The sequence below is a fragment of the Micromonospora haikouensis genome (genome assembly GCF_900091595.1).
Classification (GTDB): domain Bacteria; phylum Actinomycetota; class Actinomycetes; order Mycobacteriales; family Micromonosporaceae; genus Micromonospora; species Micromonospora haikouensis.
The window spans coordinates 56,637-112,721 of record NZ_FMCW01000018.1 but is presented as its reverse complement, the minus strand read 5'-3'; the positions used below and the strand labels follow the sequence as shown (position 1 = coordinate 112,721).

Here is a 56,085-nt window from a genome sequence, read left to right as displayed (position 1 = left end):
TGCCGGTCCAGGTGGTGGGCCACCCCGCCGGCGGTGGGGCCGGCGTCGGGGTCGGTGCGGTGGGTGCCGGCGGCGGCGAGCAGCAGGGTCAGCCGGTGCGGCCGGCCGGCGGCCCGGCACGCGCCGGCCGCCGCGGCGAAGCCGACCAGGGCGGCGGCGGTCGCCGCGCGGGCCACCCCGAGGCCGAAGCCGCTGACCACCCGCTCGGCGCCCGTCCCGGCCGGCCTGATCGGCTCGGGCGCGGGGGCGTCCAGGCCGGTGATCGGCGCGTCGAACTCGGCCCCGCCGGTCAGCGACGTGTCCAGGTGCGAGTAGAGGAGCAGCTCCGGCGCGGTGCCGAGGGCGGAGGAGCCGACCAGGTTGGCGCTGTCGGGCAGCGCCGCCGTCGGGTCCAGGGGGTCGACCCGCCAGGACAGCTCCGGCCAGCGCGCGGCGGCCCAGTCGGCGAGCCGGTGGGCCGTGGCCCGTTCCCGGCCGTACGGGCTGTGCTCCGCCCCCAGCGCGGCCAGCGCGTCGAGGACGCCCGCCTCGTCGATCGCCTCCTCGGCCGCCCGTCGCAGTGCCGCCGGCACCTCGTCGTCCATCCCCGCGCTCCCGCCGCCGTGACTTCATTCAAGATGACGTCTCGTATGTTGACATACTCGGGATGGCTTCTCTAGCGTGACCTGACATCAACGACATCGCCCCGCATCCGGCGACGTCAGCGCGACGGTCAGCGGTGCGGATGCGGACGGCCGACCCAACCGCTGGAGGACCGATGACCTACGTGGTCACCGACGAGTGTGTGGACGTGCAGGATCGGTCCTGCGTCGAGGAGTGCCCCGTGGACTGCATCTACGAGGGCGACCGGATGATGTACATCAACCCGGACGAGTGCGTCGACTGCGGGCGCTGCGAGCCGGTCTGCCCCGTCACGTCGATCTTCCACCTGGAGGACCTGCCGGCCGACCGGGCCCACTTCGGCCCGATCAACGCCGAGTTCTTCGGCGAGATCGGCAGCCCCGGCGGGGCCCGCAAGATCGGTCGGGTCGGCCGCGACCACCCGGCCGTCGCGGGGAGCGCCACCTGATGGGCGAGCTGCACGAGGTCGACCTCGCGATCGTCGGCGCCGGCCCCGCGGGCCTGTACGCCACCTACTACGCCGGCTTCCGCGGGATGAGCGTGGCGGTGATCGACTCGCTGCCCGAACCCGGCGGCCAGATCGCCGCCCTCTACCCCGAGAAGGCCATCTACGACATCGCCGGCCTGCCCTCGGTGCGCGGCCAGGAACTCGTCGACGCCCTGCTCACCCAGGCCGCCACCGCCAAGCCGACGTTCCTGCTCGGCGAGAGCGCCGTCGATCTGACGACCGCCGAGGACCACGTGCTCATCGGCACCGACGCCGGCACCCAGGTGCGCGCCAAGGCCGTCCTGCTCACCGCCGGCATCGGCACCTTCACCCCCCGCGAGCTGCCCGTCGGCAGCGACTACCTCGGCCGGGGCCTGCGCTACTTCGTGCCCCGCCTCGACGAGCTCGCCGGCCAGGAGGTCGTCGTGGTCGGGGGCGGCGACTCCGCCGTCGACTGGGCCCTCGCGCTGGAGCCGCACGCCCGCAGCGTCACCCTGGTGCACCGCCGGCCGCAGTTCCGCGCTCACGAGCACAGCGTCGCCCAACTGGAGGCGTCCACCGTGCGCGTGGTCACCCCGTACGAGGTGTGCGGCATCGCCGGGGAGCAGAACGTCACCTCCGTGACGATCGCCGAGGTGCGCGGCGAGGGCCGCGAGGAGCTGCCCGCGCAGGCGGTGGTGGCCGCCCTCGGCTTCATCGCCGACCTCAGCGCCATGGAACGCTGGGGCCTGGAGATGCACCGGCGCTACGTCGCCGTCGACCGGTCGATGCGCACCAACCTGCCGCGCGTCTTCGCCGCCGGCGACATCACCGACTACGAGGGCAAGGTGCGGCTGATCTCCGTCGGCTTCGGCGAGGCCGCCGCCGCCGTCAACAACCTGGCCCCCCTGGTCAACCCGGCGCTGGGCACGGTGCCCGGACACTCCTCGGACGCGGCATGACCGCCCCCCGCGACGACGCCCGGCACACCGCCGGCGACGGCACGCATCTGGTCGCCACCCGGCACGGGCTGGGCCGGCTCACCGGCGACGGCGACGTCGAGCTGCTCGATCTGCCGTACGCCGACGTGGCCGCGCTGCTGCGCGCGGGCGCCGGGCTCGCCCCGGCCCGCGTCGCGGCCGTGCGCCGCCGGCTGCCGCTGGACGCCCTCGCGGGCGACGTCGTCGCCCCGCTGGGCGGGACGCCGGCCGTGTGGGGGGTGGGCCTCAACTACCACTGCAAGGCGCGCACCACCGGGCGGCCCCTGCCCACCCAGCCCGTGCTCTACCTCAAGTCGCCCAACGCCGGCTCCGGCCCCGACGACACCGTGCCGCTGCCCACCTCGGTCAGCGCGCAGTCCGACTACGAGGGCGAGGTCGCCCTGGTCATCGGTGCGCGGATGCACCACACGCCCGCCGAGCGGGCCTGGGCGCACGTCGCCGGGATCACCGCCGCCAACGACCTGACCTGCCGCGACGTGATGGTCGCCTCCGGCAGCCCCACCCTGGCCAAGAGCTTCCCCGGCTTCGGCGCGCTCGGCGCCTCGGTGCTCGGCCTGGACGCGGTCGCCGACCGCGACGCCATCGGCGTACGGACCACGGTCAACGGGGAGCTGCGCCAGCAGGCCAGCACCGCCGACCTCATCTTCCCGGTGCCCGACCTGCTCGCCTGGATCTCCCGGTACGTGGTGCTGGAGCCGGGCGACGTGGTGCTCACCGGCACCCCCACCGGCACCGGCCAGGACCGGGGCTGCTTCCTGAGCCCCGGCGACCTGGTCGAGGTCACCGTCGCCGGGGTGCTGCCGCTGCGCACCCGGTTCCGCGCCGACACCCCGGCCCCGGCAGCCGAGACCCCGGCCCCAGCGGCCGAGCCCGACCCCCTTCCCGGCGACGCCCGCCCGTCGCTGCCGCTTCGTACAGAGAGTCTGATGCCATGACTGACGACAGTTCCCCGCGCTACGACCTGGTGCTGGCCGGCGGCGAGGTGTTCGACGCCGCCACCGGCGCCAGCCAGGTGACCGACGTCGCGGTGACCGGCGACCGGGTGGCCCGGATCGCCCCCGGCCTCGCCGCGCAGGGCCGGCAGGTCGTCGACTGCTCCGGGCAGTACGTGCTGCCGGGCCTGGTCGAGGCGCACACCCACATCTTCGCCGAGGTCTCCAAGGTCGGCGCGCCGCCGGACGAGGCGCACCTGCACCGGGGCGTCGTCGCGGCCTGCGACGCCGGCACCGTCGGCGCGTCCACCTTCGCCGCGTTCGAGCGCTTCGTCGCCGCCCCGGCCCGGATGCGGCTGGTCAACTTCCTCAACGTCTCGGTCCTCGGCCTGATCGACTTCCGGTTCGGCGAGTTGCTCAACCCGGGCACGCTGGTGCCGGAGGACGCCCTGGAGATCGCCGCCGCCAACCCGCACCGGGTCCGTGGCTTCAAGATCCGCCTCTCCGAGGACGTCGTGGGGCTGGAGTGGCGGACGCTGCTCAAGCGCTCCCTGGCGCTGTCGGCCGAGGCCGGGCTCCCGCTGATGATCCACATCGGGGAGACCCCGGAGCCGCTGCCGGTGATCCTCGACCTGCTGCGCCCCGGCGACGTCGTGGCCCACTGCTACACCGGCAAGCCGTACGGCATCCTCGGCGACGGCAAGGTCCTGCCCGAGGTGTACGCCGCCCGCGAGCGCGGCGTGCTGTTCGAGTCGGCCCACGGCAAGAGCAACCTGAGCTTCGCCGTGGCCCGCCCGGCCATCGAGCAGGGCTTCCTGCCCGACGTGATCACCTCCGACACCAGCGGCCGCAACTGGCGCGGCCCGGTGTTCGACCTGGTCACCAGCATGGCCAAGCTGCGGGCCATGGGCATGACCATGGAGCAGATCGTGCCCCGGGTGACATCCGCCCCGGCCCGCCTGACCGGCCTCGACGCCGAGGGCTACGGCAGCCTCGTCGAGGGCGGCCCGGCCCATGTCACGGTCCTCGCCGACGCCGAGGAGGCCGAGCTGCCCGACGCCGCCGGCAACCGGATCGTCGCGCCGCGGCTGGAGCCGAGCCTGGTGCTGCTCGCCGGCGAGCAGGTGCCGACCGTGCCGTGGCGGGGCCTGAACCGCTGATGCCCGCCACCGATGCCGAGCCGCCCGTCGGCGTGCACCGCTCCCGCAGGCGACTGCGGGCGGCGCTGCGCGGTGGCGGGCGGCTCGTCGGCACGTTCCTCAAGCTGCCCGGCCCCGACGTGGTGGCCCTGGCCACCCAGGCGGGGCTCGACTTCGTCGTGGTCGACCTGGAGCACTCCGCGCTGGACGAGCGCACCGCCGCCGACCAGCTCCGGTTCGCCGCCGCGCTCGGCCTGCCGGCGCTGGTCCGGGTGCCGGCGGTCGACCCGGGCCAGGTCAACCGGCTGCTGGAGGCCGGCGCCGTCGGGGTCCAGCTCTCCACCGTCCGCAGCCGGGCCGAGGTGGAGGCGCTGCGCGCGGCCAGCCGGTACGCCCCGCACGGGCGACGCAGCATCAGCCTCGCCCACCCGGCGGCCGGCTACGGCGTCGGCGGCCTCGACCGGTACCTGGCGGCGGAGGCCGCAGACCCGCCGCTGCTGGTCGCCCAGATCGAGACGGCGACCACCGACGACCCCCTGCCCGACCTGCTGGCCGGCGTGGACGTCGGGTTCGTCGGCACCACCGACCTGGCGGTCAGCCTCGGCCTCGCCAGCACCGACGACCCGACGCCGCTGCTGCGGCGCACCGGCGACGTCGCCGAGGCGGCCCGGGGGACCGGGGCCGCGCTGGGCGGCTGGGCGGCCGACCGCACGGCCGAGGCCCTGGGCCGGTACGGCCTCACCGACGCCGGCTACCTGGTGGTCGGCTCGGACCTGCAACTGCTCGGCGCCGGCCTGCGCCGGCTCGCCGGCTGACCCCCACCCGGAAAGGGAGCGCTGACATGCTCAACCCGCAGCTCTACGGCATCGCGGTGAACTGGGACGACATCCCGGCCACCGACGTGCGGCCCGGGGTGCGCCGCAAGGTGTACGCCACCGACGAGGTCGTGCTGGCCTGGCACGAACTGAGCGTGGGCATGACGCTCAACCCGCACCACCACGACGACTTCGACCAGCTCGTGCTGATCCTCGGCGGCCGGTGCAACTACTACGTCGACGGGGTGGCGAACCCGATGGGGGCGGGCTCGATGCTGCTCGTGCCGCGCGGCGCGGAGCACTACGTCGAGCCGACCGAGGGCCCCTGCATCAACCTGGACGTCTTCGCGCCGCCCCGGGCGGACTTCCTGGCGCACGCCTGGCGTCCCGGGCAGGACTGAGGCCGCCGTGACCGACATCGTGGTGGTGGGCAGCCTCAACGTCGACGTGGTGGTGCCCCTGGCCGAGCTGCCCGCGCCCGGACAGACCGTGCTCGGCACCGCCGACCACCGGCGTGCCGGTGGCGGCAAGGGCGCCAACCAGGCGGTCGCCGCCGCCCGGCTGGGCCGCCGCGTCGCCATGGTCGGCGCGGTCGGCGACGACCCGGAGGGGGAGTGGCTCACCGGGCTGCTCGCCGCCGAGGGCGTGGACACGACCGGGGTGCTGCGCGCACCCCGCCCGACCGGTCAGGCGATCGTGCTGGTCACCGCCGACGGCGACAGCACCATCGCGGTCAGCTCCGGGGCCAACATGTGGCTCGCGCCCGAGCACCTCGCGCCGTCGTACGACCTGATCGCCTCGGCCCGCGCGGTGCTGTTGCAGCAGGAGGTCGGCGCCGAGGTGGTCGCCGCCGCGGTGGCCGCGGCGGGTGGCCTGGTGGTGCTCAACCCGGCCCCGGCCCGACCGGTGGACGCGGCGACCCTGGCCCGGGTCGACATCCTGGTGCCGAACCGGGGCGAGCTGGCGGCCCTGGCCGGGGCTCCGGCCGCGGCGTCCCCACCCGGCCCGGCAGATCCGGCGGCGATGGCCGGGCTGCCCGCGCTGGCCCGGTCGTTGGGGACGCGGGGGCCGGTGGTGGTGACCCTCGGCGCGGACGGCGCGCTGGTGGTCACCGCCGACCGGGAGTGGCTGGTGCCGGCCGAGCGCGTCGACGCGGTGGACGCCACCGGCGCGGGGGACACCTTCTGCGCGGCGCTGGCCGACGCCCTGCTCGACGGCGCGGCGATCGACGAGGCGGCCCGTTGGGCGAGCCGGGTGGCGGCGGTGACCGTGACCCGGCCGGGCGCGATGGCCGCCGCGCCCCGTCGCGCCGAGGTGCCGGCGGCCTCGTAGGGGCCGCAGCGGGCACCGGGGGTGGAGCCCACCCCGGCTCGCCCACCGGTGCCGGCCACGGTGCGTGTGCATGCTGGTGCCGTCTGCCGGTGGGGTCGCCGCCTTCACGCTCCGTGGCGCTCCTTCGACCCCGGACAACGTCGCGCGCTCGCTTTGCTCTGCACCCACCCACGCAGCACCCCACCCACCAGGCGGAATCTCGGACGCCGATGTCCGGGGGTGAAGCGGCCCGTCACGGCGGGTCAACCGTTGCGTATCCGGGTGCAGAGCAAAGGGCGCCGGGGGACTCGTGGCCGCAGGGCGGCGGCGCGTGACGGTACGTCACCTGCCGGGCGGCTCTGCGGGCCCACCCACCCGCTCGCCCGCCCGCCCCGGCGGCGCTGCCGGGAGGCGGACGGGCGGGCGGCTCAGACGTGGGCCGGGAAGTCCGCCTTGCGGATCAGGCAGTGGATGCCCTTCACCCCGTCGACGACCTGGCTGACCTCGAAGTCGGCGGCGGCGCTCAGGTAGGCCAGGGCGGTCTGCGGCGGCATGCCCTGGGTGCGGGCGAGGAAGGCGACGGCGGCGCGTACGGCCCGGCGCATCGCCTCGTCGAGGTCGCTGTGCAGGCCGACGGGCAGCCAGTGGGTGGCGGTCTCGGCGAAGGGGCCGTCGGCGACGCCCAGCGCCCCCGCCTGCGCCTGCGGGACGACCGACAGCCGCAACGTGGCCCGCAGCGGCGCCTCCAGGGCGGTCAGCGCCACCTCGCCGTCGCCCTGGGCGTAGTGCGGGTCGCCGGCGTAGAAGCCGGCCCCGGGCAGCTGCACGGGCAGGTAGAGGGCGGAGCCGATCTGGAGCTCGTTGATGTCGAGGTTGCCGCCGAACGCGCCGGGCGGCACGGAGTGCACCGGGTCGTCGGTGTCCACCGCCACGCCCATCAGGCCGAGGAACGGGGCGAGGGGGAAGCGGGCGGCGCGCCCGTCGCCGTACGGCAGCGTCCCGTACAGCCGGCCACCGCTGCTGACGACCTCGGTGAAGTGGCAGACGCTGCCGTACTCGCGGGGGACGTCACCGCCCGCGCCGGTGTCGGTCGGGGTGAGCGGGAACTCGCCGGGCAGCGCGCCATAGCCGTGGCGGCTGCTGACGAAGCCGTACGGGGCCCGGATGAGCAGGTCGAGGACCTCGACGCGGAGCACGTCGCCCGGTTCGGCCCCGTCGACCGCGATGGGCCCGGTGACCACGTGCGGCCCGTCGGCGTCGTAGTCGTGGGCGACGTCGGAGGCGGCCAGGTCGCGGGCGTCGGCGAGGACCCCGTCGGCGGGTACGTCGAACTGCTTGAGGTACGCGACCGGGTCGCGGCCCTGGTCCTCCAGGATCCCCTCGTGGCTGAGCGTGTCGATCGTCACCGTCTCGCCGGAGCGGATCCGCAGGACGGGTTCGTGCCGCCGGGCGGGCAGCCGCCCCCACAGGCAGGTGTCGGGCGTGCTGGGCAGGTAGTGGGTTCCAGCGATTGGGCCTTCGTGCGGCTGGAGCATGGGATCCTCCGGGAGGGGTGACACCGGCTGGCGGTGCGATGGGCGGCGTGCGGCGCAGGGGGCCCGTGCTCGCGGTGCAGCGGCGTGGCCGCGCCCTGTCGACGTTCGGCATCGTGGCCAACGAAACCGCCGTTGCGTGTTGCGCCCGTATTAACAGCGAGTAACCCGGTGCCGGAGTATCTCCTGCTCTTGACAGGTGGCGGGCCCGGATAGCAGCATCGTGGTGCGAGACGCTGTCTCGCATGACGTAGAAGGCGGTGAGGTGATGGCGCAGCAGACGCCGGTACGCCCGCTCGGTGCACCCGGTGACGGCGCGATGATCGACGAGGACTGGGAGGCGCTGCGGTTCCGCGTGCACCGCTCGGCGTACCGCGAGCCGGAGGTGTTCGCCGAGGAGATCGCGCGGATCTGGGGGCACACCTGGCTCTACCTCGGTCACGAGACGGAGATCCCGAAGGCGGGCGACTTCAAGACCCGCACGCTGGGCGGGCGTCCGCTGATCTTCTGCCGCGACGCCGACGGCGAGGTGCGGGTGTTCTTCAACTCCTGCACCCACCGGGGCACCGTGCTGTGCCGGCACAGCGAGGGCAACACCAAGTTCTTCCAGTGCTTCTACCACGCCTGGGCGTTCAGCAACTCCGGCGAACTGGCCGCGCTGCCCGGCGACGACGCGTACCCCGACGACCCGGCCTTCCGGGCGTCGATGGCGCTGCGTCAGGTGCCCCGTCTGCAGATCCACGAGGGCTTCGTCTTCATCGCCTTCGACCCCGACGTGCCCGACCTGCTGACCCACCTCGGCCCGGCGGCACACTACATGTCGCTCACGGCCAAGATCGGCGAGCGCGGCATGACCACCCTGCCCGGGGTGCAGCTCTACAGCGTCAAGGGCAACTGGAAGCTGGCCGTCGAGAACGCCATGGACGGCTACCACTTCGCCCCGACGCACAACACGTTCGTCGGCTACCTGCGCGAGACCGGCTTCGCCGTCACCGACGACGACCAGTACGCCTACGACCTCGGCGGCGGCCACGGCCTGCTCGTCCTCACCGGACACAACGGCCGCATCGGCATGGTCTGGGAGCCCCGCTTCGGCGAGGAGGAGAAGGAGCGCACCGTCGTCAAGCGGCGCGAGCTGGAGGCCCGCCTCGGGCCCGAGCTCGCCGCCGAGGTGGCCGACGCCAGCCGCATCCTGTTCGTCTTCCCCAACCTGTTGCTGTTCGACCTGGAGGCGCTGACCATCCGGCAGCTCGAACCGGTCGCCGCCGACCGCACCGACGTGCGGGCGTGGCAGTTCGTCGAGGTCGGCGAGCCCGAGTCGGTGCGCGCGCTGCGGATCAAGACGATGGTCAGCTTCGTCGGGCCGGGCGGCCTGGCCACCCCCGACGACATCGAGGCGTACGAGGCGGTGCAGCGCGGCATCATCGCCACCGCCGACGCGGCCGACCCCGCCCACGACTGGAGCGACATGTCGCGCGGCATGGCCAACGAGAAGCAGGGCAACCAGGGGCGCTCGATCGACGAGGGCGCGATGCGCAGCTTCTGGCGGCACTGGGCGCACGTCGTCGGCGCGTCCACCAGCGTGGCCGGCGCGCCGCCGGCCGGTGCCCCGGCGAGCGGCCCGGCCGCCGCCAGGGCGGGGGAGTGAGCGCCGTGACGTCGACCAACGGCAGCCGTGGGGGAGTGGTGAGTGTGGAGTCGCGCGAGGTCACCCGCGCCGAGGTGGAGGAGTTCCTCTACCGCGAGGCCCAGCTGCTCGACGAGTGGCGCCTCGACGAGTGGTTGACCCTCTTCGAGCCCGGCGGCCGGCTGGAGGTGCCGACCACCGACTGGGCCGGCTGGGACGCCACCACCGCCGGCTACTTCGTCGCCGACGACTACGAGCTGATCCGGGCCCGGGTCAAGCGGCTCAAGAGCCGCAAGGCGCACGCCGAGAACCCGCACTCGCGCACCCACCGCATGGTGTCCAACGTCATCCTGCTGGAGGCCGGCGCCGAGACCGTCTGGATCACCGCGAACTTCGTCATCCACCGCTACCGCGACGGCGGCGCCTACACCTACGTGGGCCGCTACGAGCACGTGCTCAAGGTCGAGGCCGACGGGCTGCGGTTCCGGGTGCGGCGGGCCGTGCCGGTGATGGAGTCCATGGACCCCGGCGCCCGACTCAGCTTCATCCTCTGAGCCGGCCGCCATGATCACCCACATGCTCGTTTTCCGCTTCCGCGACGACCTGCCGCCCGGCGCGGCCGAGTCCGTCCTGGCCGAGCTGGAGACGTTCCCGTCGCAGTATCCGGCGATGCGCAACTGGCGCAGCGGGGCCAACGTCAGCACCCGCGACGACACCATGAGCCACGGCTTCGTCGTGGAGTTCCCCACCGAGCAGGACCTGCTCGACTACCTGCACAGCGACTCGCACGAGCGGTTCGTCCGGGAACGCTGGCGTCCGGTCGTCGAGCGCCAGGCCATCGTCAGCTTCCCCACCGCCGGGGACCACCAGCACACCGAGAGGGGTAGCAGATGACCACCGAGGCCGCCGCCCGCCGCCGCGGGCCGTACGGCATGGAGTACGCCCGGATCGAGGTGCCGGACCTGGCCGCCTCCATCGAGTTCCTCCAGTACCACGTCGGCCTGCAGCTGGAGCAGCACGACGACGAGTACGCCTTCCTGCGCGCCGACATCGAGCACCACAGCATCGAGCTGGTCGCCGCGCCGCAGCGGGAGGTCTCCTGGACCACGGCGGTCGGGTTCAGCGTCGAGTCCGACGCGGTCCTCGACGACCTGCGGGAGCGGGTCACCGCGGCCGGGCACGAGGTGCTGGAGCTGGCCGACCGGGTCAAGGGCCTCGTCCAGCGCGGCTTCGCCGTCAAGGACCCCAACGGCCTGATCGTCGAGCTGTTCACCGAGTTCGCCGAGTACGCCGAGCCGCCGCTGATCGAGCTGCGCCCGCTGGACCTGGTGCACCCGTTCCTCGCCACCGAGAAGTACGAGGAGACCCTGCGCTTCTACACCGAGGTGCTCGGCTTCCTCGTCTCCGACTACGTCGGCGACGTGACGGCCTTCCTGCGCAGCGAGGACCGCTACCACCACAGCCTGGCGATCCAGCGCAACAAGGAGTTCTACGTCGCGCACCTGTGCTTCATGATGAAGAGCTTCGACCACGTGATGCGCGGCCGGGCGCGGGCCCAGTACAAGCAGGTGCCCATCGCCTCGGACCTGGTCAACCACTCCGCGTCGACGTCGATCGCCTTCTACATGCACGACCCGGTGCACGGGCCGCGCTACGAGCTGTGCGACCGGCACCGGGTCTTCACGCCCGAGGAGCACGAGACCCACCGGGCCCGCCGCATGTCGGTGGACCCCCGCAACATCGACGTGTGGCGGCCGGCCGCCGACGACTGGGGCCGGTTCTGACCCCACCCCCTCTCGTCGCGCGCCGGTCCGGCGGCGGGCCCCTGCCGGCCCGTCAGCCGGGCCGGCGCGCGAGGGTGGGCAGGCCGAACACGACCGGCACGCCGGGGGAGTAGAGCACGCTCACCGGCGCCTCGGTGGGCGCGGGCAGCCCGGCGGCGGCGACCAGCTCGTCGTCCAGGCTCAGCAGCTCGGCCCGGTGCAGCGGCCAGCGGGGGTGCCAGTTCGGCAGGCGCAGTGTGCGCCCGTACGCCAGGGTGTGCAGCCCCAGCGGGCGGTGAGGAAGTGTTCCAGCGGCGTCGGGTCGGCGATCGGGTCGCCGACCCGGACCACCATGCGGCTCGCCGCGCCGGCCGGGCCGGGCCAGCGGCGCCGGCAGCGGTACGTGAGGGTGTCGCCGTCGCGGTCCAGCCGCATCCTGGACCACAGGTACGGCAGCCGCAGGCTCGCCCGGGCGACGAGCACGGGAACCAGCCGGGACGCGTCGAGCGACCGGAACACCACGGCCCGCCGCCCGGCGTCGTCGACGGAGTAGAGCCGGACGTTGGTCTCCCAGAAGGTGCCGAGGTAGGGCACCCCCGGCCCCCGGCCGAGGCCCAGCCCGACCATCCGGAAGCCGACGAGGCCGACGTGGGCCGCCCCGTCGAGGGTGTCGGGGCGGGTGTCGGCGGGCAGCAGCGGCGCGACGAGCTCCGGCGCGACCGCCCAGTGCACGAAGGTCAGGTCCGTCCAGCGTTGCCGCAGGCTCGCCCGGGGGAACGCCCGGACGGGGGCGGCGTCGACCGGCTCGATGTCCACGCCCCATCCTCCCATGCCATCCTCCTAGGATGGCTTATGCGGCGTGTGTCCGCCCGCACCACGCCGCGGGCTAGGATCCACTGTCGACATCGGGGGTGGAGTAGTGGCGTACGGGCGGACGTGGCTGTCTCGGCCGCCGGCCGTCACCGTGGACCAGTGGGGCCAGTCGCAGCGCGGGATCCCGCACGAGCAGGCGGCGCAGAACACCGCAGCCCTGGAGACCCTCGTCGGGGGTGGGTCGACCGGCACCGTGGCCGTCGGCTACGAGACCGCCTACCGGTCGAAGTCGGCGGTCGTCGGCGCGGTGGCCGGAAAGGTGGCGGATCCCGCGCGGGCGCTGGACGAACTGTTCGCCTGGTGGCCGTGGGTGGGGGGCGTCCAGCCCGTGCCACCCGGCCCGCTGGGCGGTGAGGTGCGCTGCGGCAAGGGCGTCGAGAAGCTCCCCGAGGGCGGCTACGAGGGCAAGTACGTCGACCTGTGCGCGTGGGCCGACCGACACACCATCGGCATGGTGGTCTTCCGGGGGTTCGGGGAACGCAACAAGCCCGAGGACATGTTCCTACGGGTGCGGTCCCAGGTGGAACGCCCCGCCTCCTGATCGCCCGGCGGGAGGCTCGCCGGGCCGCCGCATCGGCGAACATCTCGCCCAGTACGCGAGGTGTGGAAAGCGCTTTACAGCACGTCCGTGCCGTGCCACGATATGGCCCCGTAATATCGGTAGTGATGGATGGAAGGGTGTGTGGCTGGACCGGGTCCGCCCCCGTCCACGCGGATCGCCCTGTCACGCTGCCGACGCCGATCTCCGGCGTCGGCAGCGACGGCCTGCCCACACCCGTCCGTGGCGGTCGCCGTCGCCCGTGTCCACCAGCAGACCAGGACCCCTGGGAGAGTCAGCGTGAGAGTTCTGTCGAGTCGGCGGCGAGCATTGTCGGTGGCCGCCGCCGCCCTCACCACCGCCACCACGGTCGTCGCGGGCGTCGCGACGACCAGCTCCGCGCAGGCCGCCGCCGGCTGCCAGGTCACCTATGCGGTGACCAGTCAGTGGGCCGGCGGCTTCAGCGCCAACATCACGATCAAGAACCTGGGGGACGCCATCAACGGCTGGCGTCTCGGCTGGTCGTTCACCGCAGGTCAGGCCGTGACCCAGTCCTGGGGCTTCACCGCGAGCCCGGCCAGCGGCAACGTGGTCGCGACGAACGCGGACTACGCCGCGTCGATCCCGACCAACGGCGCGGTGGACGTCGGCTTCAACGGGTCCTGGAACAACTCCAGCAACCCCGCGCCGACCGCCTTCACCCTCAACGGCACCACCTGCACCGGGACGACCGCGCCCACCACCGCGCCCCCGACCACGGCCCCGCCGACGACCCCACCGCCGACGACTCCGCCGCCGACGACCCCGCCGCCGGCCGGGACGCCGACCGTGGCGGCCGACGGCACCGGCACCTACCGCACGGTCCAGGCCGCGATCAACGCGGTGCCGACGAACAACAGCTCGCGGGTCACCATCACCATCAAGCCGGGCACCTACCGCGAGGTCGTCACGGTGCCGGCCAACAAGCCCCACATCACCCTGCGGGGCCTGGGCTCGTCGCCGTCGAACACCGTGCTGGTCTACAACAACTACGCCGCCACCCACGGCACCTTCAACAGCGCGAGCATGTTCGTCTACGGGGCCAACTTCGTCGCCGAGAACCTGACGATCTCCAACGACTACGTCGAGAACTGGAACAACAGCGACCAGCAGGCGGTCGCCCTGCACCTCAACGCCGACCGGGCGGTGCTGCGCAACGTGCGGCTGCTCGGCGACCAGGACACCTTCCTGGTCAACGACAACACCCGTGCCTACGTGGTCGACTCCTACGTGGAGGGCACCGTCGACTTCATCTTCGGCGGCGGCACCATCGTGCTCGACCGGGCCTCGATCTACGAGAAGCGGTCCACCGGCGGGCCGATCACGGCCGCCCGCACGGCCGCCGGCAAGACGTACGGGATGCTGATCTACCGCTCGACGATCACCGGCGCGACCAACAACACCACCACCCTCGGCCGGCCGTGGGGGCCGACCGCCCAGGTCCTCTACCGGGAGTCGTCGCTGAGCGCGACCATCAAGACCGCGCAGCCCTGGACGGACATGTCGGGCAACTCCTGGAAGAACGCCCGCTTCCTGGAATACAAGAACACCGGCTCCGGTGCGGGCGTCAACAGCAACCGTCCGCAGCTCAGCGACGCCCAGGCGGCCAACTACACGCCGCAGAAGTATCTCGCGGGCTCCGACGGCTGGAACCCGATGTGACCCCGGCCGGCAACCACCTTCCCCACTCTTCCGGAGACCCGATGACGACGAAGAAGGCGCGCGGCACCTGGCGCTCCGCGCTGGTGCTGGGCACGACCGCCGCGCTCGCGGCGGTGGGCGCGGTGACGGCGGTCTCCGCGCAGGCCGCGGCGGGCTGCCGCGTCGACTACCGGGTGGCCAGCACGTGGGACGGCGGCTTCAACGGCGACGTGACGATCACCAACCTGGGTGACGCCGTCAACGGGTGGAAGCTGACCTGGACGTTCACCGCCGGCCAGCAGGTGACCCAGGCGTGGAACGCGACGATCCCCACCGGGACGTCCACCATCACCGCGACCAACGTCGGCTACAACGCGGCGATTCCCACCAACGGCACGGCCGCCTTCGGGTTCAGCGCGACGCAGAGCGGCAGCAACCCGGTGCCGACGAGCTTCGCGCTCAACGGCACCGCCTGCACCGGAGGGGTCACGCCCACCACCGGCGCCCCGCCGCCGACCACCCCGCCCCCGACCAGTGGCGTGCCGTACGCCAACAGCCCCGACGGGTTCGCCGGGGCGGCCGGTACCACCGGCGGCGCGGGCGGCACCACGGTCACCGTGACCAACCAGGCCGACCTGGAGAGGTACGCCAGCTCCAGCGCGGCGTACGTCATCCGGGTCAACGCGGCGATCAGCGTGAGCCCGTACGGCAAGGAGATCCCGGTCAAGTCCAACAAGACGATCGTGGGCGTCGGCACCACCGGCCAGATCGTCAACGGCGGGTTCTTCCTCGCCGCGGGCACCAGCAACGTCATCATCCGGAACCTGACCATCCGCGACACCCGGATGGCCTCGGACGACCCGGACGACAAGGACTTCGACTACGACGGCATCCAGATGGACACCGCGAACAGGATCTGGATCGACCACAACCAGATCGTGCGGATGAACGACGGCCTGATCGACAGCCGCAAGGACACCACGAACCTGACCGTGTCGTGGAACGTCATCGCCGAGGGCAACAAGGCGTTCGGCATCGGCTGGACCACCAACGTCACCGCCCGGATGACCATCCACCACAACTGGATCCACCACACCAACTCGCGCAACCCCAGCACCGACAACGTGGCGTACGCCCACCTCTACAACAACTACCTGCAGAGCGTCACGGGCTACGGCAACTATTCGCGCGGCGCCACGAAGATGGTCCTGGAGAACAGCTACTTCGACGGCGTGAAGGACCCGTTCTACCGGGACGACACCGCCGAGCTGCGCCAGTCCGGCAGCATCGTGGTCAACTCCTCGGGCAAGCAGCAGACCGGCGGCTCGGCGTTCAACCCGGGCAGCTTCTACTCCTACACCCTGCACCCGGCGTCCCAGGTGCCGAGCCTGGTCAAGACGTACGCCGGGCCGCAGTCCGCCATCGGCAGCTGAGCCGTTCGACGGGGGACCAGCGGTGGCCCGCCCGATCCGTCGGGCGGGCCACCGCTGCGCGTCCTGACCGTCGGAGAATGAGGGCATGACGACGAGTGACCAACCGGACGTGGCGGACCTGCTCCGTCGCCTCTACGCCTCCTTCAACGCGCGTGACATCGACGAGATCGTCGCCGTCCTGAGCCCCCGGGTCGACTGGCCCAACATGATCGACGGCGTCCGCCTCGTCGGGCCGGCGGAGGTGGGGCGCTACTGGCGACGCCAGTTCGACACCATCGATCCCCGGGTCGAGCCGCGGGCCATCGTCGCGGAGCCCGACGGGCGGGTGCGGGTCGAGGTGCACCAGGTCGTCAGGTCCCTCGACGGCGAGGTGCTGGCCGACCAGCTGGTGCAGCACGTCTACACCATCCGGGGCGGGCTGGTGGAACGCATGGACGTCCGCGAGTCGGCCTGATCGCGGCTGGCCCGGTCACCCGCCACGTCAGTTCAGTGATCTTGGTCACAGATTCGATCCGCGTGGCTTGATTGTCCGTAAAGCGTGATCCCCTGCGGGGTTTCCCCCTTCCTTGCAGCCCGCGTCCCATTGCCGGGACCCTTCAGGGGTCGGTGAACGCCGTCGGTTGCTGCACGGAAAGTAGTTCGGCGTCACGCCGAGTGTTCCGCCGGGGCCCGTTGCCGATCATGGGCGGCCCTCCGGTTTGTGCCGCTCACTACCCTGATCGATGATCCAGTGCCTGGGCACCCGTCGACAGTGATAAGGGCTTCAGATGAGCAGCAATCACCCTCCGTACGGAGGGCAGCCGGATCCGAACGTCACCCCGTGGAGCGGGCCGCCCGCCCAGCCCGCCGGGTACCCCGCGTATGGCCAGCCCGCCTACGGCCAGCCCGCCTACGGCCAGCCCGCCTACGGCCAGCCGGGGCCGCCGCAGTTCGGTGCCCCCATGCCGCCGCCGCAGAAGTCGAACCGGGGCCTGATCATCGGCCTGGCCGCCGGTGCCGTGGTCGTCGTCCTCGCGATCTGCGGCGCCGGCATCGGGCTCGCCCTCGTCGGTGACGACGAAGACCCCACCCCGATCGCGTCCGGCCCCGCGACGGCGGCCCCGAGCAACGGCAACCCCCAGCCCGGCACGGAGACTTCGGCCACCCCCGAGCCGGCCGAGTCCCAGGAACAGCCGAACAACAACAACGCGCTGACGGCGCGCTACTCCAGCGACCTGTCCGGGGTCTGCGACGGTAGCCCGATCCTGAACGCGGCGACCTACAGCGGTCCGTCCGGGGCCAAGGCGTACACCTTCGCGAACTCCATCGAGCGGCCCACGTTCTGGTCGACGAAGTCGGTCAGCTCGGCCAAGCCGTACTACGCGAAGTCGGCCGACTTCACGTCGGTGTCGGTGGTCGCCTGCCTCAAGGTCGACGAGGGCAGCGAGGGCACGCCCAAGAAGTGCGACTACAAGGACAACTCCGGCAAGCAGGTCACGATCTCCTACATCTCGTCGCGCTACACGATGACCTTCTACGCGGCGAAGACCGCGGAGAAGATCGGCGACGGCGGCACCGTGAACGCCCCGGCCAACCGGTGCCCGAGCTTCATCTCGTACAACAAGATCACCATGAAGTCGTACGCCTCGCCGGACAGCGGCACCATCGAGGCGGCCCTGGACAAGTTCCTGTCCTGAGGCGGTTCGAGCGATACGGGGAGGGACGGATCATCGTCCCTCCCCGTTGTTGTGGAAGACGACGGTCGACGTAGTGGGGACGGGTCCTATGGAGCTGAGTCGTCTACGTCATCACCCCGTCACCCACCCCGGCCTCTGTCGCGCCGGGCGCCGGTGCCCACCGCGTCCCGGGCCGGTGATCAAGAGGTTTGCGTCACCGTCGAGATCAACTCTGACGCTTTTCTCTTGATCACGGGGGCAAGTGGGGGCGGTTGCGGCGGTAGCGTTGGCGGGATGGGGCTTGGTTATCCTGCGGTGGAACTCACTGACGGGGTCGTGCGCCTTCGTCCGTGGCGCGAGGATGATCTGGATTGCCTCCGGGTGGCTGCCCTGGATCCGCGGATTCCCGAGGCCACCACGGTTCCAAAGGATTCTCAGTGGATGCGGCGGGTGCGTTCGTTCGCAGACAGTGGAGCCGGGTGGAGGGCGGTCAAGGGATCTCGCTCGCGGTCGCCGATGCCGTGACCGGTCAGGCCGTCGGTTCGGTTGTGGTCATGCTGCGACCACAGCCGGGTGTCGCCGGCCTCGGGTACTGGCTCATCCCCTCGGCGCGGGGGCATGGGTATGCCAGGCGAGCGGCGACGCTGGCTACTTCGTGGGCGCTGGATGTCGCGGGCATCGCGCGGGTGGAGGCGTGGGTCGAGCCGGACAACGAGGCGTCCCGGCGGGTCCTCGCCGCTGCCGGATTCGAGCAGGAGGGGGTGCTGCGCAGCTTCCTGACCTTTCCTGACCGGCGTGCTGACGCCGTCGTCTTCTCCCGGATCCGAGATCCCGCCGGCGAAAGGGCTGAGGGTGGTTGAGGCGAGTCCGGGAGGCTGTGGCCTCAGGATCCTGGCGACACTCTACGACTGCTGTCCCGAGTCGTCGGCAACGAAGACGCCGATGCCCTGCCTACCTTCCAGGACGCCCGACTCGATCAGGATGTCGATGGCTTTCCTGACCGTCACACCCGAGGTGTCGTACTGATCGGCAAGCTCCTTGGTCGTCGGCAGCTTGTCACCGGGCTTCAGGATCCCGGCGTTGATCCTGTCCAGGATGTCCTGCCGGATCCTTCGCCACAGCGGCACGTACGGCACCATGCGCCGACTCCATCACGGCCGGCTTCACGTGGTGCAAGCTATGCCTTGTTTAAAGTCTATGCCTTGAAAGACTTGTTTGGTTGTAAACTTCGACGGCGTGATGAAGGGGAGGCGGCATGGGTAGGCGGTGGAAGTGGTTCTTGCGGGCCGGGAAGGTCGCGGTGGACCTGACCGGGCAGGTGGTGCCCGACGCGGACGGGCCGGGGCGCTGGCGGCGGCGGGTGGTCGAGGCGGTCGTACCCGATGGGGTGGCGACCTCGCGGTGTGACGGCGCGGTCGGCCACGGGTGGCCCGAGCGGCGGCGGGCGGCGGACCGGCCGAACCAGCGCGCGGACCGCTACCGGTCGCAGTTGCCCGCCCAGCGGCGCGGGGAGGGTTCCGATGGTTGAGGCCACAGGCTCGTCGGTGCCGCGTCGGCAGCTCGGGCGGGCGCTGCGGGACTTGCGCACCGAGGCGTGCATGACGCTGGACGGCGTGGCCGAGGCGCTGGAGTGCAGCCGGCAGAAGGTGTGGCGCATCGAGAGCGGCCTCGGCCCGGCGCGCGGGGTCGACGTGCGGGCCATGTGCGAGCTGTACGGGGCGCGGCGCGAGCTGACCGCCGCGCTGGTCGCCCTGGCCGGCGAGACGCGGGGGAGGGGCTGGTGGCACGCCTACGGCGATCCCGTGCCCGACTGGTTCGACCTCCACGGCGGCCTGGAGTCCGCCGCGTGCCGGCTGCGCGTGCACGCCGGGGCGCTGGTGCCCGCGCTGTTGCAGACCCGGGCGTACGCTGCCGCGACGTGCCCGCCCCGGCCCGGCGCGACCGACGAGGAGCGGGACCGGCCGGTCGAGGCGCGGCTGCTGCGGCAGGGCCTGCTCCGACGGCGGCTGCCCCGGCCGCCCCGGTTCGAGGTGATGCTCTGCGAGGCGGCGCTGCTGCGGGTGGTGGGCGGCGCGGAGGTCATGGCCGGGCAACTCCGGCACCTGGTGGAGGCGAGCCGGCTGCCGCACGTGTCGATCCGGGTGCTGCCGCTCGCCGCCGGGGCGCACGACGGGGCGGTCGCCGGCTCGTTCGTGCTGCTGGACTTCCCGCTCGGCCTGCGTGTCGACCCCGACCCGCCGGTGGTCTACCAGGAGTCGCTGACCGGTGCGCTCTATCTCGACCGGCCGGCGGAGTGGGCCCCGTACGAGAGGGCCTGGGCGGGCCTGGAGGCGCTGGCGCTGGGCGAGGAGGAGTCGCGGCGGCTGATCGTCAAGATCGGCGAGGAGGCGCACCACGGCTGAGCGGACGGCTCCCGGCCGCTCCGGGCCCATGCGATCCGGCTGCGGGTCAGAGCATCCGGCGGAAGGCGGCCACCGCGTCCCGCCGCATTCGCCGCGACACCGCCGCCTCGGTCACCAGCGCGGAGCCGTGGAACGTGGCCGGGTAGAGGTGCGCCTCGGTCGGCACGCCGGCGTGGGCCAGCCGCTGCGCATAGCGCATCCCCTCGTCGCGTACCGGATCGAACTGGCAGCCTGAGACGAACGCCGGCGGCAGCCCGGCGAGATCCTCCGCGCGGGCCGGGGCGGCGTACGGTGACACGCCCGGGTCGCCGGGCCTGACGCCGTCCCCGAGGTAGTGGGCCCAGCCCAGCTCGGCGCTGGGGCGATTCCAGATCGGGGTGTCGACGTAGGCGCGCATGGACACGCTGTCGAGCCGGTCGTCGAGCACCGGGACGTCGAGATACTGCATGGCCAGCCGCGGGCCGCCACGGTCGCGGGTCAGCAGGGTGAGGCCGGCGGCGATCCCGCCACCGGCGCTGCGGCCGTAGATGCCCAGGCGGGTGGGGTCCACGCCGAGTTCGTCGGTGTTGCCGGCCAGCCAGCACAGCACCGCGTAGCTGTCCTCCAGCGCCGCCGGGAAGGGCGCCTCCGGCGCGAGGCGGTAGTCGACGGCGATCACCACGGCCCCGATGCCGGAGGCGAACTCGGCGGCGTCGGCGTGTTCGAGCGCCAGGTCGCCGAGCACGAAGCCGCCGCCGTGCAGATGCAGGACGGCCGGTGCCGACGCCGCCAACGGCTGCGGGGTGTAGATCCGCACCGGGACGGCGGGAGCGCCGGCCGGGCCGGGCACCGTGCGGTCGAGCACGGTGAGGCCGGTCAGGTCGGGCGGGGGAAGCTGGGCGGCGATGGCCCGTCCGACCTCGCGCGCGGCGGCCGGGTCACGAAGATCGAGGACGGGCAGCATCGGCACCCACGGCGCCAGCTCCGCGTCAAAGGCGTACGTCATGTCAACCTCCATGGCCGGAACCGCTCGGCAGGCCGCCGGGCGGCATTCGTCCTACCGACGAGCGACGGGGCCAGGATCAGACATTCTGGGCCGTACCATTTTCCGTCGGTCTGACGTCGCGGCCATCGGCCCGGCGCCGACCGGGTGGACGGTCGGCGCCGGACCCGGTCAGCCCGCCAGCAGCAGCGCGACGCCGGCCAGCGCGCCCAGCGCGGAGAAACCGGCCCCGATGCCCAGGGTGAGCCGTGGCGACTGCGAGACCCGCCGGGAGTATCTGATGCGGTTTTCCACGAAGTGGAAGGTCAGCCAGGCCGGGACGGTCGACAGCGCGATCACCAGCAGGCCGGTGGACGTCGACAGCGGTCCCCAGTAGGTGGCCGCGATCGCGATCATCGGCCAGTGCCACAGATACAGCGAGTACGACAGCGCGCCGATCCAGCGCAGCGGCGCGACCCCGAGCGCGGTCCCCACCCCGCCCCTGGCCGGGGCGGCGCAGCCGGCCGCGATGACCGCCGCGGTGCCCAGCACCGGCAGGGCGGCCGTGTAGCCGGGGAAGTCCATCATCGGGGTGAAGGACAGGCAGGCCACCAGCACCGCCGCCAGCCCGGCCCAGCCCAGCACGACAGCGACCGGCCTGGGCAGCCGGGCCCACGCCCCGACCGACATGGCGACGCCCGCGCCGACGGCCAGCTCCCAGATCCGGGTGGTGGTCTGGAAGAACGCCGGGGACTGCGCGCCGACGGTGGTGGTCACCGACCAGGCCAGCGAGCCGGCGGCCAGCAGGCCCAGCGCCGTCGCCAGCACCGGCTTCAGTCGGGCGCCGGACACCTTGGCCAGCGCCACCGCCAGCAGGATCAGCAACGGCCAGATCAGGTAGTACTGCTCCTCGACGGCAAGCGACCAGAAATGCTGTACGGGGGACGGCGGCATCGTCGGGTCGGGGTTCGCGAAGCGTTCGGCCAGCCGCCAGTTCAACAGGTAGGACGCCCCGGCGACGATGTCGCCGCCGATCTGACCCCACCGGCCACGGGGCACCATCAGGAACACGAACACCGCTGCGGTCAGCAGCACCACGTTGGCCGCCGGCAGCAGCCGCTTGGCCCGGCGGGCGTAGAAGCCCATCAGCGCGACCCCGCCGGTCCGGTGCTGTTCGGACAACAGTTGGGTGGTGATGAGATAGCCCGAGATGACGAAGAAGACGTCGACGCCGACGAAGCCGCCGGAGAGCGCCGGCACGCCGGCGTGGAACAGCATCACCGTCACCACGGCGACCGCCCGGATTCCCTCGATGTCGCCACGGAACCTGGTGCGCGGCCGGTCGGGCGGGCCGGCGTGGTCCGGCCCGCCGACGGGCGGTGGTGACGCCGGCCGTTCCGGGCCGGCGGGTCGTGCGGGCGCTGAATGCGCCGCGTCGGCTTCAGTGGACATCGTTCCTCCTCGGAGCATTCAGTATCCTGATCTGGATCTATGAATACGAGGCCGGATGCATTCGCCGCCATATTCGCCACGGAATCGTTTCGTTGTTGAGACGTGCGGCGTCGTCAATGGTGCGACATGTCGTGAATGGATACCCACGCGCCCCGGGGCCGCGATGGTTGCGGCAATGGTCGGATACATAATTCATTCGAGCTAATTGAATGCATTCTGCGAGATGTGCCGGAACGCCCGTCGGTGTTCCTTTCCGGCTATGCACTTTCGGTCAACGGGCGCGGTCGATCGGGCCCGTCGCGCCGCCCGATCGGGTGACCGCCACCCGCTGTCGGCTATCCGACGCGGCAACCTGCCGTGCGTGTTGCCCCCGGCTGCATCGATCTGGTTGTCTTGCCGGCTCAAGGGTGGGTCCAAAGGGGACGGGTGCGGGATGGTCACGGCGCAGGAAACCACGTTGCAGGCTCTGCTGGAGGGGGCGAAGCAGTATCACGTGCCGCTCTACCAGCGGACCTACTCGTGGACCGAGATTCAACTCAAACGGATCTGGGACGACGTCTGCCAGCTCGCCAGGGACCGGGTCGACCACCCGGACGCCACCCACTTCATCGGCTCGCTGGTGCTCGCGCCGAGCCCGACCATGGGGCCGGTCGGCGTCGCCGAATACCTCGTGGTGGATGGTCAGCAGCGGCTCACCACGCTGACCATCCTGCTCTGCGCCATCCGCGACCACCGGGCCGAGCACGAGGGCGAGAAGCACCGGCTCCGGCTCGACCAGCAGTATCTGACCAACCCGTTCGAGGAGCAGCGCTGGTTGAAGCTGGTCCCCACCCAGGCCGACCGGGACGCGTACGTGGCCTGCGTGAAGTCCACGCCGCAGGCCGGCGGGGACAACGCGGTGGGCCGGGCGTACCAGTTCTTCGCCAAGGCGCTGGACAACCTCGGCGCCGCCGAGGAACCGATCACCGTCCAGCAGATCGAGAGCGCCGTGATCACCGGCCTGGCGTTGGTGGCGATCACCGCCAGAACCGGCGACAACGTCTACCGGATCTTCGAGTCGCTGAACAACACCGGGCTCACGCTCACCCAGGCCGACCTGCTGCGCAACTACATCTTCATGCGGCTGCCCAACCGGGGACAGGCCGTCTACGAGTCGCTCTGGCTGCCGCTGCAGCAGCGGTTCACCCCGACGGAGCTGGTCCTGCTCTTCTGGCTCGACCTGGTCCACCGCGACCCTAAGGTCAAGCAGACCGACACGTACTCGAGCCAGCAGGCCCGCCTCGAGAAGCTGCACACCGAAGCGGCCGTCGAAGCCGAGGTGCAGCGGTTCAGCCGGCTCGGCGCGCTGCTGCGGGTGATCCTGCACCCCGCCGAGGAACACGACCCGGGCGTACGGCAGCGGCTGGAGCGGCTCAGCGCGTGGGGCACCACCACCGTCTACCCGGTGCTGCTGCACCTGCTCGACCGACGGGACCAGGGCACCGCGACCTCCGCGCAGATCGCCGCCGCGATGCTGTACCTGGAGAGCTTCTTCGTCCGGCGGCTGCTGATCGGCCGGAGCACGATGAACATCAACCGCATCCTGCTCGCCGTGGTCACCGAGATGGACCGGGACCTGCCGGTCCACGAGGCGGTGCGGAAGTACCTGTCGACGGGCCGCAAGCACTGGGCCACCGACGCGAGCCTGCGTGCCCTGGTGCGGACCATCCCGTTCTATCTCAACGGCCGGGCCAGCCAGCGCAGCCTGGTGCTGCGCTGGCTGGAGGAGTCCCACGGCAGCAAGGAGCCGGTGGCGCTGGAGAAGCTGACCATCGAACACGTGCTGCCGCAGACCCTCAGCGACGAGTGGGCGCAGATGCTCGCCGCCGACCTCGACACGGACGAGACCCCCGGCGAGGCGCACGACGCGCTCGTGCACACCCTGGGCAACCTGACCCTCACCGGCTACAACTCGGAGTTGAGCAACAAGCCGTTCGCGGCCAAGCGGACTGCCCTGGCGAAGAGCGGTGTCCAGCTGAGCCGGGACATCGCCGACCGGCAGCGGTGGGGCCGCTCGGAGATCCTGGCGCGGGCCGACACCCTCGCCGACCGGATCATCACCAGCTGGCCGGGCCCCACCGAGGAAAGCGGCAACCAGTCCGACGTGCCCTGGGACGTGCTGGCGAAGGCCCTCGCCGAGCTGCCGGCCGGCTCGTGGACCACCTACGGCGACCTGGCCGCCCTGATCGGCACGGCGGCGCAGCCGGTGGGGAACCGGCTGGCCAACCACCCGACCCTGAACGCCCACCGGGTGCTCCAGGCCGGCGGGATCGTCGCGGGCAACTTCAAGTGGCTCGAACCCGACCGCACCGACGACCCGCGTGACGTGCTCCGATCCGAGGGCGTGACGTTCGACCAGTACGGCCGCGCCGACCAGGCCCAGCGCATCACCGTCGAGGAGTTGGCGCAGCTCGCCGGCATCACGCCGGAGGAACTGCCCGAACGTGCCCCCCGACCCGGGCCGGGCCAGGGCGGGACCTACGCCGACCGGTTCATCGAGCAGCTCACCGCCCGGCAGAGCCCGGCCGTCACCACCGCCGTGCTCGTGCTGCTCGAGGAATGGACCACGCTGGGCGGGACCCTGTCCTACGGCACCGGCGGGGAGACATCCTGCTTCCTGATGGCCCGGCGTAGGGAACACGAACTGGGCAGCATCTGGCCGGCCGTGATCTACCCGGGCGGAAAGTTCGAGGTGGTCTTCCAGCACCTCAGCGTCCGCACGCCGTTCGACGACGTGACCCTGCGGGAGGAGCTGCGGCAGCGGTTGAACCAGTTGCCGGGCGTCAGGATCGCCGCTGCCAAGCTGACTTTGCGGCCGGGCTTTCCGTTGACGGTCCTCGCCGACGCCGACGCCCGCGAGGCCCTGCTCGACCACCTGCGCTGGTTCTACGACCAGGCGCAGCTCAGCGCCCCCGACGAAGCCGCCCTCGCCTAGCCGATCCGCCTGACCCGATCCACCGCCCCGGAGGTCCCGTCCGTGCCGCAGCTCGCCTTCGCCAACAGCTTCTGGCACAGCTTCGACGTCCTGGAGAAGCCGGTCAAGGCCGGCGTACGCAAGGCGATGGAGAAGTTCCAGCAGCTCACCATCGCCGAGCTGCGTGCCGACAAGGGCCTGCACCTGGAGTCGGTGCACAACGCCCGGGACCCGCGCATGCGTACGATCAGGATCAACGACTTCTGGCGCGGGGTCGTGCTCGCCCCCGACGACGGCAGCGACACGTTTCTGCTGCTCAACGTCGTGCCGCACGACGACGCGTACACCTGGGCGGCGAAGCGCCTCTACACCGTCAACACGGCGACGCGGGCGCTGGAGGTCCGCAACGTCACCGCCATCGAGCAGCTGACCCCGGCGCTGGAGAAGGCGGCGGCCGGGGCGCCGACGTTGTTGTTCGCCAAACACTCGGACACGGCGCTGCGGAACCTCGGCATCGACGACCAGGTGCTGCGGGCCGTCCGGACGATCGTCGACAAGCCGCAGTTGGAGGCGTTCGGCACGCTGCTGCCCGAGGACCAGTTCGAGGTGCTGCAGTATCTCGCCGAGGGCTTCTCGCCCGACGAGGTCTACCGGGACCTGGTCGTCGAACGCCGGCCCGCCGACGCCCCGACCGAGCCCAGCGAGAGCCTGGCGATGGCGATCGCCAACACCGCCAGCCGGATCACGCTGGTGACCCGGCCCGACGAGCTGGCCGAGATCCTCGACAAGCCGTTCGCCGCCTGGCGGGTGTTCCTGCACCCGTCGCAGCGGCGCGTCGCCTACCGGGTGTCCTACAAGGGGCCGGCGCAGGTGACGGGCGGGCCGGGCACCGGCAAGACGGTGGTCGCGCTGCACCGGGTCAAACACCTCCTTTCCCGTACGCCCGACAGTCGCGTGCTGCTCACCACGTACACCAATGCCCTGGCCGCGACCCTGCGGGAGCACCTGGCGCTGCTCCTCGGCGACGACGAGCAGTTGGCGCGGGTCGAGGTGACCACGGTGAACGCCTTCGCCAGCCGCAGCGTGCGCGCGCTCGCCGGCCGGGTCGCGGCACCGATCGGGGACGCCGACGAACGGCAGGTGTGGCGGCGGGTGTGCCGGCGGCTCGACCTGCCCTGGCCCGAGCAGTTCCTCGCGCAGGAGTTCCGGCACGTCGTCCTCGCCCAGGACGTGCGCAGCCGCGACGACTACCGCGCGGCCAGCCGGCGGGGCCGCGGGACGGCGCTGGGCACCCGGCAACGCGACCAGGTGTGGGACGCCGTCGAGATGTTCCTGGCCGAACTGTCGGCCGCCGGCAACCTGACGCACCTGCAGGTGTGCGCGCGGGCCGCGCAGCTGCTCGACGGCGTCGACCTGAGCGTCCACGGTTTCGACCACGTGGTGGTCGACGAGGCCCAGGACCTGCACCCCGCGCAGTGGCGGGTGCTGCGCGCCGCCGTCGCGCCCGGACCGGACGACCTGTTCGTCACCGGCGACCCGCACCAGCGGATCTACGACTCCCGGGTGTCGCTGAGCGCCCTCGGCATCTCCGTCACGGGGCGCAGCAGCCGGCTGCGCATCAACTACCGCAACACGGAGGAGATCCTGTCCTGGGCCGCCGGCGTGCTGGTCGGGTCCCGGGTCGACGACCTCGGGGGCGAGGGCGAGGACAGCCTCGCCGGCTACCGGTCGCTGCTGCACGGCACCCGGCCGCACGCGCAGGGGCACGACACGCAGCAGGCCGAGGTCGCGGCGCTGGTGACGCGGGTGGGCAAGTGGCTCGACCAGGGCGTCCAGCCCGGCGAGATCGCCATCTGCGCGCGGTTCAACCTGCTGCTCAACACCGTGTACGACGAGCTGACCGCCGCCGGCATCCCCGCCGTCCGGGTACGCGACCAGCCCGGCGCGGACGCCGACGGCGTACGCCTCGCCACGCTGCACGCGATGAAGGGCCTCGAGTTCCGCTGCGTCGCGGTGGTGGGGGTGACGGCGAAGGTGGTCCCCTTCACCAAGGAGGTCACGCCCAGCGAGGTCGACCAGGTGCAGCACGACAGTGACCTGTTGCGCGAACGCTGCCTGCTCTTCGTCGCGGCCACCCGCGCCCGAGAGGCGCTGCACGTGTCGTGGAGCGGGTCACCCAGCCCGTTCCTGCCGCGATCCTAGTCGGACCGGGGTTGGCCTGGGCGCGACCGGCGCGACCGGTGTAACCGGGAGCTGTGAGCCGTGACGGCTGATGCGGTGCACCGGCCCCTACGGAGCTGAGTCGTCTACGACATCACCGGCTACCCCTGCTACCCCTGCCACCCCACGCCCATCCCGGCTCCAACCCCGCCCGGCTCGGCCCAGCGTGGCCCGGTGATCAAGAGATTCGGGTCATTGTAGAGATCAACTTTGACGCTTTTCTCTTGATGACCGGACCGGGCTGGGGCGTGGTCGCCCCCGCCGAGAGCGCACCGGGCATGGTGATGTCGTACATGACTCAGCTCCCTATTCGACGGGAGGCAGTCACCCCGCCTGGCGATGCCGACGGAGGGGCGGTGCCTGTCAGTTGGAGCGGTCAGGATCGTGACCTCCGTGCCCGACCGGGCTACGTGCGCAACCGATAGTCAGGGACACCCTGTCCGTGGTCTTCGGCCGGCGCGTCGAGGGGGCGTGCGGCGATCCGGTTCCGGGTGGCCCGGTCTCCGAATCTGGGCTGCCCGACGCCATCCGTCGCCCGGCCCCGAAGCCCAAACGCCTGGGCGATGCGCTTCATCGCCTGAATGTCGACCACCGGTCACGGGTGGACGCTGTTCAGTGGAGCGATGCGGCCGGTGGCCGATGGTAGCCAAGGATGCGCATCGCTTCCTTGCCCGCCGCGCGAGGGTCCTCGATCCGAAGGTCAGGAACGTGATGGTCGTTCGCGCTGATGTGGGCGAGGAAGTCGTCCGGGAGGCGTACGTGGTAGGTCGCTACGTAGAACCGGAGGTCGTCGCGCCAGAGCCATTCGCCGTCGGTCATGACCGACGCCCCGCCGACGAGGTGTCGGCCGCTGCCGAGGACGTCCAGCTCTGCGCCCATTACGTCGATCAACTCGTGCCCGTCGCGCAGGTAGCTTGTCACGCGATCGGTGTCGGGGAGTGGATCCGGAGCCAAGTGAGCACGGATGCTCTCGGCATAGACCTCGACCGGGTCCGGGCCGAGTTCCCGGAAGAACCCCACCGTCTTCAATGCGTCGGCCTCACCTCATCCTGGATAACCGGCGGTGTAGGTGGCATCCACCAGCTCCTGGAGGCGGTGAATCACGTCGGCCTTGTGCTCGCTCTCAGGCAGATCCTGCTTTCCTGCGGCCACCAGGCCCTGCCGCCAGTGGCTGACGATCTCCGCCTGCGCATCTGGCGGCAGTTCGTGAACCCAGACCGAGCCGAGGTTGTTGTCGACGACTTCTTGGAGCTGGTCCGCGACCGTCCTGTCGGAGAGCCTCGGGATGAGGAACTCCAGCGTCCAGTCGAACAGGCCGCCCGTCACCGTCCAGTCGACGCCGGGCTTCAGCACGATGAGGCCAGCCATCACTTCCCCACAATGAACACTCGCGGGCCCAAGCCCCGATCGGCTATGAACTGCTCGATCCTAGCGACCTGCTCCCCGGAGAATTGCGAGACGTCAACCGGCACGAGGTCGGCCTTGGTCAGGTGTCGCTCGATCTGATACTGCAGCTGAGGCCACTGCCGGTCGAAGTATTGGCCTGGGAAGTTGCCTACTGCGTCGTACGTGCGCCCGCTGCCATCGACCCAGTCGGCGGATGAGCCTTCGGGTGCACGGGTCAGAGTGACGTCCAGTTCGCGCTCCAGCCGGGCAGCCGTCTCGGCCTCACTGGGCCGGAACTTGCCCGTCGCCGGATCCATGCCGAGTTCGTGGATCCGCCGCTCTTCATCGAGACGCGGCGGCTCGGGGCTGTGAGGCGGCAGTGGCTGCGACGGGTCCCTTCGGCCTGCTCGACCGCCGCTGAGCAGGCGTCCCAGGGCCTGCTTCAGCTTCTCGATCAGCTCGCCGAGCCGCCGGATCTGCGGCATCAGCCGCCGCAGGCTGGCCAGCAGCCCGCGTAGCAGCCGGGCGATCCGCGCCGCCCACGACGCCACCGTGGTGGTGACCTGCTCCACGACCACCGGTGTGGCGAGGCCGGCGGTGGCGACGAGTTCTCCCGCGTACACGATGAGGCGGGAGACGCAGGTGGCGATGGCGTCGCGGACCAGGAGCCGGACGGCGGCGACGAGGCCGGCGGCGCCCTCGGTGATGGCGGCCAGGGTGTCGGCGGCCTGGGCGAGACCGGTGATCGCCTGGTGCTGCCCGGCGGCCCAGGACCGGTAGGCGGGGCCGGCGTCGCCGCCCCAGCCGGCGACCTCGGTGCGTACGGCGTGGGTCAGCTCGGCGGCGTCGTCGCGCAGCGACGCGGCGACGTTGCGCCAGGTCTGGGCGTGCGCGGTGATCTGCGCCGGATCGCCGGCGAGCCAGTCCAGCGCCTCGCTGAGGGGCTTGACGTGCTCGATGAGCCAGGCGATGCCGTATTGGAGCAGGGCGCCGACCGGGTCGGAGACGAAGGCGAGGGCGTCGAGGCCGGCGCTGACCACGCCGAGGCTGCCGTCGATCCAGCTGCCGTCGCGTACGCCCTGCGCGATGAGCTCGATGTCCTCGCAGATCCAGATGCCGGCCCACGCCTTGGGCGCGCCGCCCGCCGGGGCGGCGACGAGCGGGTTGCCGGTCACCGGGCGTCTCGCACCCGGTGCAGCCGTTGCTCGGCGCGGGCGTCGGCGGCCCGGTAGCTGTCGGCGCCGGAGCGCAGCCTGGTGGCGGTGTCGCGTACCGACCGGGCTGCGGCGTCGACGCCGTCGACCAGGGTCTGCTGGAGGCCGTCGAGCAGCACCGGCATGATCGCGCACAGCTGGCCGTACGCGTCGGCGTCCAGCCGGACGTGCTGCCCGGCCTGCCGGGCGGTGTCGAGGCTGCCGGCGCAGCGTTCCAGGTGGGCGGCGTGGGCGGTCAGGTCGCCGGGGTCGACCCGGATGCCGTCACCGGCGGCCATCGGGCGGGCCCTGGCCGGGGTCGAGCCGCCGCCGGTGGCCGTCGATGATGGCCCGCCTGGCCGGGTCGTCGTCGCCGAGGGTCTGCGTGGTCGCCTCGGTGAGCTGCCGCAGCAGGTCGGCGTGCGCGGCCCGGGTCGTGGCGACGATCTGCCGGGCGGTGTGTGCCGCCGGGTGCTGCCGGGTCTGCTCGTCGAGCCGCAGGTCGACCAGCAGGCCCGTGGCGTCGACGGTGACCTCGACCGCGCGGTCGGGGCTGCGGGCGGTGCCGGTCAGGGCCCGCGCCCGCGCCGACAGCGCCTGCGCGCGGGCGGCCCGGTCGGCGATCGACGACTCCCACTCGTCGAGCCGGCGGGTCGCCGCGTCCAGCGCGGCCTCGTCCGCCCACATGCCGACCCTCCCCAGGGGACACACCGGTGACCGTCCCGCACACCGTAGCAACCCGTCACGCACCGCCGCCGGCCGGTCACGCGCCATGGCGGCCGGGGGCGGGTGTCACGGTTCGGGGACCTGTCCGGTCGTACGGGTGACAGGGCGGCGCGCCGCGCCGCGTACGCGAAGGGAAGTGACCGATCATGAAGATCGTCGTCGTCGGCGGTACCGGGCTCATCGGCTCCCGGCTCGTGGCCGCGCTCGACCGGCAGGGCCACGAGGCCGTCGCCGCCTCCCCGGCCACGGGGGTGAACACCCTGACCGGCGAGGGGCTGGCCGGGGTGCTCGACGGCGCGGACGTCGTGGTCGACGTGTCGAACTCGCCCTCGTTCGAGGACGCGCCCGTGCTGGAGTTCTTCCGCACCTCGACCGGCAACCTCCTCGCCGCCGCGGCCGAGGCCGGCGTGCGGCACCACGTGGTGCTGTCGATCGTCGGCGTCGACCGGATCCCCGACAGCGGTTACATGCGGGCGAAGGTCGCCCAGGAGGAACTCGTCGTCGCCTCCGGCATCCCGTACTCGATCGTGCGCGCGACGCAGTTCGTCGAGTTCGTCCGGACCATCGTCGACGCCGGCGGTGACGGCGACGTGGTGCGTCTCGCGCCGGTGTTCATCCAGCCCGTGGCGGCCGACGACGTGGTCGCGGCGCTGCGGGAGGTCGCCGTCGGCGCGCCGGTGGACGGCGTCGTCGAGGTCGCCGGCCCGGAACGGTTCCGCCTCGACGAACTGGGCCGCTCCGTCCTCGCCGCGAGCGGCGACTCCCGCGAGGTGGTGACCGATCCGGGTGCGACGTACTTCGGTGCGGCGCTGGGGGAACACTCGCTGGTGCCGCTCGGGCCCGCCGAAACGCGCGCGGCGGCGACGCCGGCTAGATTGGCCTCGTGACGGTCGACGAGACGCACAACGCGGCGACGACGGCCGTCCCGTCCCCGGCGGGGCCCGGGGACGGGCTGGCCGAGTTCGTGGCGGTGCGGCCGCGCCTGTTCGGCATCGCCTACCGGATGCTGGGCAGTGTCGCCGAGGCTGAGGACGTGGTGCAGGACGCGTGGCTGCGCTGGCAGTCGGCCGAACGCGGGGCGGTGCGCAACCCGGCGGCGTTCCTCACCACGACCACGACCCGGCTGGCCATCAACGCCGCCACGTCGGCGCGCGCAGTCCGCGAGCGGTACGTGGGTCCGTGGCTGCCCGAGCCGGTGGACACCAGCGCCGATCCGGCGCTGGGCGCGGAGCGGGCCGAGGCGCTGGACCTGGCGGTCCTGCTGCTGCTGGAGCGGCTCACGCCGACCGAGCGGGCCGCGTACGTGCTGCGCGAGGCGTTCGACTACTCCCACCGGCAGGTCGGCGAGGTGCTCGACACCTCCGAGGTCAACGCCCGGCAGTTGGTCAGCAGGGCGCGCCGGCACCTGGCGTCGCAGCGCTCGTCGCCAGTGTCGGCGGCGCGGCGGCGCGAGCTGGTCGAGGCGTTCCTCGACGCCGCCCGGGAGGGCGACGTGGCCGCCCTGGAGCGGCTGCTCGCCGAAGACGTGCGGGCGTGGTCCGACGGCGGCGGCCGGGTCAACGCCGTGCGCAAGGAGCTGGCCGGCGTCGGGCGGGTGACCACGTTCCTGGACAACGTCCTGCGCAAGTACTGGCACACCGCCGGGTTCCGGTTCGTCGAGGTCAACGGCGGCGGTTCTCTGCTGGTGACGAACGCCGACGGCAGCCCGCAGTCCCTCGTCGCCCTGGACTGCTCCGACCGGGGGATCGAGCGGGTGCTCATCGTGGTGAACCCGGACAAGCTGCGGCGGTTCGCCGGGGCCGGCTGAGGGCGAGAGCGCGCCTGGAGGCGGCGCTGGGAGGGGCTCCGCCGGGCCACCGGCTCAGCCGCCCGGCGGGGGCGCGGTGCTCTCGCGTACCACGAGGCGGGTGGAGACCAGGGTCGTGCCGGTCTCCGGCACGCCGGTGCGGACCTGGCGCAGCACCGCCTCGACGCAGCGGCGGCCGACCTCCGCGAAGTCCTGGTGGACGGTGGTCAGGGGCGGGATGAACGCTCCCGCGTCGGCGATGTCGTCGAAGCCCACGACGCTGACGTCGCGGGGCACGGACCGGCCCCGGTCGTGCAGCGCGCGCAGCACCCCGAGGGCCATCTGGTCGTTGGCGACGAAGACCGCCGTGCAGTCGGGGTCGCCGGCCAGGTCGAGGCCGGCGCGGTAGCCGGACTCCGCCGACCAGTCGCCGCGGCGCACCTGCGGCGTCGGGCGGCCGCGCTCCTGCAGCATCGTACGCCAGGCCAGCGCGCGCCGCTGCGCGGCGAACGACTCCCGGGGCCCCGCGACGTGCCACACGGTGCGGTGCCCGAGGTCGAGCAGGTGGTGCACGGCCTGGCGGGCCCCGTCGGCCTGGTCGGTGTCGACGACGCGGTAGCGGTCGCCGGCGTCGGAGTCGACCACGACGACGTGCACGCCGGGTGGGACGGCGACGGTCGCCGCGTCCAGCAGGTGCACCTCCATGATGACGATGACCGCGTCGACGGCGAGTTCGCCGAGCCGGGTGAAGGCCCCGAGCAGGCGGTCCTGGGTGGGGGCCCCGACGGGGATGAGGGTGATCACGTAGCCGGCGTCGGCGGCGTGGGTGGCGATCGCCTCCAGGGTGCGGCTGTTGCCCGTGCTCGACAGGGTGAACAGGATGACGCCGATGGTGCGGAACTCGCCGTACTTGAGCGCGCGGGCGGCGCTGTTGGGGCGGTAGCCGAGCTGCCGCATGGCGGCGAGGACCTGCTCCCGCGTGCTGTCGACGACGCCGGGGTGACCGGTGGAGACGCGGGAGACGGTCTGCGCGGAGACGCCGGCCAGCCGCGCCACGTCGGCCATCGAGACGCCCCGCCGCCGGCCGGCGCGGGGGCGGCCCGCGCCGGTGGGCTCCTGGGTCGCCCCGTCGGGGCCGGACCGACTCATCCCGCCTCGCTCCTCTCGCCCCGCCTGCGGCCGGCGCCTCGCGCCGGCTCCGCCGCGGTGCTCACGCGGCGCAGCCCAGTATGCCGGCCGTGCTTGACGGGCCACGGGCCGACTGGGAGCATCGCAACACTCGATGTTTGCGTAAACATCGAGGTAGCGCGCCCGCCGCAGGAACGCGGCATGATCCACCGGCTCACCACCACCCGTCGGAGGAGACCGTCCACATGAGCAGACACCCGTCCCGCCGAGGGCTGGCCGCCGCGGTCACGGCGGCCGTCGTCACCCTCGGCGTCGCCGTCGCGCCCGGCGCCGGCCCCGCCTCCGCCGCGCCGGCAACCGGATCCGCCGCCGGGGCCGGGGGCGCGGCCGCGCCGGGGGCCGCCGCGCTCCCGGTGGTCACCGTCCGCCCCGACCCGTCCTACCAGGGGCAGGAGTTCCAGGGGTGGGGCACCAGCCTCGTCTGGTTCGCCAACGCCACCGGCGGCTACCCCGAGGAGATCCGGCAGCGCCTGGCCGACCTCGTCTTCGGCGAGCAGGGCCTCAACCTCAACATCGCCCGCTACAACATCGGCGGCGGCAACGCCCCCGACGTCCCCGACTACCTGCGCCCCGGCGGCGCGGTGCCCGGCTGGTGGCGGGCCCCCGACGGCACCACCCGCGCCGACGCCGACTGGTGGGACCCGGACAACCCGCAGCACTGGAACCCGGACGCCGACCGCGCGCAGCGCTGGTGGGTCGACCGGATCAAGAACGACGTCACCCGGTGGGAGACCTTCAGCAACTCGCCGCCGTGGTTCCAGACCGTCAGCGGGTACGTCTCCGGCGGCTTCGACCCCGCCGCCGACCAGATCCGCGCCGACCGGGTCGACGACTTCGCGACCTATCTCGTGCGGGTCACCCAGCGCCTGGAGGCCGCGCACGGCATCACCGTCGACACGATCGACCCGCTCAACGAGCCGAACACCACCTACTGGAGCACCCGGCTGGGTGCCGACGGCAACCCGGTCGGCGGTCGGCAGGAGGGCGCCCACGCCGGCCCCGGCCTCCAGCAGCAGGTCGTCCGGGCGGTCGCCGCCGAGCTGCGCGCCGCCGGCAGCGGGACCCGCGTGTCCGCCATGGACGAGACCAACCCCGGCACGTTCGCCACGAACTGGAACGCCTACCCCGACGACGTACGCGGCCTCGTCGACCAGCTCAACGTGCACACCTACGGCACGGGCCAGCGCACCACCGCCCGCGACATCGCCAAGGGCGAGGACAAGCCGCTGTGGATGAGCGAGGTGGAGGGCTCCTGGGGCGACGGGCACAGCCTCACCAGCATGGCCCCCGGCCTCGGGATGGCCCGGCACATGGTCGACGACCTGCGCGAGCTGGAACCGTCGGCGTGGGTGTTCTGGCAGCCGGTCGAGGACTACGACAACATGAAGCCCGGCGGCGAGTTCCCGCAGGGCTCCAACTGGGGCAGCATCCAGCTCCCGTTCGACTGCACCGCCGCCGACACCCTGCGGACCTGCCCGATCTACACGAACACCAAGTTCGACACCGTCCGCAACTTCACCCACCACATCCGCCCTGGCGACCGGCTCGTCGCCGTGAACGACACCTCCAGCGTCGCCGCCGTGGCCACCGGCGGGCGGGCCACCGTCGTGCACGTCAACGACAGCACCGCCGCCCGTACCGTCGCGCTCGACCTGTCGGCGTTCGGCGCCGTCGCCGCCAACGCGACCGTGACCCCCGTCGTCACCAGCGCGGACGGGGCGCTGCGGCGCGGCGCCCCCGTCGCCGTGCGCGGCCGCGCCGCCCGGGTGGACGTGCCCGCCCAGTCGGTGACGACGTTCCTGGTCACCGGCGTCTCCGGGGTCGCCCCCGGCGCGGCGCTGGTGCGCGACGGCCACGTCTACCGCCTCACCGGCGTGCAGAGCGGCCGCTCCCTCGCCCCGGCCGGCGGCACCGCCTCCGGCGCGGTCATCCGCACCACCGACCCGGCGAGCGCGGACCAGCTGTGGCGGCTCACCCGGCTCGCCGGGGGCACCAGCAATCGGGCCCGATACGCCGTCGCCACCGCCGACGGCACCCGCCAGGTCGCCGTCGTCGACCAGGCCGTCACCCTCGTCCCCGCCGTCGCCGCGCCGGGCCCGCAGGCACAGTGGATCCTGTCCACCACCGGCGACGGCACGTACACCCTCGTCAACGTCGGCTCCCGCCGCCTGCTGGAGGTCGGCGGCCAGGCCACCGGCGACGGCGCGTCGGTCACCTCCTGGCTGGCCAACTCGGGGGCCAACCAGCGCTGGCGGGTGACCGACGAGACGGTCCTGCGGATCGCGCCCACCGACGCGTTCACGGTCCCCGGGGTCGTCCCGGCGCTGCCGGACACCGTCGTCCCGGTCCGGCGCGACGACGCCCGGGGGACGCTGCCGGTCACCTGGAAGCTGCCCGCCGCGTCGAGGTGGCAGCGGCCCGGCACCGTGCGGGTCACCGGCCGCGCCACCGACGCCCTCGGGCGCGCCCACGTCGCCCGGGCGACGGTCGTGGTCGACACCCTCGTGGCGACGCGGCCCACCCGGGCGAAGGCCGCCGTCGGCGGCGAACCGACGCTGCCGGCCACGGTCACCGCGGTGGCCCGGCGGGGCGCGACGGTGCAGCGCCCGGTGCGCTGGCAGCCGCTGCCGGCCGGCGCGTTCGACGCCCCCGGCGTCGTCACCCTCGCCGGGCAGGCCGACGCCGGCGACGGGCGCACCCTCGCGGCGAGCGTGCGGGTGCAGGTGACCCCGCCGGTCGAGGAGCGGGCGGCCCCGGCGGGCGTCGCCGCCACCTTCACCGAGCCCGGCTACTCGCCGGACGGCCTGGCCAACGGCGTGCTGACGGACAAGGCGTGGTCGAACTGGCGGTCGGGGACGAAGAACCCCTCCGACACGCTCACCGTCACCCTGCCGGAGCGCCGGAGGCTCACCCGGGTCGTCGTCCACTTCTACCGCGACGGCTCCGACAGCTATCCGCAGAGCCTGCGGGCGCAGGTCCGCGACCCGCAGGGCGGCTGGATCGACGCCGGCGCGCCGGTGGACGTCCCGACGGGCACGGCGAGCGCCCCCGCCGTCGACGTGCCGGTGACCGCCGCCACGGACGCGGTGCGGATCGTGCTCACGGCCCACCCGGACCGGCACATCACCGCCAGCGAGATCGAGGTCTTCGCCGCCGCGCCCGGCACGTCGTCGGACGCCTCCGCCGCCAGCATCGCCCTCGACGGGGTGCCGCTGGCCGGCTTCGATCCGGAGAAGCTGTCCTACACCATGACCCGCCGGGGTGGGCTGCCGTGCGTCACCGCCGTGGCCGCCGACCCGTACGCCACCGTCGTCGTGCGCCAGCCGAGGGCCGGCAGCCGTACGGCGACCGTGTCGGTGACCAGCGAGGACGGCTCGCAGTCGCGCACCTACACGATCCGCCTGCGCCGCTGACGCCGGGGTGGGGTGGGGCGGTGAGCCGCGCCATGTCGCCGCCCCGGCCGTTGCGACCGTGCCCGGCGATCCTCTACGGTCTGGTCAGCGGTTGGCGGTGCGGTCCGTTCCCAGCCCCCACACCGCTGCGCGGCCGTAGGATCGGGCCGGGGCCGGTGGGGTCCCGGGGCGAACCGCCGACGGCCGGCGGCGGTCACGTGTGACCCTCTCTCGTCCGGCGCCCGTCGATAAGCGCCGCGACTGCGGGAGCGTGCACGCCGGACCGCCCGGAGGTTTCCGTGTTCCTCAGCCCCCACGAGCAGGATCGCCTGCTCGTGCACGTCGCGGCGGACGTCGCCCGTCGCCGCCGCGAGCGCGGCCTGCGCCTCAACTATCCCGAAGCCGTCGCCATCATCACCGCGTTCCTGCTGGAGGGCGCGCGCGACGGGCGGTCGGTCGTGGACCTGATGTCGGCCGGTCGCGGCGTGCTCGGCCGCGACGACGTGCTCGACGGTGTCCCCGAGCTGCTGAAGGAGGTGCAGGTGGAGGCGACGTTCCCGGACGGCACCAAGTTGGTGACGGTGCACCACCCGATCCCATGATCCCCGGGGAGGTGCTGCCCGGCGACGGCCCGGTCGAGATCAACGCCGGCCTGCCGGTGACCACCCTGCTGGTGGTCAACACCGCCGACCGGCCGGTGCAGGTCGGCTCGCACTACCACTTCGCCGAGGCCAACCCCGGCCTGCGCTTCGACCGCGCCGCCGCGTACGGCCAGCGGCTCGCCGTGCCCGCCGGCACGTCCGTGCGGTTCGAGCCGGGGGTCAGCCGCCAGGTGGAGCTGGTGCCGCTGGGCGGGGCCCGCATCGTCGCCGGCCTGCGCGGCGAGGTCGCCGGCCCGCTGGACGCGGCCCCGCGCGCCACCGCGGCGCCGGAGGCAGCCACCGCACCGGACGGGAGGTCGGACCGGTGAGCGAACTGGACCGGCGGCGCTACCTCGACCTGTACGGGCCCACCACGGGCGACCGGATCCGGCTCGCCGACACCGACCTGCTCATCGAGGTGGAGGTCGACCACTGCGTCGGCGGCGACGAGATGGTCTTCGGCGGCGGCAAGGTGATCCGGGAGTCGATGGGCCAGTCCCGGGCCACCCGCGCCGAGGGCGCCCTCGACACGGTGATCACCGGCGCGGTGGTGCTCGACCACTGGGGCGTGGTCAAGGCCGACGTCGGGCTGCGCGACGGCCGGATCGTCGCGCTCGGCCGGGCCGGCAACCCGGACACGATGCCGGGCGTCCACCCGGACCTGGTGATCGGCCCGGCGACCGAGGTGATCGCCGGCAACGGGCGCATCCTCACCGCCGGGGCGGTCGACACCCACGTGCACTTCATCTGCCCGCAGCTCGTGCACGAGGCGCTGACCAGCGGCATCACCACCCTCGTGGGCGGGGGCACCGGCCCGGCCGAGGGCACCCGCGCCACCACGGTCACCCCGAACGCCTGGCACCTGGCCCGGATGCACGAGGCGCTGGACGCGTTCCCGGTGAACGTGCTGCTGCTCGGCAAGGGCAACACCGTCTCCGAGGAGGCGCTGTGGGAGCAGCTGCGGGCCGGCGCGGGCGGCTTCAAGCTGCACGAGGACTGGGGGACCACCCCGGCGGCCATCGACGCCTGCCTGCGGGTGGCCGACGCCTCCGGCGTGCAGGTCTCCATCCACACCGACACCCTCAACGAGGCCGGGTTCGTCGCCGACACGCTGCGCGCGATCGCCGGCCGGGCCATCCACTCGTACCACACGGAGGGGGCGGGCGGCGGCCACGCGCCGGACATCATCACCGTCGCCAGCGAGCCGAACGTGCTGCCGTCGTCGACGAACCCGACCCGCCCGTACACCCGCAACACCCTCGCCGAGCATCTCGACATGCTGATGGTCTGCCACCACCTCAACCCGGCGGTGCCGGAGGACCTGGCGTTCGCCGAGAGCCGGATCCGCCCGTCGACGATGGCCGCCGAGGACCTGCTGCACGACCTCGGCGCGATCTCCATCATCGGCTCCGACTCGCAGGCGATGGGGCGCATCGGCGAGGTGATCACCCGCACCTGGCAGAGCGCCCACGTGATGAAGCGGCGGGTGGGGGCGCTGCCCGGCGACGGGCGCGCCGACAACCGCCGGGCCCGCCGCTACGTCGCGAAGTACACCATCTGCGCGGCGATGGCCAACGGCCTGGAACGCGAGATCGGGTCGGTGGAGCCGGGCAAGCTCGCCGACCTGGTGCTGTGGAACCCGGCCTTCTTCGGCGTACGCCCGCACCTGGTGCTCAAGGGCGGCATGATCGCGTACGCGCAGATGGGTGACGCGAACGCGTCGATCCCGACGCCGCAGCCGGTGCTGCCCCGGCCGATGTTCGGCGCGCACGGCGTGGTGCCGGCGGCGACCAGCCTCGCGTTCGTGGCCCCGGCGGCGCTGGAGGCCGGGCTGCGCCTCGACGTGCGCCGGCCGCTGGTCCCCGTCGCGGACGTGCGGTCGCGGGGCAAGGCCGACCTGCCCGAGAACGGGGCCATGCCGCGCATCGAGGTCGACCCGGACACCTTCACCGTGCGCATCGACGGCGAGGTGGTCGAGCCGGACCCGGTGACGGAGCTGCCGATGGCCCAGCTCTACCACCTGTTCTGACGACGATGACGAGCATGCTGCTCCTGCTCGCCGACGGGCGGTTCCCGGCCGGCGCGCACGCCCACTCCAGCGGGCTGGAGGCCGCCGTCGCCGCCGGGCTGGTCACCGACCTGGCGTCGCTGCGTGGCTTCCTGGTCGGTCGGCTGGCCACCGGCGGGCTGGTCGCCGCCGCGTTCGCGGTGGCGGCGCACCGGGCGGCGGCCGGTGACCCCGGCCCCGCGCTGGCCCGGCTCGACGCCGAGCTGGACGCCCGCACGGCCGCCCCGGCGCTGCGCGCGGTCTCCCGCCGGCAGGGCCGGGCCCTGCTGCGCGCCGGGCGGGCGCTGTGGCCGGGCGGGCCCTTCGCCGCCCTGCCCGCCGACCCGACCGGGCCGCACCAGCCGCTGGTGCTCGGGCTGGTCGGGGCGGCCGCCGGCCTCGACCCGGCCGAGCTGGCGACCGCCGCCGCGTACGGGTCGGTGACCGGCCCGGCGAGCGCGGCGGTGCGGCTGCTCGGCCTCGACCCGTACCGCGTGCACGGGCTGCTCGCCGCCCTGACGGCCGACGTCGACGCCACGGCGGCGCGGGCGGTGGCCGCCGCCGACGGGCCGCCGGAGTGGCTGCCGGCCGGCGCGGCCCCCCTCACCGACATCCATGCCGAAGTCCACACCACCTGGGAGGTGCGTCTCTTTGCGTCCTGAATCCGTTCCCCTGACCTCGTCGCACGACGAGGACGTCCCCCACACCCACCCCGAGCCCGGGGTCGACCCGCACGCCCCGCTGCCGGCGGCGGCCCGGCCGCTGCGCATCGGCATCGGCGGGCCGGTCGGCTCGGGCAAGACCGCCCTGGTGGCCGCGCTGTGCCGGGCGTTCGCCACCGAGCTGCGCCTCGGCGTGGTCACCAACGACATCTACACCACCGAGGACGCGGACTTCCTGCGCCGGGCCGGCGTGCTCGACCCGGCCCGGATCCGGGCGGTGGAGACGGGCTGCTGCCCGCACACGGCGATCCGCGACGACATCGGCGCGAACCTCGACGCGATCGACGAGCTGTGCGAGGCGGTCGGTCCGCTGGACCTGGTGCTCGTGGAGAGCGGCGGGGACAACCTGACGGCCACGTTCAGCCGGGGGCTGATCGACCGGCAGATCTTCGTGGTCGACGTGGCCGGCGGCGACAAGGTGCCGCGCAAGGGCGGGCCCGGGGTCACCGCCGCCGACCTCCTGGTGATCAACAAGACGGACCTCGCGCCGATGGTCGGCGCGGACCTCGACGTGATGGACCGCGACGCGCGGGCCCGGCGCGGCGACCTGCCGACGGTCTTCCTGTCCATCGTCGGCGACCCGGAGGCGACCCGGGTGGCCGGGTGGATCCGGCACGAGCTGGCCCACCACCGGGCCGCCGTGGCCGTCGCCTGATGCGCGCGCGGGCCCGGGTGGTGGCGCGGGCCGACGGTCGCGGCGGGACCCGCCTCACGGAGCTGCGCGGCGAGTCGCCGCTGCTGCTGCGCTCCACCGCCGCCGAGGGCGGGGTCGCCACGGTGTACGTGGTGGGCGGCGCGGCGGGCCCGCTGGGCGGCGACGACCTGCTGCTGGAGGTGGAGGTGGGCCCCGGGGCGGCGCTGCGCGTCGGCAGCGTGGCCGCCTCGGTGGCGCTGCCCGGCCGCCCCGGGACGGCGGCGTCCCGGATGCGGGTGCACGCGGTGGTGCACGACGGGGGCATTCTGCACTGGGTGCCGGAGCAGCTCGTCGCGGCGGCCGGCTGCGACCACGTCGCCGAGTCGCGGGTCGAGCTGGCCGCCGGGGCTCGGCTCACCTGGCGCGACGAGCTGATCTGCGGCCGGTACGGCGAGTCGCCGGGCGACGCCGTCGTCCGCACGTCGGTCGACCACGGCGGTCGGCCGCTGCTGCGGCAGTCGACGGCGGTCGGCCCGTCCGCGCCCGGCTGGGCGGGGCCCGCCGTGCTCGGTGGGGCCCCGGCGACGGGCTCGCTGCTGCTGGTGGGCCCCGACGTCCCGCCCGGTCCCGCCGCGCAGCCGGGTCCCGGGGCGGCACCCGGCGTCGGGATGCCGCCCGGCGTCGGGGTGCGGTCCGGCGGCCTGCCCGTCCCCCGGGCGCGGCCGGCGAGCGGCGACGGCGGCGCGGTGGCCTGGCTGGCGCTGGCCGGCGGCCCGGCGGCGCTGCTCACCGCCACCGCCGCCGACGCGCACACCCTGCGCGAGCGGCTCACCCTGGCCTGAGCGGACGGGCGCGGGATGTGGCCGGCCCGGGGCGGCGGCTGCGGGCGTCAGCGGGTCGCGACGCGGGGGCGCGGGCCGGTCCCCGCGCCGACCGGGCGGCGGCCGGCGCCCAGCCGGTCGACCAGCGCGGCCAGCGCCCCGGCCAGCGCGAGGTCGTCGTCGGTGGCCAGGTCGGCCAGGTCCGCCCGGACCAGGGCGTCGACGCGTTCCTGCTCGCGGCGGCCCCGGGCGGTCAGGTACGCGCGGATGCGCCGCCGGTCCTGCGGGTCGATCCGCCGGTAGACCAGGTTCTGGTCGACGAGCTGGTCGACCAGCTTGGTCAGCGTCCCCGGTGGCAGGGACTCCTCGGTGGCGACCTCGCTCATCGGGTGCCCCTGCCCGTCGGCGAGCAGGCACAGCACCCGCCAGGCCTCCACGGTGAGGCCCTCGGCGGCCAGGACACCGCCGACCCGCCGGGCGAGCAGCCGCTCGGCACGGGTCAGCGCACGCAGCAGGTCGACGGGCGTCGCGGGCACCTCGGGCATGACTCTCCCCCGTTCGGTGGGGCTGTCATCGTACCGAAAAGGTCCCGCATCCTGACCGGGTCTGGTGTGGGCACCGGCCGGCGGCAATCATGTCGTCATGTCCGTGCCGGCAGGGCGCCCGGCTGGTGCGCCGCATCCCCAGCCGGGGCAGACGCTCCACCTTCCCGCGCCCTGGCTCACCGTGGACCGGTCGGTGGTCAGCGTCGCGCTGGTCTACCCGATGCGGGGGCCCGCCGGGATGTTCGGCCCGACCTGCGAGCTCTGCGCCCAGCTCGCGATGGAGGAGATCAACCGCGCCGGCGGGGTGCTCGGCCGCGAGCTGCGCCTGGTGCCCGTCGACGGCGGCGCCCCGCCGGCCGAGGTGGCCGCCGAGGTGGAGGCGCTGGTGTCGACCGGCGCGGTGCAGGGGGTGACCGGCTGGCACATCTCGTCGGTGCGGCAGGCGGTGGCCCCGCGCGTCGCGCACCGGGTGCCGTACGTCTACACGGCGCTCTACGAGGGCGGCGAGCGCACCGAGGGGGTCTTCCTCACCAGCGAGACGCCCGACGCGCAGCTCTGGCCGGCGATGCGGCTGCTGGCCGGCGAGCAGGGCGTGCGCCGGTGGTACGTGGTGGGCAACGACTACGTGTGGCCGCGCCGCACGGCCCGTGCCGCCCAGCGGTACGCGCTGCGCAGCGGGGCGCGGGTGTGCGGGCAGCGGTTCCTGCCGCTGGGCACCGACGACTTCGGCCCCGTCCTGCGCGCCGTCGAGCAGTCCGAGGCAGACGGGGTGCTGATGCTGCTGGTCGGCGCGGACGCGGTGCGGTTCAACCGGGCGTTCGCCCGCAGCGGGCTGGACGAGCGCTGCCTGCGGCTGAGCACGCTGATGGACGAGAACATGCTGCTGGCCAGCGGGGCGGGCGCGACCCGCCGGTTGTACAGCACGGCCGGGTTCTTCGCCGGCCTGGTCACCCGGGAGAACCTCGACTTCCACGGGGCGTTCGCCCGCCGGTTCGGGGTGGAGGCGCCGCCGCTGGGCAGCCTGGGGGAGTCCTGCTACGAGGGCGTGATGCTGCTGGCGGCGCTGATCGCCCGGGCCCGCACGCTGGACGTGCGGGCGATCGGGGCCGCCGCCGACGCGGTGTCGTACCAGGGGCCGCGGGGGGAGCTGCGGCTGCGGGGGCGGCACGTGCGCCAGCGGATCTACCTGGCCGAGGCCGACGGGCTCGACTTCGCGGTGCTGGCGGAGCTGTAGGGGCGCTTGACAGCCGGCCGGGGGACCCCGCTAAAATCCTTCACGCAGGAAGTAACTGGCTCGCCGGCCGTTTAGTCGAAATGTGATTACGGGGCGCAGGCGACCGTTCTTCCAATTGTCTGATGTGGGCCGTCTCCATTCTCCGTGAATCCTCCGGAGATGGTGGCGGCTTTTGCTGCTTTCCTCCGCTCAGCTGGCCTTACCGGCCGTTCGGGAAACAGGCAATTAAGGGCCGGGAAACGTGGCCGCAATGAATCGAGTCGAGGCTTTGCCTGCCCGACGTCCACTGCGGATGATCGGCCGGCGTCCCACCCGCCGGCCGGCCTTTCCGCCCGACGCGACACCCGTGACCGCACCGCTTCACCAATCACCAATCGCCAATGGCAATGCAGCCCGGCCCGACAGGGCCGGTGGTCGTCGCTCCACGCTCACCGCAGGGGAGATTGCATGTCACTGTTCCGGGGCCGCCGCATCCTGGCCGGCACCATGGCCTTCGTCGTCGCAGCCGCGCTGGCCGCGTGCGGCAGCAAGACCTCCGACAGCACGTCGGGAACGGGCGTCAGCGCCGACGTCTCGGGCGACACCGTCAAGGTGGGCCTGCTCAACTCGCTCTCCGGCACCATGGCCATCAGCGAGGTCACCGTCCGCGACTCGATCATGCTCGCCGTGGAGGAAATCAACGCGGCCGGCGGCGTCCTCGGCAAGAAGATCGTGCCGGTCGGCGAGGACGGCGCCTCGGACTGGCCGACCTTCGCCGAGAAGGCCGAGAAGCTCATCTCCGAGGACCGCGTCGCCGCCGTCTTCGGCTGCTGGACCTCGGCCAGCCGCAAGGCCGTCAAGCCGGTGTTCGAGAAGAACAAGGCGCTGCTGTTCTATCCGGTGCAGTACGAGGGCCTGGAACAGTCGCCCTACATCTTCTACACCGGGGCGACGACCAACCAGCAGATCGTCCCCGGCCTGGACTACCTCAAGGCGCAGGGCAAGAAGTCGGTCTACCTCGTGGGCAGCGACTACGTCTTCCCCCGCACGGCCAACAAGATCATAAAGGCGTACGCGAAGGCCAACGGGATGACCGTCCTCGGCGAGGACTACGCCCCGCTCGGCTCCACCGAGTTCGGCACCATCGTCAACAAGGTGAAGTCGGCGAAGGCCGACGCGGTGTTCAACACCCTCAACGGCGACAGCAACGTGGCGTTCTTCAAGGAATACACGTCCGCCGGGCTCAACGCGACCAGCATGCCCGTGGTGTCCGTGTCGATCGCCGAGGAGGAGGTCAAGGGCATCGGCACGCAATATCTCAAGGACCAGCTGACCGCCTGGAACTACTACCAGACCACCCCGGGCGGGGCGAACGCGAAGTTCGTCGCCGCGTACAAGGCGAAGTACGGCGCGGACAAGCCGACCAGCGACCCGATGGAGGCCGCGTACGTCGCCGTGTACCTGTGGAAGGAGATGGTCACCAAGGCCGGCTCCTTCGACGTGGAGAAGGTCCGCGCCGCCGCTGGCGGCATCACCTACGAGGCGCCCGAGGGCCTGGTCACCGTGGACGGCCCGACCCAGCACATCGCCAAGACCGCCCGGATCGGCAAGGTCGGCGCGGACGGGCTGATCACCGAGGTGTGGAACTCCGGCCAGCCGATCAAGCCCGACCCGTACCTCAAGAGCTACCCCTGGGCGACCGGCCTGAGCTGACCACCCGGCCCGGGCGGCCCCCGCGCCGCCCGGGCCCCACCCCTCCTCGGAGCAACCGTGACAGTCCTGTTCGGACAGCTCTTCACCGGCGTCAGCATCGGCGCGGTCCTGCTGCTCGTCGCGCTCGGGCTCGCGCTCACCTTCGGCCAGATGAACGTCATCAACATGGCCCACGGCGAGTTCATCATGGCCGGCGCCTACACCACCTACGTGCTCCAGCAGACGATCACCTCGGCCGGCTGGTCGCTGCTGGTCGCCCTGCCCGTCGCCTTCGCGGTGGCCGGCGCGCTCGGGGTGCTGCTGGAGGTGCTGCTCATCCGCCGCCTCTACGCCCGGCCCCTGGACACCCTGCTCGTCACCTGGGGCGTGTCGCTGATGCTCCAGCAGGCGGCCCGGGACATCTTCGGCAGCCCCAACGTGCAGACCCGCGCGCCCGCCCTGCTCACCGGCAACGTGGCGCTGCCCGGCGGCATCACCGTCGCCAACAACCGGCTGTTCATCCTCGGCCTCGCCGTGGCCGCCGTGGTGGCGCTGACCCTCGCGCTGCGGCTCACCCCGCTGGGCCGCCGCATCCGCGCCGTCGTGCAGAACCGCGACCTCGCCGCCGTCTCCGGCATCGCCACCGCCCGGGTCGACCGCACCACCTTCTTCGTCGGCTCCGGCCTGGCCGGCGTCGCCGGGGTCGCGCTGACCCTGCTCGGGCCGATCGGCCCGACCATGGGCACCAACCTCATCATCGACGCCTTCCTGGTGGTCGTGGTCGGCGGGATCGGCCAGCTCAAGGGCAGCGTGATCGTCGCCTTCGCCCTCGGCGTGCTCCAGGCCACCGGTGAATACCTCACCACCCTCAGCGTCGCCAAGGTGATCGTCTTCGTGGCGATCGTCGCGTTCCTCCAGTGGCGGCCACAGGGCCTGTTCACCCTGCGTACCAGGAGCCTCGCATGACCACCGTGACCGGCCCGGCCACCGCCGCCGACGAGCCCGCCGCGCCGGCACCGCCGCCGCCCGCACGCCGCGCCGGCGGCCGGGCCCGCGCGGCGCTCGGCTTCGCCGCCGGCGCGGCGCTGCTGTTCGGCGCGGCCCCCCTGGTGCTGTCGGACTTCCGGCTGGCGCTGCTGGCCAAGTACCTGTGCGTCGCGATGGTCGCCGTCGGCATCGGCATCGCCTGGGGGCGCGGCGGCATGCTCACCCTCGGCCAGGGCGTCTTCTTCGGCCTCGGCGGCTACGCGATGGCCATGCACCTCAAGCTCGCCGACGCGGGCCCCGGCGCGCTGCCCGACTTCATGCAGTTGTACGGGCAGCTCGACGAGCTGCCGTGGTGGTGGCGGCCGTTCGCCAGCCCCTGGTTCGCCCTGCCCGCCACCGTGCTGCTGCCCATGGTCGTCGCCTTCGGGCTCGGCTCGCTGGTCTTCCGCCGCCGCGTGCGGGGCGCCTACTTCGCCATCCTCAGCCAGGCCCTCGCCGCCGCCATGGTGATCCTGCTGGTCGGCCAGCAGGGCACCACCGGCGGCACCAACGGCCTCACCGACATCCAGGGCTTCTTCGGCTACGACCTCGACGACCCGGTCAACCAGCGCACCGTCTACTTCCTGATCGCCGCCGCGCTGCTGGGGCTGCTCGCGCTGGCCCGCCAGCTCATCCACAGCCGCTACGGCGAGCTGCTGGTGGCGGTGCGCGACGGGGAGGAGCGGGTCCGGTTCCTCGGCTACGACCCGGCCACCGTCAAGGTCGTCGCGTACGTGGTGGCCGCCGGCATGGCCGGCCTCGCCGGGGCGCTGTTCGTCCCCGCCGTCGGCATCATCTCGCCCGCCCTGATCGGCATCGTGCCGTCCATCGAGTTCGTCATCGGCGTCGCCGTCGGCGGGCGGGCCACCCTGCTCGGCCCGGTGCTCGGCGCGGTCGCGGTCGCCTGGGCGCGTACCGCGCTGTCCGAGCGGTTCCCGGGCACCTGGACGTACCTGCAGGGGCTGCTGTTCGTGCTGGTGGTCGCGTTCCTCCCCGGCGGCCTGGCGTCGCTGTGGGCGCTGCGGCGCACCCGACGCGCGACGCCCGACCGGCCGCCCTGGTGGCGCCGCGTCCCGCCCGCCCGCGGCGGCCGGACCCGGACGGAGGTGCCGGCGGCATGACCGACGCACAGAACGACGGCCTGCGCGTGCGGGGCCTGCGGGTCAGCTTCGACGGCTTCACCGCCGTCGACGGCGTCGACCTGGACGTGCCCGCCGGCGACCTGCGCTTCCTCATCGGGCCCAACGGCGCGGGCAAGACCACCCTCGTCGACGCCGTCACCGGCCTGGTCCGGGCCACCGGCTCGGTCCGCTTCGGCGACCGGGAACTGCTCGGCCGGGACGTGCACCGCATCGCCCGCCTCGGCGTCGGCCGCACCTTCCAGACCGCCGCCGTGTTCGAGGAGCTGACCGTCGCGCAGAACCTCGACATCGCCGCCGGGGCCGGCCGGAGCTGGTGGACGCTGGCCCGCCGCCGGCGACGGCTGCCCGACGAGGTCGTCGCAGCCCTGGACACCATCGGCCTCGCCGACCGGGCCGACCACCTCGCCGGCACCCTCGCCCACGGGCAGAAACAGTGGCTGGAGATCGGCATGCTGCTCGTCTCCGACGCCCGGCTGCTGCTGCTCGACGAGCCGGTCGCCGGGATGAGCCACGACGAGCGCGACGCCACCGGCGCCCTGCTGGAGACCGTCAGCCGGGACCGCACCGTCGTCGTCATCGAACACGACATGGACTTCCTGCGCCGTTTCGCCCGCACCGTGACCGTGCTGCACGCCGGGCGCGTGCTCAGCGAGGGCACCGTCGCCCAGGTCCAGGCCGACCCCCGGGTGCAGGAGGTCTACCTCGGCCACCCCGTCGACGCTCCCACGGAGGCGTGATGTTGACACTGCGCGGCGTGCACGCCGGGTACGGACGCAGCGAGGTGCTGCACGGCGTGGACCTCGCCGTCCCCGCCGACGGCGTCGCCGCCGTGCTGGGCCACAACGGGGCCGGCAAGAGCACCCTGCTGCGGGTCGCGGTGGGCCTGCTCCGGCCCCGCGCCGGCACCGTCGAGCTGGCCGGGGAGGACGTCACCCGGCTCGCCCCGCACCAGCGGGTCGCCCGGGGCATGGCGTACGTGCCGCAGGGCCAGCAGTGCTTCCCGCACCTGACGGCGGGGGAGAACCTGCGGCTGGTCGCCGACGGCCGGCGCGACGGCGCGGCGGCCACCGCCGAGGCGCTCGACCTGTTCCCGGCGCTGCGCCCGCTGCTGCGCCGCCGGGCCGGGCTGCTTTCCGGCGGCCAGCGCCAGCAGCTCGCCATCGCCCGGGCGCTGGTCACCCGGCCGAAGCTGCTGCTGCTCGACGAGCCCACCGAGGGCATCCAGCCCTCGGTGGTCGCCGAGATCCAGGACCGCGTCGTCGAGCTGACCGCCCGCGCCGGCATCCAGGTGCTCCTCGTGGAGCAGCACCTCGGCTTCGCCCTGCGGGTCGCCCAGCGCTACTACGTGCTGGAGTCGGGCCGGGTCACCTCGACCGGCGACGGCGGGGCCACCGCCGAGCACGCCGTCCGGGCCGCGCTCGCCGTGTGACCCCGCCCCGCCCCGAGCCGACGGCTCGGCCCGCCTCAGCCCGACGTCACGGGCCGCCGGCTCGGCCCGCCTCAGCCCGACGTCACGGGCCGCCGGCTCGGCCCGCCTCAGCCCGTCGTCGCCGGCGCAGCGGCTCGGCCCGCCGGCTCAGGCGGCGCGAACTCGACGAGCACGGCGCCCGGCTGGGGCACCAGCAGCTCCACCGTCGCCACCCCGCCGGCCACGTCCGGCTCGACGGGCTCCGCCGGCAGCGCGTCGGCGGCCCGCAGCGCGTCCCACTGCCCGTCGGTCGGCCAGTCCCCGACGCCGAGCCGGCCCGCGAGGGTGGTGACGTCGCCGTGCTCGCGGTCGAGCCGGGTCACCGTCACGCCGCCGCCGGTCCCGCCGGCCACGCCCAACCGGACCCGGCGGGCCAGCGCCGGATCGCCGTCGCGCTTCGACTGGTCGAGCGTCGACACCCAGACCAGCACGGCGAGGCCGCCGTCGGCGTGCCGGCTCGCCCACGCCTGCACCAGGCCGTCCGCGCCGTCGCCGGACGCCCGCACCGGCAGCTCCGTGTCGCCGAGCCGGGCGAGCATCCGCAGGGCGTGGTAGCGGGGCTTGGCGATGCCGCCGACGGTGATCAGGCCGAACCCGCCGTGCAGCAGCCGGGGCGGCCGGCCCAGCTCCTCGAAGTGGTCGCTGGCCACCCAGTAGGACAGGGCGTCGACCCGCCCGGCGGCCGACCGCATGCCGCCGAGCAGGAACGTCGCCGCCGACGCGCCGTCGTTGACCGGGTGGAAGTGGGTGGGCGTGACGCCCCACTCCGTCCACAGCAGCCGGGCGTGCGGGAAACCGAGCCGGCGCAGGGTGGGCCGCAGGTCCAGCGGCGGGCTGCCGTACGTGTGGGTGGAGACGAAGTCGACCGGCGTGCCCGTTTGCGCGGCGTGTTCCAGCAGGGCGTCGACCCAGCCGGCGGCGGCCGACGACGGCCCGCCCACGGCGATGCGGGGGTCGACGTCCTTGACCGCGCGGGCGGTGACCTCGTACAGCCGCATCCACTCCTCGCGGGTGCCGGCCCAGAACACCTCCAGGTTGGCCTCGTTCCACACCTCGAAGTCCCAGCCGAGCACCGCCTCGCCGTACCGGTCGAGCAGGTGCGCGACGAGCGCGCGGACCAGCTCCGCCCAGCGGTCCCAGTCCTTCGGCGGCGAGATGACCCCCCGGTAGGCGAACACCGTCCGCTCCGGGTCGCGGGCCAGGTCGCGGGGCATGAAGCCGATCTCCACGACCGGCCGCAGCCCGGCCGAGAGCAGCAGGTCGTAGACGCGGTCCACGCCGGTGAAGTCGTGCACCGGCCGGCCGTCGACCTCCCGGTAGACGCCCAGGTCGTCGTGCAGGATCGCGTGCGCCCGCACGGCCTCGACGCCCACCTCCGCGCGGACGCGGCGCAGGGCCGCCAGCAGCTCCGCCCCGATCTCCCGGCCGCCGCTGGTGTCGGCGCACAGCAGCTGCGACAGCCGCTCGCTGCCGATCATCGGCTGCCAGGGACGGTGCAGCGGCGTGCCCGGCGCGGCGGCGTCGACGCGCACATCCACCGTCGGCGGCGGGCCGTCGGCGGCCGGCAGCGCGGCGGCGACGACCGGGTCGCCCAGCTCACCGGTGACGGTCACCTCGGGCACGGCGGCCACGGCGTACGCGTAGGACCGGCCGGGCTCGCCGGTGGTGTCGACGTACCAGGTGTCGGGCACGGCGAGCACGTCGCCGCCCTGGTGGTCGACCGGGGCGAACGGGCCGGCGGGCCGTCCGTCGCGCAGCGGGGCCCGGTGCACCAGGTAGCCGACGGCGTCGGGCACCGGCGACCAGGACAGCCGCACGTGGCCCACCCCGGCGACCGCCGCCAGCCCGGCCGGCGGCGGCAGGTCCGGGGTGCCGCCCGCCGCCCCGCGTTCGTCGCTGCGCAGCGCGATGCGCCGCGTCCAGTCGCCCCGGGCGTCGCTGCCGGCGGCCGAGCCCGTGCCCACGTCGTGGCCCCCGGCGCCCGCCCCGTGGCCCCCGGCGTGGTGGCCCGCGGCCTCGTGGCGGCCCGTCATCGCCGCCCCCCACCGCGCGGGAGGGAGAACTCCTCCATCCGCATCAGCGGGGCGACCCGCTGCTGCATCGGCCCCTGCTCGAACGGCCGGCGCAGCACGTCGTGGGCCAGGGCGTTGCCCAGCGCCGCCATCGCCATGCCCTGGTCCAGCGCGAGGTAGCGCTTCGACACCCGCCCGGTGGTCACGTCGACCGAGTCGTAGAACCCGCCCGGCCCGTACGCGTCGAAGTCCCGCCGCAGGTTCGCCAGGTTGCGCAGGGCGTCGTCCGGCGCGTAGCGCAGCGCCAGGAAGGACGCGTGCGGGGTCACCACGCCCCGGCCGTAGCCCGACGGCGGCGGCTGGGCGGGGCGGCACTCGCCGTACCCGGGGTCGACCGAGGTGCGCTCCTGGTCGGAGGTGTAGCCCGGCCCGTCCATGCCGAGCTGGTCCACGCCGTACTCCCGGTAACCGCCGTCGGGGTCGTTGGCGGGGGAGAAGCCCCAGTAGCCGTAGCCGGCCTCCCGCAGCCCGTGCTCGATCTGCGCCCGCACGTACGTCGGGTGGTTGACCGCCCAGCTGCGCGGGCCCCACCGGTCCTCGGGCACGAACAGCGGCACCATCAGCGCCTCGAACATCGACCCGCCCCAGCTCGGCACGAGCTGCAACCCCCGGTAGCGGTAGGCGCCCTCGAACACCCGCACCCCCAGGTACGTGCGCCACTGGCCGACGGCCCGCTGCTCCGTCCACGCCCAGTCGCAGCCCTCCGGGTCGAACGTGCGGTACGTGCCGAAGTAGTGCTCCGGCGGGATCTGCCCGGCGGCGATGCCGAGGTAGCTGGCGATGCGCGGCTCGGTGTTGAACGCGCCGTAGTGGTGGCAGGTGTAGAACACGTCCGGCCCGGTGCGGTAGTTGCCGGCCAGCGAGCAGCCCGGCGGCGGCTCGACCCAGAACCCGCCGCGGAGCTGTCGCTGCGTCGGGTCGTAGTAGTAGCCGAAGTCCATCCGGCGCAGCAGCGCGTCGGCGCGACCCGCCAGCTCCGGCACCGCCTGCCGCACCACCGTCAGCGCCGTGGCGAGCCAGCCGTTGTCCACGCTGGACAGGAACGGGTGCACGGCGCTGCCGTCGACGGGCCAGGTGGTCAGCTTCGCCCCGGTCGCCGGGTCGTACCAGTTGTAGTACATGCCGGACGGCTCGTGGACCTCCAGCCGACCCAGCGTGGCGAGGGTGCGGGCGATGCGGTCGCGGGCCTGGCCGGCGCTGACCAGGCCGGTCTCCCGGGCCGCCACGGTGCTCCACAGGTACGCGCCGACGTTGGTCGGCGACGTGTACCTTGCGCGGTCGGCCGGGTCGAGGTCGCCGCCGACGTTGTCGGCCGCCAGCCCGGTGCCCGGGTCGACCATGGCGGCCATCGACCGCCAGGTGTCGGCGGCGTACTGCCGCAGCGCGGCGGCCGGGGACCCGGCGGGCGCGGCTGTCGGCGGCGCGGCCGCGGCCGGCGGGGCGACGGCGGCGGTCAGCCCGAGGGCCAGCAGCACCGCCGCGGTGCGGAACGGATGGGACCTGGATCGCACGAGGACACTCCTCACGTGAGGACGGTCAGGTCAGGTGGGGCGGATGGGCTCACTTCAGGCCGGTCGTGGCGATGCCCTGGACGAAGTGCCGCTGTAGCGCGACGAACACCAGCAGGACCGGCACGATGACGGCCACCGAACCCGCCATCAGCAGGCCGTAGCGGGTGTTGTTCTCGCCGATCGCGTACAGGGCCAGCGCCACCGGCAGGGTGTAGCGGTCCTCCGACTGCGCGACGACCAGCGGCCAGAGGAAGTTGTTCCACGACGACAGGAACGTCAGGATGCCGAGGGTGGCCAGGGCCGGCCCGCACAGCGGCAGCACGACCCGGGCGAAGATCCGCAGCTCGCCCGCGCCGTCGACCCGGGCCGCCTGGATCAGGTCGTCGGGCAGCCCGGTCATGAACTGACGCATCAGGAACACCCCGAACGGGCTGGCCAGCCACGGCAGGATCAGCCCGGCGTAGCTGTCCACCAGCCCGAGCCGGCTCACGAGCATGAACAGCGGCACGAAGGTGACCATGCCCGGCACCATCAGCATCCCCAGCACCAGCGCGAACACCACGCGCCGGCCGGGGAACTCCAGCTTCGCCAGGGCGTAGCCGAGCATCGAGCAGAACACGAGGTTGCCCACGGTGACGGCGCCGGCCACCAGCACGCTGTTGAGGAAGAACGCCGGGAAGTCCAGCTCGGTGAACAGGTGGCGGTAGTTGTCGAGCGTGGGCGCCTCCGGCAGCCAGGTCGGCGGCACCCGGCGGATCTCCGCGTCCGGCTTGACCGAGCCGAGCAGCATCCACACGAACGGGCCCACCAGGACCACGAGGCCGCCGGCCAGCACCACGTACACCCAGGGCTGGCCCCGCTCCCTCTTCTTCGCGGTCGTCGTCACGGCACCCTCCTCACGTCTTCGACCGCATCAGCCGGAACTGCGCGGCGGTGAGCCCGACGACGGCGACGAACAGCACGTACGCGATCGCCGCCGCGTAGCCGTAGTTGCCGAAGCCGAACTGCTGGTAGATGTAGAAGGCCACCGACAGGGTGCTGTCCAGCGGCCCGCCGCCCGTCATCACGAACGGCTCCTCGAAGAACTGCAGGTAGCCGATGCCGGTCACCACCCCGCCGAAGAGCAGCGTGGGGCGCAGCAGGGGCAGGGTGACGTGCCGGAACCGCGCCCAGGCCCCGCAGCCGTCGATGGCAGCCGCCTCGTGCAGCTCGCCGGGGATCGCCTGGAGGCCGGCGAGGAAGACCACCATCAGGAAGCCCATGTTCCGCCAGGCCGCCATCACCACCAGCGACGGCAGCGCCGTGCGGGTGTCGGACAGCCACGCCGGACCATCGACGCCGAGGCGGGCGAGCAGCGTGTTGACGAGCCCGCTGTCGGGTTCGAGCAGGAACCGCCAGACCACGGCCACAGCGACGATGCTGGTGACCACCGGCAGGTAGTAGCCGACCCGGAAGAACCTGCGGAACCGGCTGATACCCGCGTCGAGGGCGACGGCCGCGGCCAGCCCCAGCACCATCGTCAGCGGCACGCCGAGCAGCACGAACCACGCCGTGTTGGCGGCGGCCCGCCGCAGCGTCTCGTCGCCGAGCAGCCGCACGTAGTTGTCCACGCCCACCGGGTCGACCGCGAGCGGGTTCCGCAGGTCGGCGCTGCGCAGGTCGGTGAAGCTCATGGCGGCCGAGGCCAGCACGGGGCCCGCCATGAACACGGTGAAGATCAGCAGGAACGGCAGCGCCAGGCCCCACCCCGCGACCCGCTGCCGCCGGGTGACGCCGCGCCGGCCGGGCCGCCCGCCGGTGCTGCCGCGCGGGCCGGGCCGCGTGAGGCCGGGCCACCTGCTGCCGCGCGGGCCGGGCCGCGCGCCGCCGGTGGGGGCGGCCCGCCGCGCGGGGGCGGATGCCACCTCAGCTCCCGGTGCCGATGGCCGACGCCTTGGCCTGCATCTCCCGCGTGGCGGTGGCCGGGTCGGTCACGCCCCGCACCACCCGCTCGATGCCGTCGTCGATGACGTCGGCGACCTGCTCCCAGGTGGCCATCGCCGGCGGCGACTTGGCGTCGGCGAGCTGCGCGCCGAACGCCTTGAGCAGCGGGTCGTCGGCGAGCTTGCCCGACTGCCAGGTCGCCGTCACCGCCGGGAGGCTGCCCACCAGGTCGTAGAGCTTCTGCTGGGCGGCCGGCGAGGTGAGGTACCGGACGAACTTCCAGGCCGTGTCGCGGTTGTCGGTGTCCCGGTAGACCACCAGGCCAGCGCCGCCGATGAACGAGGTGCCGGCCTTCTCGCGGGGCATCGGCGCGACGTCCCACTTGCCCTCCAGCGCCGCGCCGCCCTGCTCGCGCAGGATGCTCATGTGCCAGGGGCCGGAGACGAACGCCCCGATGTCGCCGGAGACGAAGCCGCTCTCCTGCGCGCCCGGCGCGACCTGGCTCGGGGCGAGCCCCTGCCGGAAGAACGACGCGTAGTATTCCAGCGCCGTCCGCATTTGCGGGGTGTCCAGGGTGAACTTCCCGTCGGCCAGCACGTCCGCCCCCGCCTGCCAGGCGAACGGCAGGAACGACTGCCACGCGCCGGTGCCGCCCGGCTGCAGCGAGATGCCCCACTTCGCCCCGCCGGCCTCCTTGAGCCCCCTGGCGAACGCGGTCAGCTCCTGCCAGTTGGCCGGCTTGCCGACCCCGGCCTTCGCCGCGAGGTCGGTGCGGTGGTAGATCAGCCGCGTCTCGACGTACCAGGGGACGCCGTAGGCGGTGCCGTCGACCACCGTCGTGTCCCACGCGCCCGGGAAGAACGCGGCCTGGTCGAACAGCCCGGCGGGCGTCGGGTCCAGGGCCCCGGTCTTGGCGAACTCGCCCATCCAGGTGGAGCCCATCATGCTCACGTCCGGTGTCTGCCGGCCCGCGATCGCGGTGGCGAGCTTGTCGTGGGCGGCGTCGAACGGGAACGCGGTGACGGTGACCTTGGCCGCCGGGTTCTCCCGGGTGAAGTCGTCGGCCAGGGCCTTCAGCTTCTCCCCCTCGGCACCCATCGCCCAGACCGTGATCTCGCCGGTGGCCTTGCCCTCCGCGACCGCCCCGCCGGCCGAGGGCCCGCCGGCACCCGGCCCGCCGTCGTCCCGGCCGCAGCCGGTCACGCCCAGCGCGAGCGCGGCCACGACCGCCGTCGCGTGTCTCCAGTGCCTCATTGCGCCTCCTGAGGGGGATGGGTCGCCACGGCCGGGTCACCGCACGGTGCGGTCACCCGCCGCCGGACGGCGTCCGGCAGCCGTGGGGTCGTGCTCGGTGGTGGTGTGCTTGTCGGTGGGCCCGTGCGCGGTGGCGGGGCGGTGCCCGGTGCGGTCGGCTTCGGTGGTGAAGCCGGCTTTGGTGGCGGGGCTGGGCGCGGTGGCGGGGCCGGCCCCGGTGGCCGCGGGGCAGCCGCAGCTGCGCCGGACGACGAGGTCGGTCGGGAGCACCAGGGCGGCGTCGGACCCCCCGGTCTCGCCCGCCGCGGCCCGCAGCAGCAGCCGCGCGG

At 73.4% G+C, this 56,085-nt stretch carries 54 protein-coding genes and 1 pseudogene (2 of these 55 running past the window's edge); 36 read left to right on the top strand and 19 right to left on the bottom strand.

Features of this window, described 5'->3' with window-relative positions:
• Positions 1-584 carry the beginning of a zinc-binding metallopeptidase family protein gene (locus GA0070558_RS19400; protein ID WP_091282188.1) on the bottom strand. 733 nt of this gene lie to the left of the window's left edge, so only the first 584 of its 1,317 coding nucleotides appear in the window; the start codon lies at positions 582-584; its stop codon lies off the left edge, out of view.
• 173 nt (positions 585-757) lie between these two features.
• Here GA0070558_RS19400 and fdxA point away from each other — a divergent pair, with 173 nt between their 5' ends.
• Genes fdxA through GA0070558_RS19365 form a run of 7 tightly spaced genes read left to right on the top strand, consistent with a single transcriptional unit; the run spans position 758 to position 6,306 of the window.
• Entirely contained in the window at positions 758-1,069 is a 312-nt protein-coding gene (gene fdxA, locus GA0070558_RS19395; RefSeq protein ID WP_077937509.1) for a ferredoxin, read from the top strand.
• A gap of 8 nt (positions 1,070-1,077) precedes the next feature.
• Positions 1,078-2,049 (top strand): NAD(P)/FAD-dependent oxidoreductase, encoded by a 972-nt coding sequence (locus GA0070558_RS19390; protein ID WP_198956540.1) that lies wholly within the window; start codon positions 1,078-1,080, stop codon positions 2,047-2,049.
• The gene (locus GA0070558_RS19385) at positions 2,046-3,023 is read left to right on the top strand and encodes a fumarylacetoacetate hydrolase family protein (RefSeq protein WP_091282185.1); all 978 of its coding nucleotides are present in this window, start codon (positions 2,046-2,048) and stop codon (positions 3,021-3,023) included. Before GA0070558_RS19390 ends, GA0070558_RS19385 begins: the two co-directional genes overlap by 4 nt.
• Entirely contained in the window at positions 3,020-4,180 is a 1,161-nt protein-coding gene (locus GA0070558_RS19380; protein WP_091282182.1) for a hypothetical protein, read from the top strand. The genes GA0070558_RS19385 and GA0070558_RS19380 overlap by 4 nt, the downstream gene beginning before the upstream one ends.
• On the top strand, positions 4,180-4,974 hold the full coding sequence (locus tag GA0070558_RS19375) for an HpcH/HpaI aldolase family protein (protein ID WP_141722264.1): 795 nt from the start codon (positions 4,180-4,182) through the stop codon (positions 4,972-4,974). Before GA0070558_RS19380 ends, GA0070558_RS19375 begins: the two co-directional genes overlap by 1 nt.
• Before the next feature lie 26 nt (positions 4,975-5,000).
• Entirely contained in the window at positions 5,001-5,375 is a 375-nt protein-coding gene (locus GA0070558_RS19370; RefSeq protein WP_077937513.1) for a cupin domain-containing protein, read from the top strand.
• A 7-nt stretch (positions 5,376-5,382) separates the two neighbouring features.
• The gene (locus tag GA0070558_RS19365; RefSeq protein ID WP_091282178.1) at positions 5,383-6,306 is read left to right on the top strand and encodes a ribokinase; all 924 of its coding nucleotides are present in this window, start codon (positions 5,383-5,385) and stop codon (positions 6,304-6,306) included.
• Between the two features lie 407 nt (positions 6,307-6,713).
• Here GA0070558_RS19365 and GA0070558_RS19360 read toward each other — a convergent pair whose 3' ends face one another.
• A complete protein-coding gene (locus GA0070558_RS19360) occupies positions 6,714-7,820 on the bottom strand; it encodes an acetamidase/formamidase family protein (protein WP_043963180.1) in 1,107 nt (368 codons plus the stop codon).
• Between the two features lie 265 nt (positions 7,821-8,085).
• On the opposite strand from GA0070558_RS19360, the gene GA0070558_RS19355 reads away from it, so the two are divergent.
• The 4 genes from GA0070558_RS19355 to GA0070558_RS19340 are packed head-to-tail and all read left to right on the top strand — an operon-like array spanning position 8,086 to position 11,228.
• Entirely contained in the window at positions 8,086-9,465 is a 1,380-nt protein-coding gene (locus GA0070558_RS19355; RefSeq protein ID WP_043963181.1) for an aromatic ring-hydroxylating oxygenase subunit alpha, read from the top strand.
• 5 nt (positions 9,466-9,470) lie between these two features.
• The gene (locus tag GA0070558_RS19350; protein WP_199486027.1) at positions 9,471-9,998 is read left to right on the top strand and encodes an aromatic-ring-hydroxylating dioxygenase subunit beta; all 528 of its coding nucleotides are present in this window, start codon (positions 9,471-9,473) and stop codon (positions 9,996-9,998) included.
• Between the two features lie 22 nt (positions 9,999-10,020).
• On the top strand, positions 10,021-10,338 hold the full coding sequence (locus tag GA0070558_RS19345; protein WP_158229418.1) for a Dabb family protein: 318 nt from the start codon (positions 10,021-10,023) through the stop codon (positions 10,336-10,338).
• A complete protein-coding gene (locus GA0070558_RS19340) occupies positions 10,335-11,228 on the top strand; it encodes a VOC family protein (protein ID WP_077937516.1) in 894 nt (297 codons plus the stop codon). The genes GA0070558_RS19345 and GA0070558_RS19340 overlap by 4 nt, the downstream gene beginning before the upstream one ends.
• 52 nt (positions 11,229-11,280) lie before the next feature.
• Here GA0070558_RS19340 and GA0070558_RS19335 read toward each other — a convergent pair.
• Positions 11,281-12,023: pseudogene (locus GA0070558_RS19335) on the bottom strand (YqjF family protein).
• 103 nt (positions 12,024-12,126) lie between these two features.
• Between GA0070558_RS19335 and GA0070558_RS19330 the strand changes: the two are divergent.
• From GA0070558_RS19330 to GA0070558_RS19305, 6 genes are all read left to right on the top strand, one after another.
• Complete coding sequence (locus tag GA0070558_RS19330) at positions 12,127-12,621, top strand: hypothetical protein (RefSeq protein ID WP_091282175.1); 495 nt, start codon at positions 12,127-12,129, stop codon at positions 12,619-12,621.
• Positions 12,622-12,918: 297 nt separating this feature from the next.
• Positions 12,919-14,319, top strand: a complete 1,401-nt coding sequence (locus tag GA0070558_RS19325) for a pectinesterase family protein (protein WP_091282172.1) — start codon at positions 12,919-12,921, stop codon at positions 14,317-14,319.
• A gap of 41 nt (positions 14,320-14,360) precedes the next feature.
• The gene (locus GA0070558_RS19320; protein ID WP_091282169.1) at positions 14,361-15,731 is read left to right on the top strand and encodes a cellulose binding domain-containing protein; all 1,371 of its coding nucleotides are present in this window, start codon (positions 14,361-14,363) and stop codon (positions 15,729-15,731) included.
• An 85-nt stretch (positions 15,732-15,816) separates the two neighbouring features.
• Positions 15,817-16,185, top strand: a complete 369-nt coding sequence (locus GA0070558_RS19315) for a nuclear transport factor 2 family protein (protein WP_091282166.1) — start codon at positions 15,817-15,819, stop codon at positions 16,183-16,185.
• A 313-nt stretch (positions 16,186-16,498) separates the two neighbouring features.
• Complete coding sequence (locus GA0070558_RS19310) at positions 16,499-17,407, top strand: hypothetical protein (RefSeq protein ID WP_091282162.1); 909 nt, start codon at positions 16,499-16,501, stop codon at positions 17,405-17,407.
• A 416-nt stretch (positions 17,408-17,823) separates the two neighbouring features.
• Positions 17,824-18,246 carry a GNAT family N-acetyltransferase gene (locus tag GA0070558_RS19305; protein ID WP_218107035.1) on the top strand — a complete coding sequence of 141 codons (423 nt, stop codon included), beginning with the start codon at positions 17,824-17,826 and terminating at the stop codon, positions 18,244-18,246.
• A 42-nt stretch (positions 18,247-18,288) separates the two neighbouring features.
• On the opposite strand, the gene GA0070558_RS19300 is transcribed toward GA0070558_RS19305, so the two are convergent.
• The gene (locus GA0070558_RS19300; protein WP_091282158.1) at positions 18,289-18,525 is read right to left on the bottom strand and encodes a GntR family transcriptional regulator; all 237 of its coding nucleotides are present in this window, start codon (positions 18,523-18,525) and stop codon (positions 18,289-18,291) included.
• Between the two features lie 116 nt (positions 18,526-18,641).
• On the opposite strand from GA0070558_RS19300, the gene GA0070558_RS19295 reads away from it, so the two are divergent.
• A complete protein-coding gene (locus tag GA0070558_RS19295; RefSeq protein ID WP_141722263.1) occupies positions 18,642-18,914 on the top strand; it encodes a hypothetical protein in 273 nt (90 codons plus the stop codon).
• Positions 18,907-19,788 (top strand): helix-turn-helix domain-containing protein, encoded by an 882-nt coding sequence (locus GA0070558_RS19290; protein WP_091282150.1) that lies wholly within the window; start codon positions 18,907-18,909, stop codon positions 19,786-19,788. Before GA0070558_RS19295 ends, GA0070558_RS19290 begins: the two co-directional genes overlap by 8 nt.
• A gap of 46 nt (positions 19,789-19,834) precedes the next feature.
• On the opposite strand, the gene GA0070558_RS19285 is transcribed toward GA0070558_RS19290, so the two are convergent.
• Both GA0070558_RS19285 and GA0070558_RS19280 read right to left on the bottom strand, forming a co-directional pair.
• On the bottom strand, positions 19,835-20,773 hold the full coding sequence (locus GA0070558_RS19285; RefSeq protein ID WP_176734271.1) for an alpha/beta hydrolase: 939 nt from the start codon (positions 20,771-20,773) through the stop codon (positions 19,835-19,837).
• 168 nt (positions 20,774-20,941) lie between these two features.
• Complete coding sequence (locus GA0070558_RS19280; protein WP_176734270.1) at positions 20,942-22,201, bottom strand: acyltransferase family protein; 1,260 nt, start codon at positions 22,199-22,201, stop codon at positions 20,942-20,944.
• 433 nt (positions 22,202-22,634) lie between these two features.
• Here GA0070558_RS19280 and GA0070558_RS19275 point away from each other — a divergent pair, with 433 nt between their 5' ends.
• Complete coding sequence (locus GA0070558_RS19275) at positions 22,635-25,175, top strand: GmrSD restriction endonuclease domain-containing protein (RefSeq protein ID WP_091282142.1); 2,541 nt, start codon at positions 22,635-22,637, stop codon at positions 25,173-25,175.
• A gap of 42 nt (positions 25,176-25,217) precedes the next feature.
• Positions 25,218-27,356: a UvrD-helicase domain-containing protein gene (locus GA0070558_RS19270; RefSeq protein WP_091282139.1), complete on the top strand. Its 2,139-nt coding sequence runs from the start codon at positions 25,218-25,220 to the stop codon at positions 27,354-27,356.
• Between the two features lie 630 nt (positions 27,357-27,986).
• On the opposite strand, the gene GA0070558_RS19260 is transcribed toward GA0070558_RS19270, so the two are convergent.
• From GA0070558_RS19260 to GA0070558_RS19240, 5 genes are read right to left on the bottom strand one after another with little or no spacing between them, the layout of a single operon-like run.
• Entirely contained in the window at positions 27,987-28,403 is a 417-nt protein-coding gene (locus GA0070558_RS19260; RefSeq protein WP_176734269.1) for a hypothetical protein, read from the bottom strand.
• Between the two features lie 15 nt (positions 28,404-28,418).
• Entirely contained in the window at positions 28,419-28,742 is a 324-nt protein-coding gene (locus tag GA0070558_RS19255) for a hypothetical protein (RefSeq protein ID WP_091282347.1), read from the bottom strand.
• Positions 28,742-29,935: a WXG100-like domain-containing protein gene (locus tag GA0070558_RS19250; protein ID WP_091282133.1), complete on the bottom strand. Its 1,194-nt coding sequence runs from the start codon at positions 29,933-29,935 to the stop codon at positions 28,742-28,744. The genes GA0070558_RS19255 and GA0070558_RS19250 overlap by 1 nt, the downstream gene beginning before the upstream one ends.
• The gene (locus GA0070558_RS19245; RefSeq protein WP_091282130.1) at positions 29,932-30,252 is read right to left on the bottom strand and encodes a type VII secretion target; all 321 of its coding nucleotides are present in this window, start codon (positions 30,250-30,252) and stop codon (positions 29,932-29,934) included. The genes GA0070558_RS19250 and GA0070558_RS19245 overlap by 4 nt, the downstream gene beginning before the upstream one ends.
• Positions 30,239-30,640 carry a YbaB/EbfC family nucleoid-associated protein gene (locus GA0070558_RS19240; protein ID WP_091282127.1) on the bottom strand — a complete coding sequence of 134 codons (402 nt, stop codon included), beginning with the start codon at positions 30,638-30,640 and terminating at the stop codon, positions 30,239-30,241. Before GA0070558_RS19240 ends, GA0070558_RS19245 begins: the two co-directional genes overlap by 14 nt.
• Before the next feature lie 185 nt (positions 30,641-30,825).
• Here GA0070558_RS19240 and GA0070558_RS19235 point away from each other — a divergent pair, with 185 nt between their 5' ends.
• Both GA0070558_RS19235 and GA0070558_RS19230 read left to right on the top strand, forming a co-directional pair.
• Positions 30,826-31,566, top strand: a complete 741-nt coding sequence (locus GA0070558_RS19235) for an SDR family oxidoreductase (protein ID WP_091282123.1) — start codon at positions 30,826-30,828, stop codon at positions 31,564-31,566.
• Positions 31,563-32,486: an RNA polymerase sigma-70 factor gene (locus GA0070558_RS19230; protein WP_256092023.1), complete on the top strand. Its 924-nt coding sequence runs from the start codon at positions 31,563-31,565 to the stop codon at positions 32,484-32,486. The genes GA0070558_RS19235 and GA0070558_RS19230 overlap by 4 nt, the downstream gene beginning before the upstream one ends.
• A gap of 54 nt (positions 32,487-32,540) precedes the next feature.
• Here the strand turns inward: GA0070558_RS19230 and GA0070558_RS19225 are convergent, their stop codons facing one another.
• Positions 32,541-33,614, bottom strand: coding sequence for a LacI family DNA-binding transcriptional regulator (locus GA0070558_RS19225; protein WP_256092022.1), 1,074 nt, complete (start codon positions 33,612-33,614; stop codon positions 32,541-32,543).
• Between the two features lie 224 nt (positions 33,615-33,838).
• On the opposite strand from GA0070558_RS19225, the gene GA0070558_RS19220 reads away from it, so the two are divergent.
• The 7 genes from GA0070558_RS19220 (at position 33,839) to GA0070558_RS19190 (ending at position 41,931) form a co-directional block, all read left to right on the top strand.
• On the top strand, positions 33,839-37,066 hold the full coding sequence (locus tag GA0070558_RS19220; RefSeq protein ID WP_091282120.1) for a glycoside hydrolase: 3,228 nt from the start codon (positions 33,839-33,841) through the stop codon (positions 37,064-37,066).
• A 278-nt stretch (positions 37,067-37,344) separates the two neighbouring features.
• Positions 37,345-37,647 carry an urease subunit gamma gene (locus GA0070558_RS19215; RefSeq protein WP_043963228.1) on the top strand — a complete coding sequence of 101 codons (303 nt, stop codon included), beginning with the start codon at positions 37,345-37,347 and terminating at the stop codon, positions 37,645-37,647.
• Positions 37,644-38,015 carry an urease subunit beta gene (locus GA0070558_RS19210; protein WP_091282118.1) on the top strand — a complete coding sequence of 124 codons (372 nt, stop codon included), beginning with the start codon at positions 37,644-37,646 and terminating at the stop codon, positions 38,013-38,015. The genes GA0070558_RS19215 and GA0070558_RS19210 overlap by 4 nt, the downstream gene beginning before the upstream one ends.
• A complete protein-coding gene (locus GA0070558_RS19205) occupies positions 38,012-39,715 on the top strand; it encodes an urease subunit alpha (protein WP_091282115.1) in 1,704 nt (567 codons plus the stop codon). The genes GA0070558_RS19210 and GA0070558_RS19205 overlap by 4 nt, the downstream gene beginning before the upstream one ends.
• Positions 39,716-39,720: 5 nt before the next feature.
• Positions 39,721-40,395 carry an urease accessory protein UreF gene (locus tag GA0070558_RS19200; protein WP_091282113.1) on the top strand — a complete coding sequence of 225 codons (675 nt, stop codon included), beginning with the start codon at positions 39,721-39,723 and terminating at the stop codon, positions 40,393-40,395.
• The gene (ureG, locus tag GA0070558_RS19195; protein ID WP_077937565.1) at positions 40,385-41,110 is read left to right on the top strand and encodes an urease accessory protein UreG; all 726 of its coding nucleotides are present in this window, start codon (positions 40,385-40,387) and stop codon (positions 41,108-41,110) included. The genes GA0070558_RS19200 and ureG overlap by 11 nt, the downstream gene beginning before the upstream one ends.
• The gene (locus GA0070558_RS19190) at positions 41,110-41,931 is read left to right on the top strand and encodes an urease accessory protein UreD (protein WP_176734268.1); all 822 of its coding nucleotides are present in this window, start codon (positions 41,110-41,112) and stop codon (positions 41,929-41,931) included. The genes ureG and GA0070558_RS19190 overlap by 1 nt, the downstream gene beginning before the upstream one ends.
• A gap of 47 nt (positions 41,932-41,978) precedes the next feature.
• Here the strand turns inward: GA0070558_RS19190 and GA0070558_RS19185 are convergent, their stop codons facing one another.
• Complete coding sequence (locus tag GA0070558_RS19185) at positions 41,979-42,455, bottom strand: MarR family winged helix-turn-helix transcriptional regulator (protein WP_091282107.1); 477 nt, start codon at positions 42,453-42,455, stop codon at positions 41,979-41,981.
• Positions 42,456-42,552: 97 nt separating this feature from the next.
• Here GA0070558_RS19185 and GA0070558_RS19180 point away from each other — a divergent pair, with 97 nt between their 5' ends.
• The 6 genes from GA0070558_RS19180 to urtE all read left to right on the top strand — a co-directional run bounded on the left by GA0070558_RS19180 (position 42,553) and on the right by urtE (position 48,957).
• Entirely contained in the window at positions 42,553-43,689 is a 1,137-nt protein-coding gene (locus GA0070558_RS19180; protein ID WP_091282104.1) for a substrate-binding domain-containing protein, read from the top strand.
• Between the two features lie 447 nt (positions 43,690-44,136).
• A complete protein-coding gene (gene urtA / locus GA0070558_RS19175) occupies positions 44,137-45,381 on the top strand; it encodes an urea ABC transporter substrate-binding protein (RefSeq protein WP_198956546.1) in 1,245 nt (414 codons plus the stop codon).
• Positions 45,382-45,438: 57 nt separating this feature from the next.
• Positions 45,439-46,326 carry an urea ABC transporter permease subunit UrtB gene (urtB, locus tag GA0070558_RS19170; protein WP_091282101.1) on the top strand — a complete coding sequence of 296 codons (888 nt, stop codon included), beginning with the start codon at positions 45,439-45,441 and terminating at the stop codon, positions 46,324-46,326.
• The gene (gene urtC, locus GA0070558_RS19165; RefSeq protein ID WP_091282098.1) at positions 46,323-47,507 is read left to right on the top strand and encodes an urea ABC transporter permease subunit UrtC; all 1,185 of its coding nucleotides are present in this window, start codon (positions 46,323-46,325) and stop codon (positions 47,505-47,507) included. Before urtB ends, urtC begins: the two co-directional genes overlap by 4 nt.
• The gene (gene urtD, locus GA0070558_RS19160; RefSeq protein ID WP_091282337.1) at positions 47,504-48,265 is read left to right on the top strand and encodes an urea ABC transporter ATP-binding protein UrtD; all 762 of its coding nucleotides are present in this window, start codon (positions 47,504-47,506) and stop codon (positions 48,263-48,265) included. The genes urtC and urtD overlap by 4 nt, the downstream gene beginning before the upstream one ends.
• Complete coding sequence (urtE, locus tag GA0070558_RS19155; protein ID WP_043963239.1) at positions 48,265-48,957, top strand: urea ABC transporter ATP-binding subunit UrtE; 693 nt, start codon at positions 48,265-48,267, stop codon at positions 48,955-48,957. The genes urtD and urtE overlap by 1 nt, the downstream gene beginning before the upstream one ends.
• Positions 48,958-49,064: 107 nt before the next feature.
• Here urtE and GA0070558_RS19150 read toward each other — a convergent pair whose 3' ends face one another.
• The 6 genes in view from GA0070558_RS19150 to GA0070558_RS19125 are tightly spaced (at most 49 nt apart) and all read right to left on the bottom strand, a layout consistent with a single transcriptional unit that may run on beyond the window.
• Positions 49,065-51,029 (bottom strand): GH39 family glycosyl hydrolase, encoded by a 1,965-nt coding sequence (locus GA0070558_RS19150; protein WP_091282095.1) that lies wholly within the window; start codon positions 51,027-51,029, stop codon positions 49,065-49,067.
• Positions 51,026-52,579, bottom strand: coding sequence for a glucoamylase family protein (locus GA0070558_RS19145; protein WP_256092021.1), 1,554 nt, complete (start codon positions 52,577-52,579; stop codon positions 51,026-51,028). Before GA0070558_RS19145 ends, GA0070558_RS19150 begins: the two co-directional genes overlap by 4 nt.
• Before the next feature lie 49 nt (positions 52,580-52,628).
• A complete protein-coding gene (locus GA0070558_RS19140; RefSeq protein ID WP_043963241.1) occupies positions 52,629-53,465 on the bottom strand; it encodes a carbohydrate ABC transporter permease in 837 nt (278 codons plus the stop codon).
• A gap of 10 nt (positions 53,466-53,475) precedes the next feature.
• On the bottom strand, positions 53,476-54,483 hold the full coding sequence (locus GA0070558_RS19135; protein WP_256092020.1) for a carbohydrate ABC transporter permease: 1,008 nt from the start codon (positions 54,481-54,483) through the stop codon (positions 53,476-53,478).
• A 1-nt stretch (position 54,484) separates the two neighbouring features.
• Positions 54,485-55,756, bottom strand: a complete 1,272-nt coding sequence (locus GA0070558_RS19130; RefSeq protein WP_091282089.1) for a sugar ABC transporter substrate-binding protein — start codon at positions 55,754-55,756, stop codon at positions 54,485-54,487.
• A gap of 36 nt (positions 55,757-55,792) precedes the next feature.
• A protein-coding gene (locus GA0070558_RS19125) for a LacI family DNA-binding transcriptional regulator (protein WP_091282086.1) crosses the window boundary here: on the bottom strand, positions 55,793-56,085 show its end. It continues 895 nt past the right edge of the window; only the last 293 of its 1,188 coding nucleotides appear in the window; its start codon lies beyond the right edge, outside the window; the stop codon is at positions 55,793-55,795.

Coding starts and splice junctions, on each gene's coding strand:
- fdxA (WP_077937509.1), top strand. CDS start 758: ATGACCTACGTGGTCACCGACGAGTGTGTGGACGTGCAGGATCGGTCC.
- GA0070558_RS19385 (WP_091282185.1), top strand. CDS start 2,046: ATGACCGCCCCCCGCGACGACGCCCGGCACACCGCCGGCGACGGCACG.
- GA0070558_RS19380 (WP_091282182.1), top strand. CDS start 3,020: ATGACTGACGACAGTTCCCCGCGCTACGACCTGGTGCTGGCCGGCGGC.
- GA0070558_RS19375 (WP_141722264.1), top strand. CDS start 4,180: ATGCCCGCCACCGATGCCGAGCCGCCCGTCGGCGTGCACCGCTCCCGC.
- GA0070558_RS19370 (WP_077937513.1), top strand. CDS start 5,001: ATGCTCAACCCGCAGCTCTACGGCATCGCGGTGAACTGGGACGACATC.
- GA0070558_RS19360 (WP_043963180.1), bottom strand. CDS start 7,820: ATGCTCCAGCCGCACGAAGGCCCAATCGCTGGAACCCACTACCTGCCC.
- GA0070558_RS19355 (WP_043963181.1), top strand. CDS start 8,086: ATGGCGCAGCAGACGCCGGTACGCCCGCTCGGTGCACCCGGTGACGGC.
- GA0070558_RS19345 (WP_158229418.1), top strand. CDS start 10,021: ATGCTCGTTTTCCGCTTCCGCGACGACCTGCCGCCCGGCGCGGCCGAG.
- GA0070558_RS19340 (WP_077937516.1), top strand. CDS start 10,335: ATGACCACCGAGGCCGCCGCCCGCCGCCGCGGGCCGTACGGCATGGAG.
- GA0070558_RS19320 (WP_091282169.1), top strand. CDS start 14,361: ATGACGACGAAGAAGGCGCGCGGCACCTGGCGCTCCGCGCTGGTGCTG.
- GA0070558_RS19315 (WP_091282166.1), top strand. CDS start 15,817: ATGACGACGAGTGACCAACCGGACGTGGCGGACCTGCTCCGTCGCCTC.
- GA0070558_RS19310 (WP_091282162.1), top strand. CDS start 16,499: ATGAGCAGCAATCACCCTCCGTACGGAGGGCAGCCGGATCCGAACGTC.
- GA0070558_RS19300 (WP_091282158.1), bottom strand. CDS start 18,525: ATGGTGCCGTACGTGCCGCTGTGGCGAAGGATCCGGCAGGACATCCTG.
- GA0070558_RS19295 (WP_141722263.1), top strand. CDS start 18,642: ATGGGTAGGCGGTGGAAGTGGTTCTTGCGGGCCGGGAAGGTCGCGGTG.
- GA0070558_RS19290 (WP_091282150.1), top strand. CDS start 18,907: ATGGTTGAGGCCACAGGCTCGTCGGTGCCGCGTCGGCAGCTCGGGCGG.
- GA0070558_RS19285 (WP_176734271.1), bottom strand. CDS start 20,773: ATGACGTACGCCTTTGACGCGGAGCTGGCGCCGTGGGTGCCGATGCTG.
- GA0070558_RS19280 (WP_176734270.1), bottom strand. CDS start 22,201: ATGTCCACTGAAGCCGACGCGGCGCATTCAGCGCCCGCACGACCCGCC.
- GA0070558_RS19275 (WP_091282142.1), top strand. CDS start 22,635: ATGGTCACGGCGCAGGAAACCACGTTGCAGGCTCTGCTGGAGGGGGCG.
- GA0070558_RS19255 (WP_091282347.1), bottom strand. CDS start 28,742: ATGGCTGGCCTCATCGTGCTGAAGCCCGGCGTCGACTGGACGGTGACG.
- GA0070558_RS19245 (WP_091282130.1), bottom strand. CDS start 30,252: ATGGCCGCCGGTGACGGCATCCGGGTCGACCCCGGCGACCTGACCGCC.
- GA0070558_RS19240 (WP_091282127.1), bottom strand. CDS start 30,640: ATGTGGGCGGACGAGGCCGCGCTGGACGCGGCGACCCGCCGGCTCGAC.
- GA0070558_RS19235 (WP_091282123.1), top strand. CDS start 30,826: ATGAAGATCGTCGTCGTCGGCGGTACCGGGCTCATCGGCTCCCGGCTC.
- GA0070558_RS19225 (WP_256092022.1), bottom strand. CDS start 33,614: ATGAGTCGGTCCGGCCCCGACGGGGCGACCCAGGAGCCCACCGGCGCG.
- GA0070558_RS19220 (WP_091282120.1), top strand. CDS start 33,839: ATGAGCAGACACCCGTCCCGCCGAGGGCTGGCCGCCGCGGTCACGGCG.
- GA0070558_RS19210 (WP_091282118.1), top strand. CDS start 37,644: ATGATCCCCGGGGAGGTGCTGCCCGGCGACGGCCCGGTCGAGATCAAC.
- GA0070558_RS19200 (WP_091282113.1), top strand. CDS start 39,721: ATGACGAGCATGCTGCTCCTGCTCGCCGACGGGCGGTTCCCGGCCGGC.
- GA0070558_RS19190 (WP_176734268.1), top strand. CDS start 41,110: ATGCGCGCGCGGGCCCGGGTGGTGGCGCGGGCCGACGGTCGCGGCGGG.
- GA0070558_RS19185 (WP_091282107.1), bottom strand. CDS start 42,455: ATGCCCGAGGTGCCCGCGACGCCCGTCGACCTGCTGCGTGCGCTGACC.
- GA0070558_RS19180 (WP_091282104.1), top strand. CDS start 42,553: ATGTCCGTGCCGGCAGGGCGCCCGGCTGGTGCGCCGCATCCCCAGCCG.
- urtA (WP_198956546.1), top strand. CDS start 44,137: ATGTCACTGTTCCGGGGCCGCCGCATCCTGGCCGGCACCATGGCCTTC.
- urtC (WP_091282098.1), top strand. CDS start 46,323: ATGACCACCGTGACCGGCCCGGCCACCGCCGCCGACGAGCCCGCCGCG.
- urtD (WP_091282337.1), top strand. CDS start 47,504: ATGACCGACGCACAGAACGACGGCCTGCGCGTGCGGGGCCTGCGGGTC.
- urtE (WP_043963239.1), top strand. CDS start 48,265: ATGTTGACACTGCGCGGCGTGCACGCCGGGTACGGACGCAGCGAGGTG.
- GA0070558_RS19150 (WP_091282095.1), bottom strand. CDS start 51,029: ATGACGGGCCGCCACGAGGCCGCGGGCCACCACGCCGGGGGCCACGGG.
- GA0070558_RS19130 (WP_091282089.1), bottom strand. CDS start 55,756: ATGAGGCACTGGAGACACGCGACGGCGGTCGTGGCCGCGCTCGCGCTG.